Source organism: Kitasatospora sp. NPDC051702, from assembly GCF_040681575.1.
In the GTDB taxonomy this organism is placed as follows: domain Bacteria; phylum Actinomycetota; class Actinomycetes; order Streptomycetales; family Streptomycetaceae; genus Kitasatospora.
In genome coordinates this window covers 1-57428 of sequence record NZ_JBFAZB010000056.1, presented here as the reverse complement: position 1 = coordinate 57428, position 57428 = coordinate 1, and the positions used below count along the sequence as shown (strand labels likewise).

Here is a 57428-nt window from a genome sequence, read left to right as displayed (position 1 = left end):
GGTAGGAACCGGCTCGGATCCGGTGGGATTCGGGCGGTTCCGCTATTCGCGAGAGTGTCACGAGCGTCACCCTGTGTCCCGTCGGGGCCTGGTTGGTGTTAGAAACGACTTCTGAAACCCGCCGTGGAAGCCGCGCCCCGTTGTCAGGTGCATGGTGTGAATGAGCCGTGAAAGAGGTGTGCCGCTTCAGCGCTTGATGTCGCTCAACTGCCCGCTGACGTTGAGGAGTTCGTGGCACTGGGAAGCCTGCTTCCCGGACGCGGGAGTACCCGGCTGCTGGCAGACCACGCTTGCCGTCACGGTCTGGTCCTCGGGGACCTCGATGGGAGTCACCCAGTGATAGTCCTGGTTTCGGAACGTCTCCATGGCGATCGTCGTGATCGTCTGTTCGCCGAACTTGATGGTCAGCAGCCCCTGGTCGCCCTGGAAGTTGGCGGCGACCAGGTCCGTGATCCGGAAGACCTTGCCGTGCGGCACCTTGTAGCTGCCCACCGCGGATCCACCGCTGTTGGTCGTCAGGTCCACGGTGGCGGAGCTCTGCTGCTCGGTGCCGGGGACGGCCAGACCGGAACCACCGCCCGCGCCACCACCGCCGCCGCCCGAACCGCCGCCGGGCTTGGCCTGGCCGCTCGGCGTCGCGCCGCCGCCGCCCGGAGCGGGCGGGGTGGGGACGGCGGGCGGTGCGGCCGGCGGCGGGGTGAAGGCCGCGGCCTTCTGCTCGACGGCCTCGGTCGCGGCCTGCTTCGCGGAACTGCGAACCGCCGGCCGCACCAGGGCCAGCCAGGCCAGCAGCAGGGCGATCAGGGCCGCGAGCAGCGCCAGCAGCCACTTCGGCAGGAGGGCGTGCTGGACGAACTCGCCCTCCAGCACGTTCCGCCGCTCGGCCGCGGGCACTCCGCCGGGCTTCTCGGTACCGTCCTCCTCGGCGACCGCGACCTCGAACGGCCAGCTGGTCGGCTTGCCGAACCAGATCAGCTTGCGGGCGCGCACCTTCAGGCGGACCTCGGCGGACTCGCCCGGCTCCAGCCGCAGCTTCTCGGGGGTGAAGCCGAACCGCAGGTCCTCACCGGGCTGGGCGGGCGTGAACACCACCGGGACGGCGACGTTCCCGAGGTTGCGCACCGAGGTGCGGTAGCGCGCCCGGAGCCAGCCGCGCCGGCGCCGCGGCGCCAGCTCGGTGTGCAGCTCGTGGAAGGGCTCCACGGTGACGGTGGTCTCGGGGACGGTCACGAGTTCGGGGCGCTCGGCGGGCAGCACCCGCACCCCGAGCGGGAACTCGCCCGCCCGGACCTCGGGGGAGCGGGCCGGTGCGAGCCGGACGGTCACCGTCTCCGAGGTCCCCGGGAAGAGCGAGAGGCGGGCCGGCTCGACCGTCGCCCACGCGGCGCACGGCCCGACCACCTCCAACGAGTACGCCTCAACGATGTCCGTCTCGTTGCGTACCGTCAGTGTGGTCGTGGCCACGGCGCCGGGCGACACCGTCAGCGCAGGCAGGCCGAGTTCGGCGGATGCGGTCATGCCGCGACGGTAGGGCCGCGGACCGCCCCGGCGAGAGAGCCCCGCGGGCAAGCCGCGGGCACGCGCCTTGCCCGAGCGAACAGCCCGGCCCTGCCCGGCACCCCCGCCGCCCGCCCCGGCGGCACCCCCCAGACCCCGGCAGTACCGACGGCCGCCGCCACGACGCGGTGGCGCCCGGCCGTCCTCCCCCCACATCCAGTCGACATCGCAGTAGCAGAACGGAACCGGTGATGACACCGATCGAAACCACCGTCCACGAGACCGCAGTGGCGCCGAAGTACGCCCAGGTCCGGCCCCGCGGAGCCGCCGAGTCCGCCGCCGTGCGCGTCAAGCCGGGTCGGGTGCGGGTGGCGGTGTACGCGGAGGACATCATCCTGCACACCGGCGTCGTCCAGCAGTTGCGGCAACGGCCCGAGGTGGAGCTGCTGACGGAGGCCGAGGCGCCCGGCGCCCAGGTCTCGCTGATGGTCGTCGACGGGCTGAACGACGCCGTGGCCGACCGGCTGCGCAGGCTCCGGCTCAACACGTCGAGCCGGACCGGCCTGGTGGTGGGTCACTTCGAGGCCGGCGGCCTGCAGACCATCATCGAGTGCGGGGTCGGTGCCGTGCTGCGCCGCTCGGACGCCGACCAGGACCGCCTCGTCCACCTCATCACCGCCCTGGCCAACGGCGAGGGAGTCATGCCCGGTGACCTCCTCGGCAAACTGCTCGACCGGGTCGGCAGTCTCCAGCGCACCATGCTCGACCCGCGCGGCCTGACCCTGTCCACCCTCACCGCCCGCGAGGCGGAGATGCTGAAGCTGGTCGCGGACGGCTTCGACACCAGCGAGATAGCGGCGCACACCTCGTACTCCGAACGCACCGTCAAGAACGTGCTGCACGAGATCACCACCAGGCTGGGGCTGCGCAACCGGGCCCACGCCGTCGGGTACGCGATGCGCCACGGCCTGATCTGATCCGCCACGATCCGGTCCGATCCGGGTCCGGATCGGAGCGATCCGAGCCGATCCGAGCCGGTCGGAAGCCGGCACCCGGCTCCGGGGCACCTGCCCCGGAGCCGGGCCGGATTGCCCTCACGGGCACCGCGCGCTACCCCCGGCTCGGGTGCCCCGGGCCTGTCGCCCGCGCGCCCGGGCCGGAGAGACTGCCGGGCGTACCGCCCTTCTCGGTCTGTGAGGTTGAGCGTGATCCGCGCCACCGGCACCCCCCGCCCCCTGCGGCGGTCGGCGCGAGCCGCCGCCGCGATGCTGTTGTCCCTGGCCGTGGCCGTGGTGACGCTCGGCACCGCGAACCCCGACGGCCCGGCCGGCGGCACGGCGCCGGTGGCCGCCGGCGACGACTCGGCCACCGGGCGGATCGTCTTCGTGGGCACCGGCCACCGCAGCCTGGCCCGGGTGACCGGCGCGGCGACCAGCGCCCCGCTGTTCGGGCCCGGCCCGCGCCACTTCGACACCGAACCCTCCGCGCGCGGCGACCGGATCGCCTTCACCAGCCTGCGCGACGGCACGCTGCCCCAGGTGTACGTCCGCGAGGGCTCCGGCGAGGTGCGCCGGCTGACCACCGGCATGGACACCGCCCACCCCGCGCTCACCCCGGACGGCAAGGCCGTGGTCTTCGACGCGCTCGGGCCCGGCGGACGCGACGGCAAGCCCCAGCGCGACATCTGGGTCGTCAACACCGACGGCTCCGGGCTGCGGCGGCTCGCCGAGACCACCTCCAACGAGACCCACCCGACCGTCTCGCCCGACGGCACCTGGGTCGCGTACACCTGCGACGCCGACCCGGAGCACCTGCAGATCTTCGTCATGCCGATGGCCGGCGGCGCGTCACGGCGGATCACCGGGGTGACCACCGGCAGTGCCGTCGAACCGGCCTGGAACCCGGTGGACGCCCCCACCCTGCGCGACCAGATCGTCTACACCTGGGACCAGGGCGGCCAGACCGGACCGCGCCTGCGGGTCATCTCGCCCACCGGCACCGACGACCGGGCGTTCTTCCCCGGCACCGGTTCCGACTGGCGCACCCGGTCGCCCGGCTGGCTGCCCGACGGCACGGGCGTGCTCTTCCTGAGCCCCGACCGGCCCAAGGACGGCCCGACCGCGTACGAGAACGTGTACCGCGCCCCGACCTGCTCCTGCACGCCGTCCGAGCTGGTGCTCGCCGAGGACCGCGCCGTCCGGACCCCGACCTGGCTGGGCGGCCCGAAGGACGGCGGGCCCGTCGTGGACCAGAACAGCGCCGGCGCCCCGAACCTGGCCGACCTGGAGGACATCCGCCCCGACGGTGCCGACCCGCGCGACCTCGGCGTCGGCGTGCTCCGGGAGGACCCGGCGGCCGACACCGAGACCGATCCCGCCGCCGACCCGCTGTTCAACCCCCACCCCGGCTTCGACCCGTGGTTCGAGCGGCAGAGCTACACCCCGGACGGCCGGAAGATCGTGGTCACCCGCTTCGAGGACACCCCCGCCGGCCGCGTCCAGCGCATCTGGCTCACCGGCGCCGACGGCTCCGACCCGAAGCCGCTGAACCTCGCCGGGCGCGGCCCCAAGGACTGGGACACCGACCCGGCGCTCTCCCCGGACGGCCGGCTGATCGCCTTCACCCGCACCTCCCCCGGCGGCGTCGGGCCGGCCTCCGGACCCGGCCGGATCCTGGTCGCCCAGGTGTCCACCGGCGCGGTCGTCGGCACCGTCGAACCGACCGGCGGCCAGCCGGCCGCCTCGCTGGCCCAGCCCACCTGGTCCCCGGACGGCAAGCTGATCGCCTACACCAGGACCGAGGTGGTCAACGGCAACGCCGGCAACAAGCACGTGTGGACCGTGCCCGCCGACGCCCTCGACCGGCCCACCGACCTCAGCCGCGCGGCCTGCCCGGGCGACTGCGCCGTCATCGACGACAGCCCGGCCTTCGCACCGGACGGCCGGCGGATCGCCTTCAACCGCAAGGGCGGCAACGGCGGGGCCGGCCAGGGCGGCGGAGTCCTCGTCACCTCGACGACCGGCGCCGACTGCACCGTGGTGCTGCCCGCCGGACTCGACCGCAACGCCTGCCGGCGCCCCCTGCCCGACCCCTCCGCCGGCGGCCCCTTCCAGCCCCGCGACGTCGCCTGGACGGCGAACGGCGCGCAGCTGGTGCTGACCTCCCGCCGGGCCCAGCCGGCCAACTCGCCGGAAGGGCTGTCGATCTACGACTTCGCGACGGGCCGGCTCACCCCGCTCAACGACCGGCTGCCCGGGCGGCAGAAGGAGCCGAGCGTCCAGCAGTCCGTCGACCTGGCGGTCACCGCGCCCGCCGGGACGCCGCCGGTGCCGTTCGGCGGACGCACCACCGTCGAGCTGACGGTGACCAACCGCGGGCCGGCGCCCTCGCCGGGCACCGTGCTCACGGTCTCCGTCCCGGCGGGCGTCCGGCTCGACGGACTGCGGACCACGGCCGGCAGCTGCACGGCCGGGGCGCTCCGCTGCGAGTTCGGCACGCTGGCTCCCGGCGCCGTCGTCCGGGTGACCGCCACCATCGTCGGCACCCAGGCCGGCGACCAGAAGATCGGCTGGTGGGCCACCGGCACGGTGGTCGACCCGAACCCGGGGGACAACGCGGCACAGACGGTCGTGCCCGTGCAGGCCGCGCCGCCGACCCCCTCGCCGACACCGACGACCCCGTCGCCGACACCCACCCCGACACCCACCCCGACGCCCACCCCGACACCCGCCCCGACGCCCTCCACCACCACGCCGCAGCCCGCCCCGCCGGCTCCCGCCCCGCCGCCCGCCGAACCCCCGGCGCCGCCCGCGCCCAAGGCCGGACCGTCGGTCACCGTCGGCGCCCAGCCCAACCCCGGCTACGTCGGAGGCCGCGTCACCGTCACCTACACCGTGCGCAACACCGGCCAGGCCCCCGCCACCGGACTGCGCCTGCGGCTCGGACTGCCCGCCGTCGTCCCGGCCGCCGGACCGCTGCCGCCCGGCTGCACCGGCGACACCTGCGAGCTGGCCGACCTGCCCGCGGGCGGCACCGCCACCGTCCAGGTGGTGCTCGCCCCCGACGCGGCCGTGCAGACCGCCGTCACCGCCACGCTGACCACCACCGGCAGCGACGCCGCCCCCGGCGACCACGTGGCGAGCACCCCGCTGCGCATCCTCCAGCCGCGCATCACCGCCGTCCCGCCGATCGGCAAGCCCGGCTTCGTGACCTCCGTCCGCGGCCAGGACTTCCCGCCGGGCACGCCGGTGACGCTCACCTGGACGCCCGGCATCACCGCCGCCGCCGCGCCCACCCTGCCGCGCGCCGACGGCACCTTCGCGGGCCAGCTGCTCATCCTCCCGAAGGACGAGACCGGTCCGCGGACCATCACCGCCGCCGGCCCCGGGTTCTCCCCGGTCACCACCCCCTTCCTGGTCGTGACCGGCACCATCGGCCCGCCCGGGGAGGTGCAGCGCCGGTGATCCACGAAGTCGACGAGGCGCTGCGGCTGCTGCTCACCGAGAGCGGACTGCAGGACCGCGGGATCGAGCTGGTCTTCGACTCGCCCACCCGGGACTGGGCCGCCCGGCGCAACGCGCCCACCGTCAGCGTGTTCCTCTACGGCATCCGCGAGGACGTGGCCCGCCGTCAGAGCGGCACCACCGAGGAGTACGACGCCGACGGCATGGTCGTCGCCCGGCGCGGCGCACCCCGCTGGTACGAGCTCGCCTACCTGGTGACCGCCTGGACCAACCGGCCCCAGGACGAGCACCGGCTGCTCTCCGAAGTGCTCCGCTGCCTGACCGCGGCCGACGCGCTGCCCGCCCGGCTGCTCACCGGCACGCTCGCCGAACTCGGGCTCGTCGTCGGGCTGGAGACGGGCGGGGGCCGGGACGGCATGCCCTCGGTGTCCGACGTGTGGTCCGGCCTCGGCGGGGAGCTGAAGCCGTCCGTCGACCTCCGGGTGCTCGCCCCGCTGTCCGGCCCGCGCACCGCCGCCGGTCCGCCGGTCACCGAGGGACTCGTGGTGCGCGCTACCGACCGGACGGCGCAGGGGGCCCCGGACGGCGCGGACGCCGCCGCGGGCCCGGGCAGCGCGACCGCGCCCACCGGCCCGACCGACGGGCCCGACGCGACCGACGGATCGGGTGGCGCCACCGCCGACCCCGGCCGCCGGCTGCGCTACGAGGGCGGCACCGACCCGGGCCCCGACGGCTTCGCCGCTCCCCGCGAGCGCCGACTGCCGCCCGGCCGCCGCCGACGAGGCGGTGCCGCGCGGTGACCGTCGACCTCGAAGCGCCGGCCGCGAGCGCGACCGCGGCCGGCCCCGACCCCCTGTGGGAGCGCCTGCGCGGCGTCGAGGAGCGGGTCAGGGCCGCCGTCCGCGACCGCCGCGCCGTCGACCCGGACCCGGACGACCCGTACCGCGGCCAGTACCTCACCCCGGAGGGGGCCGAGCGGACCCTCGCGGCGCCCGCCGCCGACGGCCGGGCCGGCGCCGTACTCGGCGACCCGCCCCAGCCGCCGCCCGGCTCCCGGCTCGCCCGGTTCGCCGAGGCCTTCGGGCTGCTCCCCGTCGACCTCGAACTCCTGCTGGTGGCGCTCGCCCCCGACCTGGACACCCGCTTCGAGCGGCTGTACGGCTACCTCAACGACGACCTGACGCTGCGCCGGCCGACCATCGGGCTCGCGCTCGAACTGTGCGGCCTGCCCGGCGCCGGACCCGGCCGTTTCCGGTTCACCGCGCGCGCACCGCTGATCGCCGGAGGGCTCCTGGAGCTCACCGAGCCGGAACGCCCGCTGCTCTCCCGGGGGCTGCGCGTCCCCGACCGGGTGACGGCGCACCTGCTGGGCGTGGACGAACCCGACGCCGCGCTGGCCGGGCTGGTCCGGTTCGGCCGGCCCGGCGGCGGCCCGGCCGCCGAACCGTCCCGCCGGGTGCGCGCCGCCGCGGCGGACGGCACCGCCCCGGTGCACCTGCTCGACCGCGGCGGCAACGCCGGGCAGCTCGCCGTCGACGCCCTGGCCGCCCTCGGCCGCCCGGCCCTGGTCGTCGACACCGCCGTGCTCGCCGCCCGCCCCGCGGAGCCGACCGTGCGGGCCCTGGCCAGGGAGGCCCGGCTGACCGGCGGCGGCGTGGTGCTCGGCCCGCTGGAACGGCTCGAACCCGAACGCCCGGAACGCGCCGCCCTGGTGCGGCTGCTCTGCGGGCACCTGGCCGGCGTCCCCCTGCTGGTGCACGGCACCCGGCCGTGGGACCCGGCCTGGGCCGGGGACAGCCCGGTCGTCGTCGCCGTCCCGCCGCTGGACCCGGAACAGCGCGCCGAGCGCTGGGCGCAGGCGCTGGCCGAGGCGGGCGGCCCGGCCGGGCCCGGGCCGGACGACGAGCTGACCGCTGCGGTAGCCGCGTACCAGCTGGACGGCGAACAGGTGGCCAGGGCCGCCGGGGTCGCCACCAGGACGGCCGCCGCCGAGGGCCGCGCCGTCACCGCCGACGACCTGCGGGCCGCCGTGCGGGGGCAGAACGGGGCCGGACTCGCCCGGCTGGCCCGCCGCGTCGAACCCGCGGTCGGCTGGGAGGACCTCGTGCTGCCCGAGCCCACCGAGCGGCAGCTGCGCGAGCTCGCCCTGCGGGCCCGGCACCGCGACCAGGTGCTCGGTCAGTGGCGGATGCGCCCCGGCGGCGGCCGCGGCCGCGGGGTGATCGCCCTGTTCGCGGGGGAGTCGGGCACCGGCAAGACGATGTCGGCCGAGGTGGTCGCCGCGGACCTGGGCATGGAGCTCTACGTGGTGGACCTGTCCACCGTCGTCGACAAGTACGTCGGCGAGACGGAGAAGAACCTGGAACGCATCTTCACCGAGGCCTCCCAGGTCAACGGCGTGCTGCTGTTCGACGAGGCGGACGCGATCTTCGGGAAGCGCTCGCAGGTCAAGGACGCCCACGACCGGCACGCCAACCTGGAGTCCGCGTACCTGCTGCAGCGGATGGAGTCCTTCGACGGGATCGCCGTGCTGACGACCAATCTGCGCGCCAACCTCGACGAGGCGTTCACCCGCCGGCTGGACGTCATCGCCGACTTCCCGGTGCCGGACGAGGAACAGCGGCACGCCCTGTGGGAACGCTGCCTGGGCCCGTGGATCCCGCGCGGTGAGGACCTCGACCTCGCCTACTGCGCACGGCACTTCGAGCTCGCCGGCGGGTCCATCCGGGCCTGCGCCGTCACCGCGGCCTACCTGGCCGCCGAGGCCGGCCGGCCGCTGGACATGGCGCAGCTGGTGACCGCGGTGGTACGGGAGTACCGCAAGCTCGGCCGCCTCGTCCTGGAGAGCGAGTTCGGGCCGTGGACGGGCGCGCTCGGGGGCACCGGGCGGGGCTGAGGCCCGCCGGGCGGCCGGCCGGTCGGGCTCCGGACGGACACCCCGCGCCGCCCGGCGCGGCCCGCCCGGGCGCCCCGGGGTGCCCGCCGGGGCAGTGACGTTGCCCCTGGTCCGGGACCTGCGGACATGTCCCCGGGGGCGGTCCGGCGGCGAGACTCGGTGGCGACTGATCGGCCACCAGAAGGAGCGAGCATGCCGTCGTACCTCACCCCGGGCGTGTACGTGGAGGAGGTCCAGTCCGGTGCCCGGCCGATCGAGGGAGTCGGCACGGCCGTCGCCGCCCTGGTCGGCTTCGCCGAGACCGGACCCTTCCACGAACCCACCCTGGTGACGAACTGGGACCAGTACGTCCAGCAGTTCGGTGGTTTCACCGAGGGCACCTACCTGCCCCACGCCGTCTACGGGTTCTTCGCCAACGGCGGCGGCGCCGTCTACGTCGTCCGGGTCGGACGGCCCGCCGACGGCGCGGCCACCGGCCGGCCCGCGCCCGTCCGCCAGGCGCCCGCGCCCACCCCGGTGGCCGGCTTCCTGTACTCGGTGCTGCCCGCCGCCGGCGGCGACGTCTCCGTCGAGATCGCCGACGCCGAGGGCGAGAACGTCCCCGACGACCGCTTCAAGCTGGTCGTCCGCAAGGGTGCCGAGGTGGCGGAGACCTTCGAGGTCTCCACCCGCAAGAGCACCAAGGGCTACGTCGTCACCCAGCTGCGCGAGTCGAAGCTCATCGCGGTCAGCGAGCAGCCCGGCACCGCGCCCAGCCGCCCGGAGCGCCAGACCCTGGCGCTCGCCGCGGCCCCCGCGACCGGCCCGATCGCGCCCGCCGGCACCCGCGTCGACCCGGCCGAGTACGTCGGGGACGCCTCGGCCCGCACCGGGTTCGCCGGGCTGGAGTCGATCGACGAGATCACCATGGTCGCCGTCCCCGACCTGATGAGCTCCTACCAGCGCGGCGAGATCGACGCGGAGGGCGTGCGGACCGTCCAGCTGGCGGTCATGTCGCACTGCGAGCAGATGGGCGACCGGATCGCCGTCCTCGACCCGCCGCCCGGCCTGAACGCCCAGCAGGTGCGCACCTGGCGCAACGACGAGGCGGGCTTCGACTCCCGCTACGCCACGCTGTACTACCCGTGGATCAAGGTGTTCGACCCGGCGACCGGGCGCAACGCGATGGTCCCCCCGAGCGGCCACGTCGCCGGGGTCTGGGCGCGCAGCGACGCCGAGCGCGGCGTCCACAAGGCGCCCGCCAACGAGGTCATCCGCGGCGCCGTCGACCTGGAGATCCGCCTCAGCAAGGGCGAGCAGGACCTGCTGAACCCGATCGGCGTCAACTGCGTGCGGGCGTTCCCCGGACGCGGCATCCGGATCTGGGGCGCCCGCACCCTGTCCTCGGACCCGGCGTGGCGCTACCTCAACGTGCGGCGGCTCTTCAACTACCTGGAGGAGTCGATCCTCCTGGGCACCCAGTGGGTGGTCTTCGAGCCCAACGACGACCGGCTGTGGTCCAGCATCCGCCGCAACATCACCGCGTTCCTCACCGAGGAGTGGCGGCGCGGGGCGCTGTTCGGGCAGACCGCCGCGGAGGCCTTCTACGTGAAGTGCGACCGCGAGAACAACCCCCCGGAGTCCATCGACCTCGGCCAGGTGATCTGTGAGATCGGGGTCGCGCCGGTGAAGCCCGCCGAGTTCGTGGTGTTCCGGCTGTCGCAGTTCTCCGACAGCACGAGCCTCGTCAACGAGTGACCGGTCCGTCCGGCGGACCGGAGGGGCCCGGCACGGACGCCGGGCCCGTCCGGTCGCACCGGGCCGGCCCGCGCCGGTCCGGCTCCACGCAGGTCCAGTAGGTCCAGCACGTCCAGCAGGTCCAGCAGGTCCGCAACACACCGGAAGGTGACAGGAAGTCATGGCTGAAGGCGATCCGCTCTCCACACACATCTTCGGCGTCCAGCTCGGCGGCTACAACGTCGAGTCCGTCAAGGAGATCAGCAACCTCACCGTCGACCAGGACGTCGTCGAGTACAAGCAGGTGACCCAGCAGGGCAAGCTGATCGTCCGCAAGCAGCCGGGTGCCCGGCTGCCGGGGGAGGTGACGATCACCCGCGGTCTCGACAAGAGCGGGGCGTTCACCACCTGGATCAAGGAGACCCTCAACAACGGCGCGATCAACACCGCGCGCCAGAACCTCACCATCGAGGTCAAGGACACCACCGGCGCCACCCTGCGCCGCATCCAGCTGATGAACGCCTGGGCCAGCCGCTGGGAGGGCCCCACGCTCACCGCCGGCGAGTCGAGCGCCGCGACCGAGAAGGTGACCATCGTGTTCGAGGAGATCTCCGTCGAATGAGGAGACGGATCGGCCTCGACGAGCTCTTGGAGAAGGCCCCGGCGCCTGCGGCGGCCCCGGCCCCGCAGGCCGCCGCGCCGCAGCGCGGCCGGAGCCCGCAGGACCACGGGCTGCAGACGGAGTTCGAGTTCGAGCTCCCGCGCGGGTACGTCGACGACGAGGGCACCGTGCACCGCCACGGTGCCATGCGCCTGGCGACCGCGCGGGACGAGCTCATGCCCCAGATCGACCAGCGCGTCAAGGAGAACCCGGCGTACCTGAGCGTGGTGCTGCTGAGCCACGTGATCACCCGGCTCGGCACCGTCACCGACGTGCACGCCGGCGTGGTCGAGCGCATGTACGCCACCGACGTCGCGTTCCTCCAGGACTTCTACCAGCGGATCAACAGCGAGGGCCACACCCGCGCCGCGGTGACCTGCCCGCACTGCGAGGGCGGCTTCGAGGTCGACCTCGCTGGTGGGCGCCTGGGGGAATGGTGACGTACGCGACCGCCCGGCTGTACGAGGAGGTCGCGTACATCGCCTACCACTTCCACTGGGAGCGGGAGTCCGTTCTCGACCTGACCCACCACGAGCGCCGGGCGTGGGTGGCGGAGATCGCGCGGATCAACACCCGCGTCAACGAAGGCGGGTGAACGGCATGGGGTTCCGGGACAGGTTCGCGCGCCGGGCCGCCGGCACCGCGCCGGCCGAGGCACCGGCGCCCGCTCCGGCGGGCGCACCGGCCGTCGACGGCCCGGCGTCGGGCAACGCACCGGCTCCGGACGGCGGTTGGCGTGACGTCGGGCCACTGGCCCGCACCCTCGCGGAGCCGGCCACCGGGGTCAGCGACGGCCTGCGGTTCCGGGGCCGGCTCGCCTCCTGGCAGAACCCCTCGCTGTCCGGCACGCTCGGGCACGCGCTGCTCCCCGCCGCCCCGGCCGGCATCCTGCGGGCGGTCGCCCGGCCGTCCGTCCCGACGGCCTCCGCCGGGACGGACGGGCCTGCCCTGCCGTACGCGGCGCCGCCGCGGGCGCCCGGCTCGGACGGCGCCGACGCGCCGGAGGAGGTGCCCGGGCAGCTCGGTGCGGTCCGGCAGGTGCAGCGGGCCGTGCCCGCCCGACGCCGCCTGCCCGCGCGGGTCACCGCGGCGCAGACCCGGGCCGCCGCCCCGGCGCGGCCTGCCGACCGGGCGGCTGCTTCCGGCTCCGCCCCCGTGGCTTCGTCCGGTGGCGTGGCCTCGCCCGGCGGTGCGCCGTCGTCCGGTGGTGCGTCGTCGTCCGCCCCCGCGTCGTCGACTGCCGCCGTGCCGTCGTCCGCCGCCGTGCCGTCGTCCGGTGCGCAGGCCCGGACCGCGCCCGCCGGCCCGGTCGTGCTGCGCCGCGTGACGCGGCCGCTGACCGCGGCGACGCGCCCGCGCACCCTGCCGCTGCGCGCCGTCACCGTGCTCCCGCCGCCCGCGGCGGAACGGGTCGCCGCACCGACGGCCGGACCCGCCGCCGCGATGTCCGCGGACCCGGTGCCGACGAGTGGCTCCCCGGCCTCCGCACCGACCCCGAGCATGCCCGCCGGTCGGCCCGAGCCGACCGAGACCCGGCCCGCCGGCCCGGCGGCCACCGCCTCGACCGCGGGCCCCGGCGGCCCGGTGCAGCGCGCCGCCGCGCGCCGTCCCGTCCTGGGGGCGCCGCTGACCGCCCTGCCCGCGAGCGCCTCGCCGCAGCCCGCCACCGAGGGCGCGGCAGGCCCCGCGGCCGCGCCGATGCCGATCGTGGCCGCGCCCGCCCCGGCGGCCCCGGGGGCGGATCCGGCCGGTGGCGCCGCGCCGCCCACCTCCGCGCCCGCGCGCGCCGAGGCCGCCCCCGTGCAGCGCGCCGCCCGCAGCGGCGGCCCCGCCGCGGCGCCGTCCACGGTGAACCCCGGCGTGCGGCGCACCGACTCCTCGACCTCCGCCACCCCCGGCGCGTCCGCCGCCCGGGCCCGTGGCGGGCTGGGCGCACCGCTGGCCGGGCTCCCGCCGACGGCCGGCGTGCCCGGGCCCGGCGGCCGGCGCAGCCCGGCCCGGCGGTCCACGGCCCCGACGCCGGAGGGCGGCACCGCTGCCCCCGCGCCGCGCCGCACGGCGTCGCCTGCCGCTCCCGGATCCGGGAGCGGGGGCGCGGCCGCGGCCAGGCCTGCGGCCTCCGCAGGGAGCGGCGGGGCGGAGGCTTCCGGGTCCACGCGGTCGGAGCAGCACCGAGCGGCGACCGGCCCGGGCACTACCGCGGTGCAGCGCGCACTCGGCAGCGCCGGCCCCGGCCCTGGGCCCGGCTCCGGGCAGCACGCCGCCCCGGACGCCCCCGGTACCGGCTCGGGTGCCGGTCCGGGTGTCGGTCGAGGCGCGCAGGGTGGCTCCGCGCCCTCGGGCGCCGTCGCCCGCCCAGCCCCGGGCACCCGGCCGGTCGTGACGGCCACGGGCGGCGGAGTGCCGCTCGTCGTGGCGCGGGCACCGATCGGCGGCGCGGCGGCGACCGCGCCCGGCCACCGGACGCGGGGCCTGCTCGGCGCGCGTGCCATGACCTCGACGCTCGCGGCGTCCGCGGCGGCAGCTCCCGTGTTCGGTGCCTCCGCGTCAGGCTCGGCCCCGGCGCCGGCCGCTCCGCCCGTGGTACGGGCCTCCTGGCGCCAGGAGCCGGCGGCACGCGCCGTCGAAGCGGGCGCGCCACCGGCCGGTGAGCCGGCCGGGCCACCGGCCGCCCCCGCGACCTGGCGCAGCCGGGCCGCGGCCGTCCTGCGTGCCCCCCGAACCGGTGGGGAGCGCGGCGAGTCTTCCGCCCGCCCGGCTTCGTCGGCCCGCGCGGCCGCTGACGGGCGAGCGCCCGTGCAGCGCTCCGGGTCCGACGGGGCCGGTCCGCTGCCGCGCGGCCGCTCGGCGGCGCAGGGCCGGTCCGACCGGGCGGGGAACCCGGGCGCCGGGCATCCCGGGGCGGGCTCGACGGCTTCGTCGGCCCCGTCCGGTCCGTCCGGTGGGCCCGGCACCACGACCTCGGGGACGGGACCGTCGCCGGTGCAGCGGTCAGCTGTCCCCGGCGGCCGGGCCGCCGCGCGGCGGGCCCGGTCCGGCGGTGCCGGTCCGACGGCTTCGCCTGTACGGGCCGCCGTGCCCGATGGCCGCCCCGGCGTTCCGGCGGACGACCGGCTGCCGCTGTCGACGGGTGGATCCGACTCCAGTGCGCACCGGTCGCCGTCGCGCGCCGGTGGCACCGCGGAGGCGCGAGCCGTCGCCGGTACGTCCACCGTGCCGGCGTCGACCGCGCCCGCGTCCGGGCGACTGCAGCGCAGGGTGAGCCCGACGCCGTCGGACGCGGCGGTCCGGCCCGGCGCGGCGCCCGCGACGGCCGTCGCGGCGGTCGGTCGTGTCTGGTGGGGGCGGCGGAGGTCCGCTCCCGCCGCCGGAACGGACGGGACCGCGACGGACGTCCGGCGGGCCGTGCCCGGGGGCGGCGCGGCGGGCCCGTCCGCACCCGTGGCCGCGGGCTCCCCGACCGGCCTCGTCGGCCCGGCGGCCGACCGGGTCTCCGTTCCCCGGGCTGCCGCCCGGCCCGTCGGTGCGGCCGGGCACGGTACGCCGGCCGCCGGGCCGCTGCCGAGCGTGCAGCGGTCCGCTTCGGGCGTTCCGGCCCCCTCGGGCCCGGGCGCGTCGCCCGCGCCCTCCGGGGGCGGCGCGTCGCCGTTCGTTCCACCGCCCGGTGGTGCCGGGGCCGTCGCCGGCTCCGCCGCAGCCTCCGTGGCTTCGTCCGCCTCATCTGCTTCGTCCGCCGGTTCGCGGCGGTCCGCGCCACGTGGCGCGGTGCCCGTGCCCGTGGTGCGCCCGGCCCCGCCGAGGGACGTGGCGGACCGGGCGGCCGTCCAGCGGCTGCCGATCGCCGGCCCCGCCGCCCAGCCCGCCGCACCGCCGGTGCCGTCGCTGTCCCCGCTGGCCCCGTCGTCACCCGGCGCCGGGGGCCGGTCGCTGCCGGGGTTGCCCGGTACGGGCGCCGCGTCGGCGCCCCGTCAGGTGGTGTGGCGGGCACCGGTCCGGGGCGGCGCGAGCGGCGCTCCCGGGCCGGCCGCGGGGTCGCAGCCCGGGGTGGCGGCGGACACCGCGCGGGTGCTGCAACGGGTGGCCGAGCACGCGGGCCTGACCGGGGTGCCGATGACGGCCGTTCCGGCCGGCAGCCCCGTGGTGTCCCGCTCCGCGGTGCCGGGCGGGCCGGGGCTGCCGCACCCGGGCGCGGCCGCCGGTGCCCAGGAGGGCAGCGGGGCGCAGGCCGGGGGCGCCTTCGGGGCGGACCACCTCGACGAGCTGGCCCGGCGTCTGATCGAGCCCGTCGGACGGCTGCTGCGCGCCGAACTGCGCAGGGGAAGGGAACGCGCCGGGCGGCCGTACGACGGTCGCCGGTGAGGGCGCGGGGCGGACATCGGCGGGCAGGCGACGGAGGCGGGACATGACCGACAACATCTTCGCGACGAGCGTGTTCTTCAGACTCACGATCGGCGGCAACGACCTGGGGGAGTTCACGACCTGCTCGGGCCTGGGCGCACAGGTGGAGATCCACCAGTACGCCGAGGGCGGCAACAACGGCTTCTCCTGGCAGCTGCCGGGGCGCATCACGTGGTCGAACATCACGCTCACCCGGGCGGTCACCGCGGACACCCTCAAGATCGCGCGCTGGCTGGACGAGACGGTGCGCCGGGTCGAGCCCAAGGACGGCGAGATCGTGGCGCTGCGCCCCGACCTGAGCCGGATCGTCAGCTGGCAGGTGCTGGGCATCGTCCCGGTGAGCTGGCAGGGCCCGTCCTTCGACCCGTCGAACTCGCAGGCCGCCGTGGAGACCCTGGAGATCGCCCACGCGGGCCTGCGCCCGTCCTGACCGGGCCGGCCCCCACCCGGCCGGTCGGTCCCACCGGCGACCGGACCGCCGGACCGCCACGGACCACCGGGCGACCGGACCGCCGCCGACCACCGAACCGCCACAGACCAGCAGACGACCAGACGACCAGACGACCAACGGAAGGAGGTGCGGGATGTCCTCGGTCCCCGCGAGCGTGACCCGGGCCCAGGTGACCATCATGGAGCCCCCGTCGACCGTCGGCGCCCAGCCGGGCGGCGTGCTCGTGCGGCTCCGGCTGCAGTTCAACCCGGCGAGCCTCGTGCTGAGCAAGTCCACCGAGTGGCGCCGCACGCCGTCCCGGACGGCCGGCCAGTCCGCGCTGCCCGAGTTCGTCGGCAGCGGGCCGCGCTCGCTCTCCCTGGAGGTGTTCCTCGACGCCACCGCGACGCACGACAACTCCGTGGAACGGGCGGTGGAGCAGCTGATGACGGCCTGCGTGCCGACCCCGAGCAGCCTGGCGCGCAAGACGCCGTCGAGCCCGTGGATCCGGCTGGACTGGGGGACGTCGAGGACGACCTCGTTCAACGGGGTGCTGAGCGCCCTGTCCGTCACCTACTCGCTGTTCGACGTGGACGGCAAGCCGCTGCGGGCGACCTGCTCGCTCACCATCGACGAGGCCAGCGTCGACCCGGCGGGCCAGAACCCGACGTCGGGCTCGATGGAGGCCCGCAGCACCCACCGGGTGATCGCGGGGGACAGCCTGCCGCTGCTCGCCTGGCGCGAGTACGGCGACGCGACGGCGTGGCGGACCATCGCCGAGGCCAACGACCTGGACGACCCGATGGTGCTCGTCCCCGGCACGGAGCTGATCGTTCCGGCCGTCGACGACCGGGCGCGGGGTGGTCGGCCGTGACCACCCCCGAGGCGCGCGGCGGCCGTTCCTTCGCCGCCGACCCGATCGTCGAGGCACCGGGCCCGCTCCCGGCGGCGTGGGCGGCGCAGCTGGTCTCCTGCGACATCGAGGAGAGCGTCGGCCTGCCCGACACGGCCGTCCTGGTGTTCCGCGACGCGTACCACGGCTTCCTCGCCGAGACCGGCATCACCATCGGCACCAAGCTGAAGGTCTCGGTGGTGACCGTCCAGGACCACGCGCAGGAGCGGCTGTTCACCGGGGAGGTGACGGCACTGGAGCTGGACGTGGACGCCACGGGCTCGTTCACCGTGGTGCGGGCCTCCGCGGTCACCCACCGGCTGATGCGAGGCCGCCGGGTGAAGGCCTTCCGCACCATGACGACGGCGGACATCGTCCGCCAGGTGGCGGCGGGCGCGGGGCTGGGCTGCGGCCGGGTCGACGCGTTCCCCGTCGTCCACCAGCAGCTCTCGCAGGCGAACGTCTCCGACTGGGAGTTCCTGCAGTACCTGGCGCAGGAGAGCGGCGCGCAGGTGCGGGTGGACGACGCCGGGCTGCTGGAGTTCGTGAAGCCCGAGCCGGCCTCCAAGGCGCCCGCGCCCTCGACGCCCGCCCCGCAGAACCCGCTGGTGCTGGAGTACGGCCGCAACCTGCTGGAGCTGCGCGGCGTGCTGACGGGCGGCGGCGGGGCGGACGCGGTCGAGGTGCGCGGCTGGAACGTGACCACCAAGAAGGCCCTGGTCGCCACCGAGCCGTCGGTGAACGGCGAGACGGTGCGCCCCGGGCTGAGCCCGTCCACGGTGGGCGCGGCCTTCCCGGGCAAGAGCCGGATGACCGTCGCCGACACGCCGTACCGCACCCAGGCGGAGACCGCGGCCGCGGCCGGGTCGATCGCGGCCTCGGTGGCCGCCGGGTTCGGCGAGCTGGAGGCGGTGGCGGAGGGCAACCCGAGGCTGCGGGCGGGCACGCCCGTCGCCCTGGGCAACGTCGGCGCGGCCTTCTCCGGCCGCTACACCGCGACGGCCGTGCGCCACCTGCTGGAGCCGTACCGCGGGTACCGGACCACCGTCGTGGTGAGCGCGGCGCCGGACCGCTCGCTGGCCGGGCTGGCCGCCGGGGGCGCCGCGCCGCCGCGCGGGCCGCGGATTCCGGGCCTGGCGATCGCCGTGGTCACCGACGTCCGGGAGCCGGGCGGTGCGCAACGCGGCTGGGTCCGGCTGAAGTTCCCGTGGCTGGACGACACCTACGTCTCGGACTGGGTGCGCACCGTCCAGTGGGGCGGCCAGGGCGGCGGCGGCGTGTTCAGCCCGGAGGTCAACGACGAGGTGCTGGTCGGCTTCGAGCAGGGCTCCCTGGACAGCCCGTACGTGTTGGGGGGCCTGTACAACGGCGTCGACAAGCCGTCGCGGCACGACGTCCCGCTGGTCGACCCGGCCTCGGGGAAGGTCAACCGCCGTTCGCTGGTGTCCCGTTCGGGCCACCGGATGGAACTGCTGGACGTCCCCGGCGGGCCGTCCGGCGTCCGGCTGGCCAGCGGGGACCGCAAGCTGGAGGTCAAGCTGGACGAGCAGCGCGGCGAGATCGTGCTGACGGTCTTCGGCGCGGCCGGCGCGGCGGCGAGCTCCGTCCGGCTGTCCTCCTCCGGCGTCACCATCGACGCCGGCACCGGGGCCGTGAACCTGCGGGGGGCGTCGGTGAACGTCACCGGCCGGACCGAGGTCACCGTGGACGGCGGCGCGCTCGCGGTGCTCAAGGCGGCGCTGGTGCGCATCAACTGAACCGACAAGTGATTGACGTGACGTCAGACATGCTTCCCACTGGGAGGGTTGACGTCCACCCGGCCCGCACCGACCGAACCCGCGTCGATGCGGGTCGCACACCCGGGGCGGGCCGGCCCCGAAGACCGCCCCGGCCCCGCACACCATCCGATGGGAGACCGCACATGCCACCCGCAGCCCGGACGGGCGACACCACCGACCACGGCGGTGCCCTCACCACCCCGCCCCCAGGCGCCCTCGCGGTGGAGACCGTGCTGATCGGCGGCCGACCGGCCGCCGTCGCCGGCAGCCTGCACGCCTGCGTCCCGCACGTCGAACTCGGGCCCGCCAACGTCGTGCTGCCCGACCTCGGGGCGGTGGCCAGGGGCGAGGTGCTGATCGGCGGGCTCCCGGCGGCCCGGATGGGGGACAAGACGGCCTGTGGCGCGCGGATCCTGACCGGCGCGTTCACCGTACTGATCGGGGGCGTCGCATGACCGCCAACTTCATCGGCCGGGGCTGGGCCTTCCCGCTCCGGGTCAACGCCACGGGCGGGATCGGCATGGTGGACCGGGACCGGGAGATCGAGGAGGCCATCCGGCTCATCCTCGGCACCGCCCCCGGGGAGCGGCCGATGCGCCCGGAGTTCGGCTGCGGCATCCACGAGTACGTGTTCGCGCCGAGCGACGGCAGCACCGCCGGGCGGATCGCCCGCGAGGTGCGCATCGCCCTGGAGCGCTGGGAACCCAGGATCGAGGTCGACGACGTCGTGATCGCCTTCGACACCGTGGACGACGGCACGCTCTACATCGACGTCCACTACACCGTGCGGTCCACCAACGACCGCCGCAACCTGGTCTTCCCCTTCTACACGATCCCGGCCTCCCCGGACGCCCCGGAGACCTCCGGCGCCCTGAGCGGGGGAGCGCTCTGATGCCACTGCCCTCCCCGAACCTGGACGACCGCCGCTTCCAGCAGCTCGTCGACGAGGCCAAGCGGTTCGTGCAGCAGCGCGCCCCGGAGTGGACCGACCACAACGTGTCCGACCCCGGGGTCACGCTGATCGAGACCTTCGCGTACATGGTCGACCAGCTGCTCTACCGGCTGAACCGGGTGCCCGAGAAGAACTACTCCGCCTTCCTCGACCTGCTGGGGGTGCGGCTCTTCCCGCCGTCCGCGGCGACCGCCGAGGTCGACTTCTGGCTGTCGGCCCCGCAGCCCGAGACCGTCCTGCTGCGTGCCGGCACCGAGGTCTCCACGCAGCGCACCGAGACCGAGGAGGCGGTGGTCTTCTCCACCGTCGAGGACCTGCCGGTGGTGCCGAGCTCCCTCGACCGGCTGGTCACCGTCTCCGCCGCCGGGGAGCAGAGCGACGGCACCACCCGGCTCGCCGACGGCGTGGACGTGCCCTGCTTCCAGCCGCGCCCCGAGGTCGGGGACGCCATGCTGTTCGCCCTGCCGACGGTCGTGCCCCGCTGCATCCTCGTGGTCCGGCTCGACAGCCGGGTCGAGGGCGTCGGCGTCGACCCCCGGCAGCCGCCGCTGGCCTGGGAGGTGTGGGACGGCGCGCGGTGGACCGCCTGCGAGACCGGCACCGACACCACCGGCGGCCTCAACCGCCCCGGTGAGGTCGTGGTGTTCGTGCCCGCCGGGCACACCGCCTCGGTGGTCGCCGGGCGCCGGGCGGGCTGGCTGCGCTGCCGGGTGACGGCGCCCGAGCCGGGCCAGCCGTTCTACGCGGAGTCCCCGACGATCCGCCGGGCCGAGGTGTTCACCGTCGGCGGCACCGCGACCGTCGTCCACGCGCAGAGCGTCGTCGACGCGCCGCTCGGCGCCTCGGAGGGCGTCGCCGGCCAGCGGTTCCGGCTCGCCCGGCCGCCCGTCCTGCTCGACGACGGGGCCCCGGTGGTCGAGGTGTCGGCCGGCGAGGGCTGGGAGCGCTGGAGGGCCGTCGAGCACTTCGGCGACTCCGCGCCGACCGACCGGCACGTGGTCATCGACGCCACCACGGGCGAGTTCGCCTTCCCGCCCGCCGTCCGGGAACCCGACGGCACCCTGCGCTCCTTCGGCGCGGTGCCGCCCAAGGGCGCCCAGCTGCGGGTGCCGCACTACCGCACCGGCGGGGGGACGGCCGGCAACGTCGCCCGGAGCACCATCACCGTGCTGCGCAGCTCCGTTCCGTACGTGGCCAGTGTGGACAACCGCGAGGCGGCCCGGGGCGGGGTCGACGGCGAGACGGTGGAGAACGCCAAGCAGCGGGCCCCGCACGTGCTGCGGCTGCAGGAACGGGCCGTCACCGCGGGGGACTACGAGCTGATCGCCCGCCAGGCCGCGCCCTCCGCGGCCCGGATCCGCTGCGTGCCGGCCGTCGCCGGGGAGGCGGGCGCCGTACGGGTGCTCGTGGTCCCCGACGCGGTCGCCGACGAGGGCGACCGGCTGCGCTTCGAGCAGCTGATCCCCGGGGAGCCGATGCTGGCCGCGATCGCCACCGCCCTCGACGAGCGGCGGCTGGTCGGCACCCGGCTGCTCGTCCAGCCGCCCTCCTACCAGGGGGTGACGGTGGTGGCCCGGCTGGCGACCGACGCCCCGGACGCGGACCGGGTCCGCGAGGCGGCGCTCACCGCGCTGTTCCGGTACCTCAACCCGCTGCGCGGCGGGGCGGACGGGTCGGGCTGGCCGTTCGGCCGGTCCGTGCAGTACGGGGAGATGTTCGCGGTGCTGCAGCAGGTGCCCGGCGTCGCCGCGGTCGACGAGCTGCGCCTCTTCCCGGCGGACCCGATCACCGGGCGCCGGGGCGCGCCCGCCGAGCGGGTCGACGTCGCCCCCGACGCCCTCGTCTTCTCGCACCAGCACCAGGTCGTGGTGGGCCCGCTGGCCGGGGACGGTCCGCGGTGAGCCGGGCCGCCCTGCCGGGGCTGCGCAGCCCCCACCCGATCGGCGGGCTGCTGCCCTCGATGTACGCCGAGGACGACCTCGCCCAGCGGTTCACCGCGGGGCTGGACACCGTCCTCGCCCCGGTGTTCGCCACCCTGGAGAACCTGCCCGCCTACTTCCAGGCGCGGCTGGCCCCGGCCGACTTCCTCGACTGGCTGGCCGGCTGGGTCGCGGTGGACACCGACCCGGCCTGGCCGGAGGAGGTCCGGCGCGCCGTCGTCGGCCGCGCGCTCGAACTGCACCGGTGGCGCGGCACCCGGCGCGGGCTCCAGGAACGGCTGCGGCTGGTCCTCGGTGCCGGTGCGCAGGTCGTGGACGGCGGCGGAGCGGCCTGGTCCACCGACGCGGACGCGGCCCTGCCGCCGGCGCCGTCCGGGGAACTGCTGGTGCGCGTCTGGCCGGAGCGCACCCCGCAGCTGGACGAGGAACAGGTGCTGGCCGTCGTCCGGGCGTCCTGCCCGGTCCATCTCACCTGCCGGGTGCAGGTGTTGCCCGGTCCACCCGGGACGGAGGAGAGCTGAGCGATGCGTACGTGTCCCGAGTGCGGAGTGGCCAACGAGGACGGGGACGACTTCTGCGGCAACTGCGGGGCCTACCTGGGGTGGTCCGCGGGGAGGCCGTCGTCGGCCCCGCCGTCGGCCCCGGCCCCGGCCGGTGGTGGGCCCGCGGGTGGCGGTGAGGCAGCGGCGCCGTCGTCGTCGCCGTCGCGGGCGGTGGGGGCCGCCGCGGAGCCTCCGGCCCGCGAGGCGGGCGTCCGCGCGTCCGCGGCCGGGGCGCCGGCCGCCGGTGCGCCCGCCGCGCAGCCGGTCCGGGCCGCCGCCCCCGAACCGCCGGCTCCGGCGACGTCTGACGACACGCCGGCCACCGACACACCGGCCACCGGTCCGGCGAGCGCCCGTGCCACCGGGCGCACCCGCGGCCTCCGGCGCACCCTCGACACGGTGCGCAGCGTCCGCACGGGGCGCACGTCCGGCACCGGGGCCACCGGTGGCCTGGACGCGGCCGTCACCGCGGCCGCCGAGGCGGCGGCCGGGGCGGCGCTGGACGCCGCCGGGACGGGCACGGCCGGGACGGGCACGTCGGCGACGACGGGGCGGACCTCCCGGAGCGGATTCCCCGCGGCCGGGAGCGCCACGGCCGGGAGCACCGATTTGGGGACGCCCGCTTCGGGGACCCCCGCTTCGGGGAGCGCCGAGGCCGTGACTCCCGGCGCCGGTAGCGTCGGTGCCCCCGCCGCCCCGAGCACCGCGGGCCCCGAGACGCCCGGGACGGGCGCCGCCGGGAGCGGCACCGCCGAGACGGGGCGGACCTCCCGGACCGGCCGCACCTTCCGGACGGGCCGCACCTCCCGGACGGAGCGCGCCGCGGACGCCGGGAGCACCGGGGCCGCCGGCCCCCCTGACAGCGCCGGCACGGGGGCGCCCGGGACGGGCACCGCGGAGGCGGACACCGCCGGAACCGGGCGCACCTCCCGGACCGGCCGCACCCTCGGGGCCGCGCGCGCCGCCGACCCGGCGCCGGTCCAGCCGGGCCCGGTGCAACCGCGCCCCGAGGCCGTCCGGCAGCCCGAGGCGGACCCGGTGGCCGTGCAGCCCGCCAAACCGGTCGCGCCGCGTCCGGTGGTCCGGCCGTCCACGGCCGAGGAGGCCCAGGTCGGCCCGCCCTGCCCGCGGTGCCAGACGCCCAACCGGCCCGACCGCCGGTTCTGCCGGCGCTGCGCCGCGCCGCTGACCGTCGCCGAGGCCGCTCCCGCGCTGCCCTGGTGGCGGACCCGTTGGCCGTTCCGCCGTCGGGTGCGGATCGGCGGCTCCGGCACCGCCCTGCGCCGGATGATCGCGGTGCTGGTGGTGGCGGCGCTGGTGGTCGCCGGGGTCCTGCTCTACCCGGCGGGCCGCAACGCGTACGAGGACGTGCTGGACAAGCTGCGCGACGCCAAGGCGATCACCCCGACCGGGGTCGAGGCGAGCGCCGCCGCCGGCGGGCACCCCGCCGCCCAGGCCGTGGACGGCCTCAGCAACAGCTACTGGGCCGCGCCGCGCACGGGGGACTCGATCAGCTTCACCTTCGCCAAGCCGTTCCGGCTGGTCGACGTCATCGTGCACGGCGGGTCCTCCACCGAGCCGCAGGAGTTCCAGAAGACGGCGCGGCCGATCGGCCTGGACCTCCGGGCGACCAGCTCGGACGGGAAGGTGCACGAGCAGAAGGTGACCCTGAACGACAAGCCGGGCCCGCAGACGGTGCTGACCGGGGTGAGCGACGTGGTGAAGGTGACGCTGGTCGTCCGTGAAGCGGCCGGCCCGGAGGGCGGCCCGATCGCCCTCGCGGAGGTGGAGTTCTTCAAGCGTTGAAGAGCGGGCTGCGGCCGTGTTCCCGGACGCCGGCGTGGGAGGCTACCCGGGTACCGCCGCAGCCCGCGACCAGGAGCACCGCCATGCACCGACCGCCCGCCCTCCGACTCGACGCCACCGCCTCCGGGCACCCGGCGGGGATCCTCGACGCGGCCGAGCGGGCCGAACAGCGCGGCATGGACCGGCTGGTGGTCGCCGAGACCGCCTACGACCCGTTCCTGCAGCTGGCCCGGGCGGCCGACCGCACCCGGTCGATCGAGCTGGCCACGGGCATCGCGGTGGCCTTCGCCCGCACCCCGATGACGCTCGCCTACCAGGCGTGGGGCCTGCACGCGGCCTCCGGCGGACGGGCCGTCATCGGGCTGGGTTCGCAGGTCAGGCCGCACATCGAGAAGCGTTTCGGGATGCCCTGGGACCGTCCGGCGGGCCGGATGCGCGAGTACGTCCACGCCGTCCGGGCGATCTGGCACAGCTGGCAGACCGGTGAACGGCTGCGCTTCCGGGGCGAGTTCTACACCCACACGATGATGTCGCCGGTCTTCTCGCCCGACCCGGTCCCGGCGGGGGTGCCGCGGATCCTGCTGGCCGGGGTCGGCCCGCTGATGACCCGCACCGCCGGGGCGGTGGCCGACGGGTTCCTGAGCCACCCGTTCTCCTCTCCCGCCTACCTGTCGGAGCAGGTGCTGCCCGGGCTGACGGAGGCCCGGGCGCGGGCGGAGGCGGACGGCGAGCCGTGGACGGACCGGCCGTTCGAGATCACCGGCAACGTGCTGACCGCCACCGGCCGCACGGAGGAGGAGCTGGCCGCCAACCGGGCCGGGGTGCGGGAGCGGCTGGCCTTCTACGCCTCGACCCCGGCCTACCGCCCGGTGCTCGCCCGGTACGGGTGGGAGGGGCTCCAGGAGGAGCTGCACACCCACTCGGTGCGCGGCCGCTGGGCGGAGATGGCGGCGCTGATCGACGACGAGGTGTTCGACACCTTCGCGGTGTCGGGCCCGGTGGAGGAGGTCGCCCGCGAGCTGACCCGCCGCTACGGCGGGCTGGTGACCCGGCTCTCCGTCAGCCTGCCGCCGGACGCGGACCCGGAGCTGGGCCTGGACGTCCTGGCCGCGGTCCGTGCGCTCGACGGGCCGCAGCCGGCCTGACCCTCCACCGGGGCGCTCCGCCCGGCCGCGCCGAACGCGGCGCCGACCGGGCGCGCTCCGTACCCGATCGGTCGGGCGGCGGCCAAGTCCGGGCAGATTCGGGCAACGCATCCCCGTCCGCACCTGTGGGCGGCAGGATCACGCCGAGGAACGTGACGCGCCGCCCGGCGGTCCGTCACGGTGCCTGTCATGTCTTGGCCATCCGTCGACGCCCGTGGGGGTGCCCGCTTGACCGTGCCGGACGACCACCCAGCCCCGGACCGCCCCACCGAGCCCGGGGCCTCCGACCACCTCGCCGACTTCGACGAGTTCCTGCGCGTCTGCGCCGAACTGACCGGCTTCGACGAACCCGAGCTGCGCGCCACCGGCGTCGCCCACGAGCACCACCGCACCGTCCTGGCCCACCGGGTCCGCGACGACCACGCGCTGGTCCACCTCTGGTACGTCGGCGCCTGGCCGGGCGAACAGCCCTCCTCCGTCCACGCCCACGACCAGGGCCTGGTCTGGCGGACCTTCCACGCCGCCCCGCCCGGCTCCGCCGCCCCCGGCCACGGCAGCTGGGCCGAACCGCCCCGCGGGAGCGGTGCCCGGTGACCGCCCGCTGGGACGCCGTCGTGGTCGGCGCGGGCTTCGCCGGCACCCTGGTCGCCCACCGCCTCGGGGCCCACGGCCGGCGCGTCCTCGTCCTGGAGGCCGGACCGGTCGCCCCCACCCCCGCCGAGACCGCCGCCGCCCACCGCGCGGCCGGCGGCGGCCCGCCCACCTCGCCGTACCCGCACAGCCCCGACGCCCCCTCGCCCGACGTCACCGACCTCGCCGGGCTCCCCGGCGGCGGCTTCACCGCCACCGGACACCTCCGCCAGTACGGACCGCAGCCCTACGCCAGCGGCTACCTGCGCGCCAACGGCGGCACCGGGCTGCTCTGGACCGGGCTCACCCCGCGCATGCACCCCGAGGACTTCCGCACCGGCGACCTCGGGCGCGGCCGCAACTGGCCGATCGGCTACCACGACCTGGAGCCGTACTACCGCGCCGCCGAACACGAACTCGGCGTGGCCGCCGACGCGGCGCAGCAGCGCAGCGCCGTCGGACTGCCCATCCCGGAGGACTACGCCTTCCCCATGCGGGCGATCCCGGCCAGCCACCTGGACCGGCTGCTCGCCCGGGCCCTCGACGGCCGGACGGTGCGCGACCCGGCCGGGCCGGGCCCCTCCCGGCTCGCCGTCACGCTCACCCCGCACGCCCGCAACGGCCTGCCCACCCGCCCCGGCGACGCCGTCGGGCCGCCCTGCGCGGGCAGCGCCAGCTGCGTGCCGGTCTGCCCGAGCGGGGCCAAGTACACGCCCCTGCGGACCCAGGCCCGCTGGGCGGCCGGCGTCGAGCTGCGCACCGACGCCGTGGTGAGCCGGGTGCTGGTCGACCCGGCCACCGGGCGCGCCACCGGCGTGACCTACCTGGCCGGCGGCACCGTCCACCGGGTGGACGCGGACCTGGTCGTCCTCGCCGCGCACGCCGTCGAGAACGCCCGGCTGCTGCTCCTGTCCGGCCTGACCGGCCGCAGCGACCAGGTGGGCCGCAACCTGATGGACCACCCGGCGCTGCTCACCTGGGGGCTGATGCCCCGCCCGGTCGGCCCCTACCGTGGGCCCGGCTCGACCAGCGGACTGGAGGCCTTCCGGTTCGGACCGGTCCGGGCCCGCCGGGCGCCGTTCCGGATCGAGATCGGCAACTGGGGCTGGTCCTGGGCCGGCGGCACGCCGCAGGCGGAGACCGCAGCGCTGCTGGCCGCCGGACTGCGGGGCGAGGAACTGCGCGAACGCCTCGGCGACCGGCTCGGCCGTCAGTTCTCCCTCCAGTTCGAGCTGGAGCAGCCCGCCGACCCGGCCAACCGGGTCACCCTCGACCCGGACCGCCGGGACCGGCTCGGGCTGCCGGCCCCCGCCGTCCGCTACGACCTCGACGAGTACGTCCGGGAGGGCCTGGCCTCGGCCCGCGCGGTGTCGGACCAGCTGTTCGCGCTGCTCGGCGCCGAGGACCACACCGCCTACCCGGCGGGGCCCGGCTGGCCGGGGCGGGTGGAGCACCGGGGCGTCGCCTACGGCTACCGCGGCGCGGGCCACGCGGGCGGCACCCACCTCATGGGCGACTCGCCGGCCACCTCGGTCGTCGACCAGTGGCAGCGCTGCTGGGACCACCCGAACCTGTACGCCGTCGGGTGCGGCTCGATGCCCTCGCTCGGCACCTCCAACCCCTCCCTCACCATGGCCGCACTCGCCCTGCGCAGCGCCGAGCGGATGGACCGGGACCTGCAGGAGCTGCGCCGCCCGCTGCCCGTGACCACCGCGGCCCGTCCGGCCGGGCCGGACCCGTCGCCGTCGGGCCCGTCCGTGCCCGGCCCGGCCGACCGCCACCTGCCGGGGCCACGCCCGTCCGACCCCCACCCGTCCGACCTCCACCCGTCCGATCTCACGGAGACGCCATGACCGGCCTGCCGCTCCCGCCCGTTCCCGAGCCGTACCACCTGCCGTTCCACTACGGCGCGCTGCACAACATCGGCGTCGACTACCTGGTCGCACCCGAGCGGGCGCGCGAGCTGCTCCGCAAGCGCCACCCCGGGCTGACCGTCGCCGTCTTCGACGGCCGGGCCTGCGTGTCGCTCAACTACCAGCTGTACTTCGCCCAGTACCCGAACGGCGGCGGCGTCACCGAGGAGCTGGAGATCAACCTGGTCGCCCACCCGGCGTTCGCCGAGGACCGGCTGCCCGAGCTCGACTACGGCGGCTACGCCCGTGGCCACGACCAGACCAAGCTGCTCGGCATCGCCCGGCTCCACGTCCTCTGCGACAACCCGCTCGCCATCGACGCCGGGCGCCGCCTCTACGCCGAGCCCAAGCACCCCGGCTGGTTCGAGACCACCCTGCCCTCGCTCAACGCGGCGGCCGTGCAGGAGCGTTGGTCCGTCTCCTGCCGCCGCGCCGAGCTCGGACCGGACGGGCTGCGCCGCCACGACGAGCAACTCCTCGCCCTGGACGTGGACCTGGGCGGGCTCACCCCCGAGTCCGTCAACAACACCCCGATCACCGGCTACGGCACCGACGAGGAGGGCCGGCTGCTCGCCGGGCCGCTCAACGTCCACCAGCCCTACCGCTACCACGCGTTGGACGGCCGCGCGGCCGACCGCGTCCGCCTCGACGTGGGCAACCCCGCCGAGGAGGCCGCCCGCGACCTCGCCCACCTGATCGCCGACGCGCCCGCCGCAGGCGTCTGGACGTACCAGTCCGCGCCCGTCGCCGCCCACAACCGCGCCTACTACGTCCGGTAGCCCGCGGAGCCCTGTCGCGGCACCGTCGGTGGCGCACCCCCGGGTGGTGCGCCACCGGGGCTCACCCCGGTGGCGGAGGCCCGCCCGGACCGGTGAGGGCGGCCGGCACCCGCCGGCCTGGCGCCGCCGGCCCGGTGGCCGGGGCGGCCGGCGCCCGGGCCCAGCGGCCGGCGAGCACCGTGCCGGTGACCAGCTGGAGCTGGTGGTAGGCCATCAGGGGCAGCGCCAGTACCCCGGCCTCGGGGCCGAACAGGACGGTGGCCATCGGCAGGCCGTTCGCCAGGCTCTTCTGCGAGCCGCAGAGCACCGCGGCGATGGTGGCCGCCCGGTCCAGCCGGAGCAGCCGGGCGCCCAGGGCGGTGGCGGCCAGCGCGGCGGCGAGCAGGGCGAGCAGCACCGCGAGCAGGCCCAGCAGGGCGCCCGGCCCGGCCAGGCCCCAGCTGCCCCGGGCCGTGGCCGCGCTGAACGCCGTGTAGACGACGAGCAGGATCGAGCCGCGGTCCACCGGGGTCAGCACCCGTCTGTGCCGGGCCAGGAACGCGCCCAGGCAGGGCCGCAGCACCTGCCCGAGCAGGAACGGGGCGAGCAGCTGGAGCCCGATCCGGACCAGCCCGTCGGCGGAGAGCGCGCCGTGGGCGTCCAGCAGCCAGGCCGCCAGCAGCGGGGTCACCAGCAGCCCGGCCAGACTGGAGTAGGTGCCCGCGCAGATCGCCGCCGGGACGTCCCCGCCCGCCGCGCCGGTGAGCGCGACCGAGGACTGCACCGTCGACGGGACCAGGCAGAGGAACAGCACGCCGGTCTGAAACTGCCCGGTCAGCGGGACGGGTGTGAGCAGAGCGGTGGCCAGCCCGAGCAGCGGGAAGAGGACGAAGGTGGCGGTGAGCACCAGGCCGTGCAGGCGCAGCCGGCGCAGGCCGGCCAGTGTCTCCCGGGTGGACAGGCGGGCGCCGTAGAGGAAGAACAGCAGGGCCACCGCGAGGTCGCAGGCCGTCTCCGCCGCCCGGGCCCGGCCGCCCGTCGCCGGGAAGAGGGCGGCCAGGCCGACCACCCCGGCCAGCGCCGCCGTGTACGGGTCGAGCCGGCGGGGCAGGAGCCGGTGCCACCGGCCGCGATCGGCGGTGCGGTCCGTCACCGGCCGCCTCCGGGCACGCCGCCGTTCGGGACGACCCCCAGCAGCCCGCCCACCAGGGAGCCGGGGCCGTCCTGGTCGCTGCCCGCGGAGCCGCTGCCCTGCTGGACGTCGGCCGTGCGGTCGATCTCCACCCAGGAGTCGGCGTGGCTGTTGTCGACGAGGGTGATCAGCGCGCTGCCGGCCACCGGCGCGGGGGCGGCCCGCTCGGCGGGTGCCGACCCGCTCACCGCCCACCCCAGGGCGGCGAGCACCGGCAGTGCTGCGGCCCAGGGCGGGGCGGGGCCGCGCTGCCCGGCCGTCACGCCGTCACCCCCGCGAGCGGACGGGAGGCCGCGATGTTCCGCTCCAGCAGTTCGGTGGACTCGCGCACGCCGATCTGCCGGCTCTGGCCGGCGGCCGCCGGCAGCCGCCCGTCGGCGACCTTCAGCCCGGCCAGCGCCTCGTCCATCGCCTGGTGGGCGGCGAACAGGCAGGGGGTGCTGTAGATGGCGACGTCCACCCCCAGCTCGGTGAGTTCGGAGAGCGACAGCCGGGGGGACTTGCCGCCCGCGATCTGGTTGAAGAGCAGCGGCTTGCCCCCGACGACGCGCCGGATCCGCCGGATCCACTCCTCGCTGCGCACCCCGTCGACCAGGACGACGTCGGCGTCGGTGGCGGCCAGGGCCCGGGCGCGGCGCAGGATGTCCTCCTCCTCGGTGGCGTCGGTGCGGGCGACCACCACGAGGTCCGTCCGGTTGGCGAGGACGAGCTCCAGCTTCTCCAGGTACTCCTCCAGCGGGAGGACCTGCTTGCCGTCGGCGTGGCCGCAGCGCCGCGGCCGCTTCTGGTCCTCCAGGATGACGCCCGAGGCGCCGATGCGTTCGAGCCGGCGCACCACGTGGCAGGCCACCTCGGGATCGACGTAGCCGTCGTCGATGTCGACCAGGAGGTGGTGCCGGGGGAAGGCGCCGCGCAGCCGTTCGACGAAGGCGACCATGTCCGGCCAGGCGATGAAGCCGATGTCGGGCAGGCCGTAGTAGGACGCGGCGAAGCCGAATCCGGAGACGAACATGCCGTCGTAGTGCTCGGCCGCGATGGAGGCCGAGTACATGTCGTAGACGCCGATGAGGGGCGTGGCCCCGGGGCCGGCGATCTCCTCGCGGAGCCGCTGCCCGTGGCCCGACGCCGTGGTTCCGTGGAACATGGCCTTCTCCTCGCGATCGGTGACTTTGCCTGAACTTGGCCTTCTCTAGACCAAACTGAGGTGCCATCACTATGCGCCCTTTAATGTTCTGTGGGCAAATCTTTAAAGGAGATTCCCTCGTTGGAGTGATGGAATTCGTGAAGATATGACTGGGCATGGGAAAGGGGCGGCGGCGTGGGGGATCCACGCCACCGCCCCCGGGGGAGCCGGGCCCCGGCCGGTCCGGTCAGCCGCGCGCGACCGGTGCCCGGAAGCGCCGCACCGCCGTCCGTGCCGCGGCGGCGGCCAGGTAGGCCAGCAGGGCGGGCCCGAGCAGGTACACCGCCGTCAGGAGCGGGTTGCGGGTGTCGTAGGGGGAGCTGAGCACCGGGACGGCGAGCAGCGGAACGGCGGCGCACAGCCGCTCGGAGGTCGACAGCGGCTCCACGGCGAGCACGACGGCCGCCAGCATCGGGGCGACGAGCCAGAAGGGATCGGTCGGGGTCGTGTAGCCGTCGCCGAAGGTCAGTCCGTACGCCCAGGAGGCCGCGCCGGGGAGCGCGGTGCCGAGGGCGAGCACCACGAGCGGGGCCCGCCGCCCGGGTGCGCGGTCCGGCGGGCAGATCCGCACCAGCAGCATGGCGAGCGAGGTGGCGAGCAGGGTGCTCCGCCCGGGCAGCGAGCCCGGCTGCAGGCCGGTGAGGTCGTGCAGCGAGGTGGCGGAGGCGGCGGCGCCGAGGGCGGCGGCGCTCGCGAGGGCCGCCAGGGCGAAGGCCCGTGCCCCCGCCCAGCGGCCGAGCAGTGCGGCCCCGGCGGTCAGGGCGACCGGTGCCAGCAGGGCCAGGGTGACCAGCACGAGCGGCAGGGTCGGCGGGGCGAAGGGCTCCTCGCCCGGCCACAGGGCGCTCCGGCGGGCGGTCGCCAGTGTGGCGAGCAGGGCCTGCACCCCCGCCAGGGTGGCCGCCCAGGGCGCGACCAGGCCGAGCGCGCGGCCGAGCGGGCGGTCCGAGCTGAGGCCGGCACCGACCCGCAGCCCGTGGGCCGCCACGTCGGCGACCTGGCGGAGCCGGCCCCAGGGCCCGGCCTCCTCGGCGGCGAGCGCGGCGGTCTCCGCGACCTCGCGGGCCCGCTCGCGGCCGTAGGAGTCCGGGTAGAGCGAGGCGGCCCAGTCCAGGGCCCGGGCGGTGCGGGTGGGCTGGCGATCGGTCATGCGAGGCCTCCGGCGGGGCGGAACTGGAGGCCCAGGCGGCGCTTGGCCTCCCGGGCGGTGGACTGGAGGCGCTCGGCCTCGGTGGCGAGGAGTTCGCGGCCGTCGGCGGTCAGCGCGAAGGTGCGGCGCAGCCGGCCCTCGACGACCTCCTCCTGCTCGATCCGGATCAGACCGTCGGCGAGCAGCCGGTCGAGGGCCCCGTAGAGGGTGCCCGCCCGGAGTCTGACGCGGCCGCCGGAGATCTCCGAGACCTCGGCGATCAGCGCGTAGCCGTGGCGCGGCGCGTCGGCGAGGGCGGTGAGCAGGAGCGTCGTCGGCTCCTGCAGAGCGCGATGATTCATGGCGGCATCATAGTACGGCTGACGGTATGTACCGCTAGCCGTACTATGAAGAAGATCTGACGCCACCTCGGCCGGGCCGGCGGGTGATGGTCGTTCAGCAGACGCTCCACGGCGGGGCGGAGTCCCCGGAGGGGTGGGTGCGCGGACAGCACGAGGCCCCGGGGCGCAGGTGCGCCACCGGGGCCGTCCGCCCGTCCGGGGGTGTCAGGAAGCGGGCACCGGCGGTGCGGCGCGGCGCTCGCGCAGCGTCCGGAGCACCCGGCGGGTCGCCCGGGTGGCGACCGGCGGCAGCAGGTCCAGTGCGAGCCGGCGCGGGGCGGACTGCTGGACGGGCGCCTTGACCTGGTAGTTGAGCCGCAGCACCCGCTGCCCGGCGATGGTGTCGTCGTCCACGGTGTAGCCCTCGGCCCGCCAGTCGCGCTCCAGCAGGACCTGCCGGACGGCCTCGGCGTCGCCCCAGGTGCCGTAGAACTTCATCGGGGTGAGCAGCACCGGGCGCAGGCCGCCGGTGAAGACCGCCTCCCAGACCGCCGCGGAGACGCCGGGGGTGTGCTCGGAGCGGTAGTCGTCGAGCGCGACGACGCCGTGCTCGGTCAGTGCCGCCCTGGCCACCGCGATGTCCCCGGCGACGTGTTCGTACAGGTGGGAGGCGTCGATGTGGACGAACCGGCAGCTGCCGGCCGGGATCCGGCCGTCGGCCAGCACCGAGGTGGGCGCCTGCACGATCTCCGGCAGCTCGGCGTGGAAGGCGAGGTAGTTGGCCTCGAAGGCACTGCGGGTGAGGGTCCTGCGGTAGGACATCGTCATCTCGGCGGCGTTGTCCGCGTCGCCCGCCTCGGAGTCGAACAGGTCGCAGACGGTCAGCCGCTCGCCGGGCCGCAGGTGGTCGCCGAGCAGCACGGCGCTGCGGCCGAGGTAGCTGCCGAGTTCGAGCAGGTCGCCGGTCGTGCCGGCCGCGGTCTGGGCGGCCAGCAGGTGCCCGAAGGCGGCCCGGTCGAGACGGAAGAACCAACCGGGGATGTCGTCCCGGGTCAGCGGCGCGGGGCGGGCGGCTGCGGTCTCGGCGGTGGGCACGGCGGCCTCCAGGGGGACGGGCGGGGCGCGGTGGCAGGGGCACGCCGCGGAGGGGGACGCCGTGGACGTGAGGCGGATCATCATAGCCACGCCGGGGCCTCCCGGAAGAGGGGGTGAAGCGCACTCCTTCCGCTGCTCGCGCTGCTGTTCGACGCCGCCCGGCCCGGGTCGTCGCCGCGCCCGCGCCGCCGACCCCGCCGGGGGCCTCCGGGCGGCCGCCCTCAGCCCCGGCCGTCGAGCTCCGCGATGGTCTCCACCAGCCACGACCGCTCGGCCGCGGTGGACGCCCTGGCCACCAGCAGCACGCCGCGCCGGAACGGGTTCGGTTCGCGTTCGGCGGTGACGGGCCGGCCGTCCCCGTCCTGGAAGAAGCTGCTCGGAGCGTCCAGGAAGGCCAGCCGGCGCCGGAGCACCGCGGCCTGTCGCCGCGGGTCCGCGAGGTGGTGCAGGAAGGCGGCGAGGGCGAAGAACCGGATCTGGTCGGAGATCTCCACCTGCTCCGGGTCGGCCACTCGCCGGCGCAGCTCGGCCCGGCCCTCCTCGGTGAGCTCCAGCGTCTGGCGCGGTGCGGCCCCGGTGCCCGGTTCGGTGCGGCGGCGCAGCTGGCCGGCCTTCTCCAGGCGGGTGATGGCGGGGTAGAGGGCGCCGTCGCTGACCGGCCGGACGTGCCCGGTCAGGGCGGTGATCCGGGACTTGAGTTCGTAGCCGTGCAGCGGCTGCTCGTACAGGAAGCCGAGGATCGCGAGGGTCAGCACGATCGAAGCCCTTTCGTCGGAGTGCGCCGGTGGCGCGCTCATGTTACCTCTTGTCGAGGTGGATCGATTAGAGGTATCTCTATTCGAGGCATCGCGCCGCCGACGGTCGAGGCGGCCGTGCGAGACGACGGCCGCCCGCGCGGGTGGCGGAACGGGGGAGCACCATGCGCGAACACCTGTCGCGACTGACCGCACTGGCCGGACCGGTCTACGCCGAACTGCTGTCCGGGGTGATCGCCTCGGTGATCGGCGCCTACTGGGTGGCCGGGCTCGGCGGGGCCGCCGTCGCCGCCGTCACCCTGGCCGGCACGGTCGAGAACCTGCTGCTCGGGCTCGTCCTGGTGGTCGGCTCCGGCACCAGCGTGCGGCTCGCCCGGGCCCTCGGCGCCGGCGACCGCGAGGACGCCGCCCGCACCACCCACGCGGCCTGGCGGCTCTGCGCCGCGGGCGGCCTCCTGATCGCCGTCCCGGGCTTCCTGCTGCGCGATCGCCTCGCCGGCGCCTTCCTGGACGGCGAGGCGGCCGCGCTCGCCGTCGACTACTTCACCGTCGCCCTCCCGGCCTTCGTGCTGTTCTGCGGCCAGCGCGTCGCCGACGAGCTCTTCAAGGGCGCCGGGGACACCCGCACCCCGATGCGGATCGCCCTGCTCTCCAACGCCCTGCTGCTCCTCCTCGACCCGTTGCTCGTCCTCGGCCCCGGCCCGCTGCCCGCCCTCGGCGTCACCGGCGCCGCCCTGGCCCTGACCGCCGCCCGGGCCGTCGCCCTCGCCGTCACCTGGCGACTGCGGCCGCGGACGGCCGCACCCGACGGGGGAGTCCGCGCGGCAGCCGGCCGGATCGTCCGCGCCGGGGCCCCGCTCGGCCTGGACTTCACCACCCGGATGGCCGTCGGAACGGCCCAACTCGCCCTGGTGGCGGGCTTCGGCGTCGCCGCGGTCGCCGGGTACGGCATCGGCTACCGCGTCCTGCTGGTCGTCACGATGTCCTTCTACGCGCTGCGCCAGGCCGCCGCCATCGAGGCCGCCCGCCTCGTCGGTGCCGGGCTGACGGCCGAGCTGCGCCCGCTGCGGCGCGCCACCGTGCGTCTCGCCGCGCTGCTGGGTGCGCTCGCCGCGGTGCTGTCCGTGGTGCTCGCCGCCCCGCTGACCGCGCTGTTCACCGACGACCCCGCGGTGGCCGCGCAGTCCGTCGGCTTCCTGCGGATGGCCGCGTGCTACCTGCTCCCGTACGCCCTGGTGGTCGCCCTCGGCGGCCTGCACCAGGCGGCGGGGGCCGGCCGGGCCCTGGCGCTCTCGGTGCTGATCGGCCTCGGGGCGCAGCTCGCCGCCTCCGTGGGCCTGGCCGGGCCGCTGGGGGTGACCGGGGTGTGGGTCGGCCCGGCCGTCGGCGCGGTGGTGCAGCTGGCGCTGCTGCTGCTCCTCACCCGGCGCCCGCCGTCGCCGTCCGGGTCGTCCGGGTCGTCCGCGGTGACGGCGGCGACGGCGGCGACGTCGGCGGCGGTAGGGCCTGAGGTGCCGGTGCCGGCGGGTGAACTCCCCGCCGGGGCCCCGTGATCCGCCGACCGACTGCCCCCGTACGGCCTGCCGGCGGTCCGTCAGCCCGTGCGCCGGACGTGCTCCGCGGCCCGGGCGTCCGGGAGCCGACGCCCGGGTGCCGGTGCCCGGGCGCCACGACGCAACGGGCCTGCGCCTGCCGCCGCGGCTGCTCGGCCGGTGCGTGATCCGGGCGCAGGGGCCCGTGAGGGTGGCCTACGGCCTGAGCGCCGGCCGGTGATCGTCCGCCGGCGCGCCGAGGTGCGCGTCGAGGGTGGCCCGCAGCAGCGGCTCGAGGTCGTCGCCGCCGGTGACCAGCCGCAGGCTGCCCCAGGTGCGCAGCTGGGCGAGTCCGTGCAGGTTCGCCCAGAGCGCGGCCGCGGCCGGAGCGGGCTCGGCCTGGTCCTGGCGCACCTCGCCGACCAGCCGGGCGACGGTGCGGAACATCGGCAGGGTGGTGTGGCGGAGCTCGGTTCCGCTGCCCTCCAGCAGGTCGTGGCGGAACATCAGCTCGAACATGCCGGGATTGGCGGCCGCGTAGCCGAGGTAGGCGCGGGCCAGCGCGACGAGCCGGTCGCGGGGGTCCGCGCCGGTGGCTGCGGCCAGTGCGTCGGCGCCCGCCATGGCGTCGGTGAGGCGGCCGAAGCCCTGCCGGGCGACGGCGGAGAGCAGTTCCCGGTGGGTGGGGAAGTGGCGGCGCGGCGCGCCGTGCGAGACGCCGGCCCGGCGGGCGATCTCGCGCAGACCGAGGGCGTGGACGCCCTCGGTGGAGACCAGTTCGACGCCGGCCGCCACCAGGCGGGCGCGCAGGTCCGTGTCCGGATCGTTCATGGACAGTGTCTACCAGGCCCGGTAGACACTGTCTACTCGCGGTCGGCGCGGTGCCCCGGCAGAATCGGGGCCATGGACGAAGGCGGCGAACCGGCCTGCTGGCTGGACCGGGTCTGCCCGGAGTGCGGGCGGTTGCGCGACCGGCCCGGGCCCGGGCGCTGTGAGAGCTGCGGCGCGGTGGACGCGGAGTCGGCGGAGGCGGTGCCGGAGTCGGCGGACGCGGAGCCGGAGGAGGAGCCTTCCGCGGGGTCGGGGGGCGCCTGACCGGCTGACCGGTCCGGCCGGAACGCCCCGGCCCCGGTCCGGCCGGTTCTTCCGGGCGGACCGGGGCCGCGGACCCGCAGCGGGGCGGGCTACTGCTGCTGCGGCGGCTGGTCGCGGAACTGGTTCTTCGCCTGTTCCTGAGCAGCGTCGACCTGGCCGCTGTACCTGCCCTGAGTACGGTCGTCGACGGCGTCCCCCGCCTTGTCGACGGCCTTCTCGGCCTGGTCCTCGTGGCCCTTCAGCAGGCCCTTGAGCTTATCCATCATGGACATCTGGTCACACTCCCGGATCAGTCGGCCCCACTCCTCCAGCATCACCGCGTTCGCCGCCGCCCGCATCCCGCGGTCGCGTGGCGGGCTTGGCAAGGTGGTTCCGGTCATGTCAAATCGGGGTTCACGGATCGTCGGAAGGAGTCGCCTTGAAGCTGCGCGCCCGTCGTCTCACCGCACCGCCCCACCTCCCGCACACCCCGATCGACCAGTCCGCGCCGATACCGCGCCCGCGCACCGCCGGCCGCCGCCCCCACGCCGCCGCCCGCGGCGCGGGCGCCGCGCTGACCGTCACCGCCCTGGTCGCGCCCCTGCTGCTGGCCGGTGCCGGCAGCGCGGCCGCCGACCCGGATCCGGCGCAGCGCGGCGCGAGACTGGCCGCCCGGCTGGTCGAGGCCGCCGACGCCGAGACCGCGCGGGACGACCTGGCCGCGCTGCAGCGGTTCGCCGACCGCAACGGCGGTACCCGGGTGGCGGGTTCGCCGGGGCACGAGGCCTCCGCGCGCTACGTCTACGAGCAGGCCCGGCGGGCCGGACTCAAGGTGTCCCGGCAGGAGTTCGAGTACACCTTCTTCGAGGCGCGCTCGCAGCGGCTGTCGGTGCTCTCACCGCAGGCAGAGTACGTCCCGCTGATCGCCATGACGTACTCCGTCGGCGGCCCGGAGGCCGGGCTGGAGGCCGAGTTGGCCGTCGCCCCGGTCGGCGCCGCGACGGGTTGCACGCCCGCCGACTACCCGGCCGGCGCGTTCACCGGCCGGATCGCGCTGATCCTGCGCGGCGGGTGCAGCTTCGCCGCCAAGCAGGCTGCGGCTGCCACGGCCGGTGCGGTGGGCGCCGTGATCTACAACAACACCGACGGGGACCTCAACGGCACCCTCGGCGATCCGGCGGCCGGGCGGATCCCGGTCGGCGGGATCACCCGGGCGGCCGGGGAGGCGCTGGCCGCGAAGGCCGCCGCGGGGCCGGTCCGGGTCAACCTGGACGTCCGCACCTTCATGGAGCCGCGCAAGACCTGGAACGTGCTCGCCGAGACCCGCGGCGGGGACGAGGCGAACACCGTCATGATCGGGGCGCACCTGGACTCCGTCCCGGCGGGGCCCGGCATCAACGACAACGGCTCCGGCTCGGCCGGCATCCTCGAGGTCGCCCGCAACCTGAGCGTCCACCCGGTGCGGAACAAGGTCAGGTTCGCCTGGTGGTCCGGCGAGGAGTTCGGACTGAAGGGTTCGGAGGCGTACGTGAAGTCGCTCTCCGACGCGGACAGGAAGAAGATCCGGCTCTACCTCAACTTCGACATGATCGCCTCCCCCAACTACGCGCAGTTCGTCTACAACGGCTCGGGCAGCAGCGGCGGCCCGGCGGGCCCCGCGGGCTCGGCGCAGATCGAGCGGGACATCACCGGCTACCTGGACGGCCGCCGCCTGCCGCACGAGCCGACCGCCTTCAGCGGCCGCTCCGACTACGGCCCCTTCATCGACGCGGGCATCCCGGCCGGCGGCACCGACACGGGCGCCGAGGTCGTGAAGTCCGCCGAGCAGGAGGAGCGCTACGGCGGCACGGCGGGCACCGCCTTCGACGCCTGCTACCACAAGGCCTGCGACAACCTGGGCAACATCGACATGGACGCCTTCGACGTCAACATCGACGTGATCGCCCAGGCCGTCGGCACCTACGCCTGGGACCTCTCCTCGCTCGACCGACCCGTCCCGCCGCAGCGCCCCGCGGGGCAGGGCGGCGCCGGTATCAGCGGCGGCCACGCCCACGAGGTGGCGGCCTGACGCCCGGGTGGGCCCGCTGCCGTCCTCGGGCGGCGGGCCCACCCGCCCCGTCGTACGCTCATCGGCCCCTCCTCTCGGACACGGCGCCCCTGGTCGGGCCCGGGTGCGTGCACCGTAGCGCAGGGCACTGACAATCCGGCCCCGGGGCCTGTACGGTGCCGCGCGGGGCGCATCCGCCGAGACCCGGGGGGTGCGCCGAGTCCGGTCCTGACACCATGGGACCTAGATCACGACACCGTGAGACCCTCGGAGGAGCAGCACCATGAGCACGCACTACGACGTCGTCGTCCTCGGCGCCGGCCCCGGCGGCTACACCGCCGCCGTCCGCTCCGCGCAGCTCGGCCTGAAGACCGCCGTCATCGAGGCCAAGTACTGGGGCGGCGTCTGCCTGAACGTCGGCTGCATCCCCTCCAAGGCCCTGCTGCGCAACGCCGAGCTCGCCCACATCTTCACCAAGGAGGCCAAGACCTTCGGCATCAAGGTCGAGGGCCAGGTGACCTTCGACTTCGGCGAGGCGTTCCGCCGCAGCCGCTCGGTGGCCGACGGCCGGGTCAAGGGCGTCCACTACCTGATGAAGAAGAACGGCATCACCGAGTACGACGGCTGGGGCACCTTCGTCGACGACCACACCCTGCAGGTCGCGCTCAGCGGCGGCGGCTTCGAGGTCGTCACCTTCGACCACTGCGTCATCGCGGCCGGCGCCACCACCCGCCTGCTCTCCGGCACCAGCCTGAGCGAGCGCGTGGTCACCTACGAGGAGCAGATCCTCACCGAGCAGCTGCCGGAGAGCATCATCATCGCCGGCGCCGGCGCGATCGGCGTCGAGTTCGCGTACGTGCTGCACAACTACGGCGTCAAGGTCACCATCGTCGAGTTCCTCGACCGCGTGGTGCCGCTGGAGGACGTCGAGGTCTCCACCGAGCTGGCCAAGCAGTACCGCAAGCTCGGCATCGAGGTGCTCACCTCCACCCGGGTCGAGTCGATCGACGACAGTGACCCGAACGCCAAGGTCCGGGTCACCGTCACCAAGGACGGTCAGCAGCAGGTGCTGGAGGCCGACAAGGTGCTCCAGGCGATCGGCTTCGCGCCGCGGGTCAACGGCTACGGCCTGGAGAACACCGGCGTCAAGCTGACCGACCGCGGTGCCATCGCCGTCGACGGCCGCGGCCGCACCAGCGCCGGGCACATCTTCGCGATCGGCGACGTGACGGCCAAGCTGATGCTCGCGCACGCCGCCGAGACGATGGCCGTGATCGCCGCCGAGACCATCGGCGGGGCGGAGACCATGGAGGTCGACTTCGCCATGATCCCGCGCGCCACCTACTGCCAGCCGCAGATCGCCTCCTTCGGGTACACCGAGGCCCAGGCCCGTGAGCTCGGCCACGACGTCAAGGTCGCCAAGTTCCCGTTCACCGCCAACGGCAAGGCCCACGGCCTGGGCCACCCGATCGGCTTCGTCAAGGTCATCAGCGACGCGAAGTACGGCGAGCTGCTGGGCGCGCACCTGATCGGCCCCGAGGTCACCGAGCTGCTGCCCGAGCTGACGCTGGCCCAGCAGTGGGACCTCACCGTCCACGAGGTCGCCCGCAACGTCCACGCGCACCCCACCCTCGGCGAGGCGGTCAAGGAGGCCATCCACGGCCTGGCCGGCCACATGATCAACATGTGACCGCGGCCCGCTGACGGCCCCTCCGGCGCCCGCCCGCCCGCACCCGGGAGCATCCCGGTAAACCGGGTGCGCGGGCGCCGGTCCCGTTGGCAGGATGCCGGGATGACCTCACACTCCGCTGCTCGTGACTCGCTGGAGGGCCTCGCCCTCGGGGACGGATTCGGGGAGCGCTGGTTCCCGCTCTTCCGGCCGGCGCAGACGGCGATCCCGGAGATCCGGGCCCGGCGGGTGCCGCAGGAGTCCCCCTGGCACTGGACCGACGACACCGCGATGGCGCTGTCGGTCTACGGGATCCTCACCGCCTTCGACGCCGTCCACCAGGAGCGCCTGGCCCGCGCCTTCGGGGCCACCTACCAGGCCGACGCCTACCGCGGCTACGGCCACGGCATGCACCTGCTGCTGCCCGAGCTGGCCGCGGACGCCGGGAGCTGGCGCACCCGGGCCCGGGACCTGTTCGACGGGCAGGGCAGCCTCGGCAACGGCGCCGCCATGCGCGTGGCGCCGCTGGGGGCCTGGTTCCACGAGGACCTGGACGAGGCGGCGGAACAGGCCGTGCTCTCCGCCGAGGTCACCCACGCGCACCCGGAGGGGACGGCCGGCGCGACGGCGGTCGCCCTGGCCGCCGCGCTCGCCGCCCGCGGCCGCTCCGGGGCCGCCGCTCCGGCCGGTGCGGAACTGCTCACCGAGGTGGCCGACCGGACACCCCGCGGGGAGGTCCACGAGGGCCTGCGCCGGGCCGCCGGACTCCCGGCCGGCACGGAGCCGTGGCGGGCGTCCGACCTGCTCGGCAACGGTCAGCGGATCACGGCCGCCGACACGGTGCCGTTCGCCCTGTGGTCCGCCGCGCACCACCTGGACAGCCTCACCGACGCACTCTGGACCACCGCGGAGGGGCTCGGCGACGTGGACACCACCTGCGCCATCACCGGCGGCGTGGTCGCCGCCCGCACCGGCCTGGCGGACGTCCCGCAGGACTGGCTGTCCCGCCGCGAACCCCTGCCGGACTGGGTCGACGCCGCCGAGGCCGAGCTCCCGTAACCCGCCGCAGCCCCCCGGCCCCGCTCAGCCCCCCCGGCCCGGTGGGGGCCGGGGGAGCGGGGGTCACATCGTGCCGGTGAAGAGCAGGGCGACGAGGGTGCCGTCGGCGTCGCGGCCCTCGAGGCAGAGGGCGGCCTCGGCGGAGACCGGGAAGGCGAGGAGGTTGGCGCCCGTGGTCTCGTCGATCGGGAGGTCGACCCAGGCGGGGGCGCGGCCGGCCCCGTCGGGGGTGGCGAGCCCGGCCTCGACGCGGGCGACCAGCGCGTCGAGGTCGGCGAGGCCGGCGGGCCGCGGGCGGCCGGGGGCGAAGGCGTCCATCGCCGTGGCGTCCCAGAGGAAGCCGAGGTCGGGGCCGAGCGGCTGGTAGTCCTCGACGGCGTCCTCGAACTCGGCCTCGGCGATCACCTCGGGTGCGGCCAGCGGGACGAGCACCAGTGTGACGGCCGGCGTCTCCCGGCCGGTCTCGGTGTCGTGGGTCCGGACGACGCCGACGTGGACGGGGTGCCGGCCGGCCGGCACGCCGGAGCACTCGGAGAACTCCGACGGGTCCGGGGAGCTGAAGACGAGGTTGGAGACGACCGTGAGGTCTCCGGCGTGGTGGAACTCCTCGGGGCGGTCGCAGGAGTACGCGACGTGTTCGTCGGCGAGCTGGTGCAGCAGGGTGTCGATGTCCATGGGCGCACATCCTGGCGGACGGCACCGACAACCGGCCGCGCGGGTGTCACCGGGCCGACGGGTCCGCCCCGGCGGCCCGCTGCCGGGTGCTCGGCTCCGGGGTGTCCGCGGCGGTGAACGGGCCCTCGTCGACGAACCGTTGCAGCCAGTGGGCGAAGGCGCGGGCGTCGGCCTGCGGCCAGGAGGCGAGCGAGTCGTCGATGCGGGCCGCGAGCCGCCGCCGGGCGACCTGCACGGCCTCCCGACCTCGGTCGGTGAGGGCGAGCAGGGTCGCGCGGCCGTCGGCCGGGTCGGACTCGCGGCGCAGCAGGCCGCCCCGCTCCAGCCGGTCGGCGCGGCGGGTGACGGTGGTGCGGTCGAGTCCGACCTCGCGGCCGAGGTCGGCCGCGCTGCACGGGCCGGTGCGGGCCAGGCCGCTGAGCACGGGGTAGGTGAGCTCGTCCACGGACTCGCCGAGTCCGTCGGTGAGGTGGGCGTAGAGGCCGGCCCGGCTGCTGCGGCGCAGGAGCAGTCCGAGGGCGTCGGCGATCTCGTCGCCGGTGGTGTGGGGTGGCTGGTTCGTCACCCCAGCAGAATAGCGTGCGCGGGGCACGCTTTGCTGGTAGCGTGAGAAGCGTGCTCAAGGCACGTAAATTCTGCGAGGCAGTCCCGTACATCCCAGGAGTCCCGATGAACCGCACCGACATCCGCGCCGCCCTGACCGACCTGATCCTCACCCCGGGCCTGAGCCTGGACGAGGCCGCCGACCGCCACTTCGCCCCCGACTACCGCCAGCGCACCGACGGCGAGTGGGCCGACCGGCGCGAGTTCCTCGACCACATCGCGCACCTGCGCTCGGTGGTCGCCGGCGGCACGGTCGAGGTGCACGACGAGCTGGTGGTGGGCGACCGCTACGCGGACCGGCACACCGTGGAGGTCACCAAGAAGGACGGCTCCACCGTCCGCATGGAGGTCTACCTCTTCGGCGAGTTCGCCCCGGACGGCCGGTTCCGCCGGGTCGAGGAGACCACGCTGATGCTCGTGGGCGCGGAGCGCGACCGGAACCTCGGCAGCGCCCGCTGAGGGGGCCCGCCGCGCCGCCGGGGTGCTGTTCCGCCCGGAGTCGCGCCGCCGGGGTGCTGCGCCGCCCGGAGCCGCGCCGCCCGGGGCCGTGCCGGCGTCAGAGCCGGTCGTAGACGGCCGAGAGGCGGTGCAGCACCTCGGCGGCGCGTTCGAGGGCTGCGGCGTCGTGGTCGGCGAGGTCGGTGTGCAGCGCCTCGGTGAGCGCCTGCTGGCGCTGTCGGTGGCGCTCCCGCCCGGCGTCGGTGAGGGTGACCACGACGGAGCGCTTGTCCTCGGGCGGTCGGGTGCGGGTGACGTAGCCGGCCGCGACCAGGCCGTTGACCAGCTGTGTGGTGGCGGCGCCGGTGGTCTCGGTGCCCGCCGCGAGTTGACCGATGGTCAGCGGACCCTGGTCGGCGAGGGTGCGCAGGGCGCGGGCGTGGGTGAGGGAGAGGGCGCCGGGGGTGCGGGTGGCGCGGCCGCGCAGCCGGGCGTCGGCGGCGCTGAGGCGGTAGGCGGCCCGGGCCAGGAGGTCGAGCGCCCGGGCGCGGTCGGGTGTCGGCGGCGTGGCGGTCATGCGGGTTCTCCCGGGTCGGTTCGGCGGTGGGGTGGGCGGCTTGACAGCAGCTTAACCTAAGTACTTAATGACTAAGTACTTAGCTGTTGGCCGGGTCGACCGGTCGGCAGCACGTCACGCAGGAGGAGGACCGTCATGACCATTCGATCGACCGGCCAGAACTGGGCCCTGGACATCGCCCTCGCCCAGGGCGGCTTCGACGCGCTGCACCCCGAGGCCGTCGGGACGATGGAGCAGCTCGGCCACGACCACACCGACTTCGCGAAGGTCTTCGCGCTGGTCCGCAGCGGCGCGATGCTGCCCAAGGCCTGGGCCACCGTGGCCGGTCAGGCCGAGGAGCGCGCCGCCCACCACGAGCGGGGCGGCTTCGCGCAGACCGCGGCCGACCTCTACCTGCGGGCCGCGGTGATGTGGGGGCGCGCCCAGTACTCGCTCTTCGACGCGGAGGACCCCCGCAAGCTCGCCATGCGCGAGCGCGCCAACCACTGCGTGGAGCGCCTGGGCGCCCTGCGGGACGGCCGGGTGCGGCGCGTGGAGCTGGACTTCGAGGGGTCGCGGATCCACGCCCTGCTGCACCTGCCGGCCGGGCGGGTCGAGAACGCGCCGGCGGTCATCCTCGGCCCGGGGATGGACATGATCAAGGAGGACTACATCTGGGCCGCCGAGCGCTACTACACCTCCCGCGGGATGGTCGCGCTGTCCATCGAGGGGCCGGGCCAGGGTGAGAGCCGGGCCGGCGGCCTCACCGTGGACCTGGGCAACTACGAGCGGGCGATCGGTCGTTACCTCGACCACCTGGCCGCGATGCCGGAGGTGGACGCGGGCCGGATCGGGATGTTCGGCATCTCGATGAGCGGCTACTGGGGTTCGCGGGCCGCCGCCACCGACCGGCGGCTGTCCGCGCTGGCCGCCTTCGAGGCCGTCACGGGCGACTTCGCGACCATCTTCGAGCGCGCCCAGCCGACCTTCAAGAACAACTACATGTACATGGCCGGGTACACCGACGAGGAGGCCTTCGACCGGGACCTCGCGCACCGGATGCCGCTCGGCGAGCTGGTCGCGGACATCACCTGCCCGGTGCTGTACGGCATCGGCGAGTTCGACGAACTGACCGAGCTGGGCCAGGCCCTGGCGAACTTCGAGCTGATCCGGGCGCCGAAGGAGCTGCGCGTCTACGAGGACGAGTTCCACCCGCTCGGCGGGGTGGCGGCGGAGGCCTTCCGGTTCGGTGCCGAGTGGCTGGAGCGTGCCCTGGCCGGCGAGTTCCGGGAGCCGGGCCGCGACGTCCGCCACTACGTCCACCGGGACGGCCGCACCACCGACGGCGGCGCCGACCCGGTCTGGTGGCTCGGCGCCGCCCCGACCCGGCTCGTCGAGGCCCGTCGGGGCTGACGGCCGCGGGGCGTCGGCGGCCCCCGGGGGCGGCTGTCGGGCCCGGACGGCTGTGGACGCCCCCGGGTGTCGGCGGGGTGGCCCCCGGACGCTATGTTTGAACGTGTTCAATACCGGCGTTCGGGGGGATCGACCATGGCCAGGCAAGCAGTACCGCAACGGGCCCGATGGCTCGCCGCCGCAGCCGCGGCACTCTGCGCCGCACCGGCCTGCCTGCTCCTGGCCGGGGGCGGGGAGGCCGTCGCGGGCCTGGTGGTGCTCGCCGCCGCGCTCCCGGTGGCCGCGCCGCTGGCGTTCCGCCGGGACCGGATCGCGTTCCGCACCGCCTGCGGCGCGGCGGCGGTCGTCGCCGGGCTGGTCACCCTGCTCTGCATGCTCCTCGGCCTGGCGGTGCTCGGCTGGCTCGGTCTCCTCGCCGGCGCCTGGATCTGCATGTTCGGCCCGGCGCTCGTCGTCCTGCTGGCCGCCCGCCACCTCGCCCGCCCGATGGTGCGCGGTCGCGCGGTGACGGCGCTGGGCTGGTCGGCGGCCGCACTCGCGGCGGGTACCTGGGTCTATCCGGCGGTCGCCCCGCTGGTGCGCCCCCACGTCACCCAGGCCGACGGCTACGTGGTGGTGATCGGCCCGGACGGCCCGGCGGTGAGCCGCGGCATCGAGGCCGCCACCTGGGCGGCCGGCGAGATCGGCCCGGGCGCCCAGGTGCTCACCCTGTGCATGGCCGGCACCGGCGTGGCCGACACCCGGCTGCTCGTGCGGATCCGGTCGGGTACCCCGGGCGGGGAACGCGACCGGATCCGCACCCGGGCCGGCGCCCTGCCCGGGGCCGTCGAGGTCCACGAGCACCACGACGGTCAACACGTGACGTGCTGAGCGGGCGCGCCCGCGAAAACCGTTCGACAGCGGGTGGGCCGGCTGGCAGTCTGCGCGCATGACCCACGGAATCGAGTCCCACACCACCCGGTGAGCGCCCAGGACGAGCGCCACGCGCTCACCCTCCCGCCCGCCGCACCCGCACTGTACGCCCTGGCCGTGGAGGTGCTGGCCGCCTCCCCGGACGGCCTGCCGCCCCGGCGCGGGGGCTTCCTCCAGCCCGCGAGGGCCGCGAGCTCCGCGGGTTCCGGGAGCCCCGCGGAGTCCGGTGGGCCCCCGGAGCCCGGGAGTCGAGCGGAGCCACTGCCCCGGGCCGAGGCGCTCGCCGTCCTCCGGGAGGCCCTCCACCCGCTCCCGGACGGCCCGGCCGCCCTGCACCGCCGCCTTGCGCGTCCAGGGCTCCAGGACCACCACCGGTACCTGATCCGGCAGGTCGTCGCCGAACTTCCGCTCCCCGCCGGGCGGTCGGCCGAGGCCCGGACCCTGGCCCGGCGGCTGGTCCGCACGGGCACGACCACGCTCGCCGTCACCGTCGGCCTCGTCCTGCTCGCCCGCACCGGCGAGCCCGAGGACGTGCCGCAGCTCGCCGTCCTCGGCCGCTTCCGGGAGTTCACCGGCCCGGCCGTCGATGCCCTCGACCTGCTCGACCGCCCGACCGCCGGGCTCGTCCACCTGGGCGTCGGCGCCCGTCGCGACCTGTTCCGTCCGCTGCTGCGCGCTCTGCGGGCCGGGGACGACCCGGCCGTCCGCGCGGCGCTCCTGGCCCTGCCGGACCCGCCGCGCGAGCTCCCCGCCGCGACCGCCCGGCGGATCGTCGAGGCCTCCCGGCTGCCCGGGCTGATGGACCGCCACCCCATCGACCCCGACCTGCTCGCCCTGGCGGGCGCCCTGCTCGTCCGGATGGCCTCCTCCCGCCACGACCCGGCGGACCTGCTCGCCTGCCGGGGCGTGCTCGGCCTCTACCGCCGCGTGGTCACCGCGGCGGCCCGGCTGCCGGCCACCGTCGACAACGCCGCGATGCTGCTCTCGCTCGCCCTGGACCTGAGCAGTGGCGCCGGTGTGCTGCTGGACTGGCCGCCCGGGACGCGCACCGCGTTGCTGGAGTCGTTGGGCCGGCTGCTGGCGCAGCCGCGCTGGGCCGCCGTCGGCACCCGCCCGCAGGACGCGGAGCAGCGCCCGCGAGCGGCCTGGATCCGCCGCGTCGGGCGGCGCCCCTTCGAGCGGCCGGACGGCGGCCCCGGCCGCGGGCCCGCCCTGCGCGTCGAGGTGGTGGCCGGCGACCCGGCGGAGCGGGCGGCGGTCGAGACCCGGATCCTGATCGACGGCCGTCCGGTCGTCCCGGCGCTGTTCGGCCGCGGCCCCGCCGAACCGCCCGAGGCGCTGCTGGAAGGGGGATTGCTACGGGCCGCGGCGGAGCCGCGCGAGGTGCGGCTCGCCGAGGCGGCCTGCGCCGAGGGGTGCTGCGGCGCGCTCTACGTGACCATCCGTCGGGTCGGCGGTGAGGTGGTGTGGGACGGCTGGCGGAGCCCGTGGCACGACCGGGACGCGGGGGAGCCCGACCCCGGCCCGCCCGCCCGCCGCTTCGACGCCGCCGCCTACGACGCGGAGGTCGCCCGCGCGGAGTCCGATGACTCCTGGTCCTGGCCGGCCCGGCGGACGGCCCGGCTGGTGACCGCCGCACTGGACGAGTCGCCCGGGCTGCTGGGCCGCTGGGGTGTCCGCCGCGGCTGGATCGGCACCGACGCCGACGACCCGGACGTCGTCGTGGTGACCTTCTGGCGCCGGCCGGGCGAGGCCTCGGGCGAGGGCGGCGGCGCGGACGGGGCCTCGGACGAGGCGCGGGGGAGCGGCAGGCCGCAGCAGTTCCGCTGGACGCTGCCGGACGACGGCACCCCGCCGCAGCCGCGGGCCGCCGCGATCCTGCGCCGTCTCGCGCAGGAGGACCCGACGGTCCACGCGCAGGCGTGCGGCTGAGACACGGGCGCCGGGAAGTGTTGGGAAACTTTCCTAACCATACCCATTGACGGGTGGTCATCACGTGGGGATCCTGAACTCCGCGTCTCCGGTGGCCACCCGCGTCGCGCGCCCTCCCCTCCACCCGGTCAGAGAATCGAGTAGACGTGCGCCGACTCACCTCCGCCCTCGCCGCCGCCGCGCTGGCGCCGACCGCCCTGGCCCTCGCCCCCGTCGGCACCGCGGCCGCGGGCACCCCGCACGCCGCCGCCGGGCCCGGCGCGATGGCCGCCGCCCCGTACGAGTACCTCGGCTGGGGCAACCCGCAGAAGCCCACCGACGTGATGGCGGCCACCGGCGTCACGTGGTTCACGCTGGCCTTCATGCTGTCCGACGGCACCTGCAACCCCAAGTGGGACGGCAGCCGGGCCCTGCGCGGCGGCTCCGACGAGGCCGCCATCGCGTCGATCCGTGCGGCCGGCGGCGACGTGGTCGTCTCGGTCGGCGGCTGGAGCGGCAACAAGCTCGGCGAGAAGTGCGGCAGCGCCGCCGCACTCGCCGGGGCGTACCAGAAGGTCGTCGACGCCTACCACCTCAAGGCGCTCGACATCGACATCGAGAACACCGAGTTCTCCAACGCCACCGTCCGCCAGCGGGTCGTCGACGCCCTGAAGACCGTCAAGGCCAGGAACCCCGGGCTGGTCACCTACGTCACCATGGGCACCACCCCGAGCGGCCCGGACGCCAACGGCAAGGACCTGATCCGTCGGGGCGCCGCCGCCGGCCTCGCCAACGACGGCTGGGTGATCATGCCCTTCGACTTCGGCGGGCACAGCGGAAGCATGGGCCAGGCCAGCGTCAGCGCCCTGGAGGGCCTGAAGGCCGCGGTGAAGTCCGCCTACGGCTACGGCGACGACGCCGCCTACCGGCACATCGGCGTCTCGTCCATGAACGGCGTCACCGACGAGGCGGACGAGACCGTCACCACCGGCGACTTCCAGACCATCCTGGGCTACGCCCGCCAGCACCACATCGCCCGCTACGCCTTCTGGTCCGTCAACCGCGACCGCGGCTGCTCCGGGGGCGGGTCCGACGCCTGCAGCGGCATCAGCCAGTCCCCGTACGCGTTCACGAAGATCGTCGCCCAGTACAAGGGCTGACCGGTCATCGGTCATCGGTCATCGGTCAGCCTCGGCCTCGGCGTCGGTGCCTGCCGCCGCCCCCGGGGCCAGGGCCAGGTGGGTGAGGACCGCGCCGACGGCGGACATCACCGCCAGGACCACGCCGAGCGTGTGCAGGGCGCCGGTGAGACCGGCGGTCAGGGCCGGGTGGTGCGCGGCCGGCACCCGGCCCTGGACCGCCAGGGCCGCCACCCGCGCCGCGTCCCCGGGGGAGAGGCCCGCGCCGTCCAGCCGGGCGGCGGTCAGCGTGCTGAGCAGTGCGGCGGCCCCGGAGACGGCCACCGACTCGCCGGTGACGCGCATCGTGTTGAAGACGCCCGCGGCCGCTCCGGCCTGCTCGGGCGGCACGGTGCCGACGGCCGCGTCGTCCATCACCCCGAACGCCAGCCCGACACCGGCCCCGAAGGGCAGCAGCGGCACGGCCAGCGCCGCCCACGACCCGTCGGCCCGCACGGTCGTCAGGAGCAGCGCGCCCACCACGATCAGCACGGAGGCGGCGGTCAGCACCGTCCGCACGGAGCAGGCCGCGGCGAGGCGGGCCGCCGGCAGCGGCAGCAGCAGCACGGGCGCCGTCATCGGCAGCAGGAGCAGCGCGCTGGTCAGGACACTCCGGCCGCCGACGCCCTGGAGGTAGGCCGGCAGGTGCACCAGCAGCACCACGAAGCCGAGCGTGACGGTGAACGGCTGGCACATCAGGGCGAGGAAGGCGGGGCGACGGAACAGCCGGACGTCGACCATGGCGCGTCCGGCCCGGCGCTGCTCCACCACCACGAAGAGCGCGACCAGCAGGAGCGCGCCGGCGAGCGGCAGCAGGGTGCCCGGGGCCGTCCAGCCGGCCGTGGTGGCCCGGACGAGCGCGAACGACAGGGCGCCGAGGCCGGCGGTGAAGCAGCCCAGCCCCGGCAGGTCGACGCCGGGGTGCCCGGGGTCGCGGGACTCCGGGGCCCGGGTGGCGCACAGCCACGCGGGCACGGCCAGCGCGGCCACCAGCAGGAAGACCGACCGCCAGCCGGCCGCCTCCACCAGTGCGCCCGCGGCCATCGGGCCGATCGCCAGGCCCGTCCCGAAGGCGGTGCCCAGGACGCCGAAGGCCAGCCGGCGGCGCCGCCCGGACGTGGCGTTCGCCAGCACCGCCGCCCCCGAGGCCAGCACCGCCGCCGCCCCGCACCCCTGGACGGCCCGGGCCGCGTCGGCCACCGCCATCGAGGGCGCCAGCGCGACCACTGCCGACAGGGCGCCGACCAGCGCGATGCCCGTCAGCAGCACCCGGCGCCGGCCGATCCGGTCGGCGAGGCCGCCGGCGGCCAGCGGCAGTGCGGCGAAGGTGATGTTGAAGGCGTTCAGCATCCACTGGGCGGCGCTGACCGAGGCGCCCAGGTGGGCGGTCATGCTGGGCAGGGCCACGGCGGCCCCGGTCACCGAGAACGGCAGCATCAGCGCGGAGCAGCCGACCGCGCTGACGGTGGCCCAGTAGCCGGGCGGTGCGGGTGCGGCGGCCGGCGCGGTGGCGTCCACCGGGCGGGGGTGTGCGCGGTGCGGGGCGTCCGGGGGCAGGGCATCGGCGTGCGGGGCGTCCAGGGGTGGGGCATCGGCGTGCGGGGAAGCGGTCATGGCGCCGATCGTCCGCGGGCGCCGCCCGGCGGTTGAAGGGAGCCGCGTTCCCTGGGAGTGGCAGGGCCACCCTCCGGCCTCGGCGGCCCGGGCCCGCCCGCCCATACTGGAACGCATGCCCGACCCGATCATCCTCACCAACAGCCTCGGTGACTACCTGCGCAGCCGCCGGGCCCTGGTCTCGCCCGAGGACGTCGGGCTGCCGCCGACCGCCCGGCGCCGGGTCCCCGGCCTGCGGCGCGAGGAGGTCGCGGAACTGGTCGGCCTCAGCACCGACTACTACGTCCGGCTGGAACAGGGGCGCGCGGAGCGCCCGTCCGACGAGGTCCTCGACGCGCTCGGCCGCGCGTTGCGGCTCGGCCCGGCCGAGCGCGCCCACCTGTACGACCTGGCCCGTCCGCCCCGCCGCCGTGGGGGGCGGTCGGCGGCGGTCGGACGCGAGGAGGTGCTGCGTCCCGCGCTGCACCGCGTGGTGGCGGCGATGCCGACCACCCCCGCCCTGATCATGAACGAGCGCAACGACGTGCTGGCCTGGAACGCCCTGGCGGCCGCGCTGATCGCGGACTTCCCCCGGCTGCCGCCGCGCGAGCGGAACATGGCCCGCCGGATCTTCCTGGACCCGGCGGCGCCGGCCGTCCACCTCGACTGGGAGGAGGCCGCGCGGACCACCGTCGGGGTGCTGCGGATGGCCTCCGGGCGCCGGCCGCACGATCCGGAGCTGGTCCGCCTCATCGGTGAACTCTCGCTGGGCAGTGCCGAGTTCCGCACCCTGTGGGCCGGCCACCACGTGCACGAGAAGACCTGCGGCCCCAAGCGCTTCCGGCATCCGGTGGTCGGGGACGTGACGCTGGACTACGAGACCTTCCGGGCGCCGGGCGCCGCGCACCACCTCCTGGTCGTCTACACGGCGGCGCCGGGCAGCCCGGACGAGCGCGCGCTGCACCTCCTCGCGGCCCTGGAACCCGGCCCGGTGCGGGCCCCGGGGCAGGACCCGGAGCAGGAACCGACGCGGGGCCTGACGCGGGATCTGACACGGGACCGGGCGCAGGGGAGGCCGGAGCGGGCCCGGGTGTGACCGGCCGGGGCGGGTGGCTGCGCCACTCGCCCGTTCAACTGCAACTCGGCTGCCCCGGCGGCCGGTTGCGCCACTCGGTTAGGCTGCCGTCATCGACCGGCCGGTGGGGCGGCGTGCGGTTCCGGGCGGCGCGCGGACCGGCGCCCGGCCCCACCGGGCGGCCGCCCGGCGTCGTCCCGCGGGGCGGCCGCAGGCGTCACACGCATCCAGGAGGTGTCATGCGCATGGCTACTGCAACCCCGACCCAGAGCGTCGCCGTCAGCGTCCGACTCGTGCGACTGGTCGAATCGGTGCGAGCGGCCGTGCGGAGCTGTACCTCGCCCGCCGGGACGGCCGCGGCCGTGGCACACCGCCTGCGCCCCTTCCTCGACCACCCCGACCTGCTGACCCCGGACCAGCACGAGGGGGACCGGGCGCACTACCGCCAGCACGTCCTGCACGTGGAGCCGGACGGCACCTTCTCGGTGGTCGCGCTGGTCTGGTACCCGGGGCAGCGGACGGCGATCCACGACCACGTGTCCTGGTGCGTCACCGGGGTGTACGAGGGCGTCGAGCAGGAGACCCGCTACCGGGAGGTGCCCGCCGGCGACGGCACCCGCCTGGTGGTGACCGAGGAACTGGTGAACGCCACCGGCGACGTCGTCGGCATCGCCCCGCCCCACGACATCCACCGGGTCAGCAACGGCGGGGACCGCAAGGCGGTCTCCATCCACGTGTACGGGGCGGACATCGGCCGGCTGGGTTCCAGCATCCGGCGCGTCTACGAGGACCCCGCACCGACGGAAGGCTAGGGCGTCTCGCCCTCGCCCTCGGTGTCGATGTGGGGGAGGATCCGGTCGAGGAACCGGGGTGTCCACCAGGCGGCCGCGCCGAGCAGGGTCATCACCGCCGGGACGAGCAGCAGGCGCACGACCGTGGCGTCCACCAGGACGCTGACGGCGAGGCCGAGCCCCATCATCTTGATCACGATGTTGTCGCTCACGATGAAGGCGGCGAAGACGCTCACCATGATCAGGGCGGCGCAGGAGATCACCCGCGCGGTGATCTCCAGCGCGTGGGCCACCGCGTCGTGGCTGCGGCCGGTGCGCAGCCAGGCCTCGTGGACGCGCGAGAGCAGGAAGATCTCGTAGTCCATGCTCAGGCCGAAGACGATCGCGAACATCATCATCGGCACGTAGCTCTCGATCGGCACCTTCCCGGAGACGCCGAGGGCCGGCCCTCCCCAGCCCCACTGGAAGACGGCCACCACGACGCCGTACGAGGCCGCGATCGAGAGCAGGTTGAGCACCGCGGCCTTGACGGCGACGAGCAGGCCGCGGAAGACGACGAGGATGATCAGGAAGGCGAGGCCCACCACGACGGCGATGATCAGCGGCAGCCGGCTGGACACGATGTCCAGGAAGTCCACCTGCGCCGCGGTGTTCCCGGTGACGTAGGTGGTGGCGCCGGTGCCGGCCACCGCGTCGGGCAGCACGGTGTCCGACAGGTGGTTGACCAGGTCGGTGGTGCTGCGGTCCTGCGGCGCGCCCGCCGGGATGACGGTGTTGAACAGCACCGCGCCGTCCGGGCTGGTCTGCAGCGGGGTGGCGCTGGCCACGTCGGCCAGGCCGGTGAGCGACTGCTGGACGGCGGTCTGCACCGCGGGCCGGTTCGCGGCGGGCACGGCGCTCTGGTCGACGACCACGGTGAGCGGCCCGTTCGACCCGGGGCCGAAGGCCGCGGACATCAGGTCGTAGGCCCGCCGGTCGGTGAAGCTGGTGGAGTCGGCGCCGTCGTCGATGTGACCGAGCTGGATGGAGAACAGCGGGATCGACAGCACCACGAGGACGGCCACGCCGGAGATCAGGTACGGCCACGGGTTCGCCTCCACGCGGCGGGCGTAGCGGTGCCAGGTGCCGGTGGCCTCCGCGCCCGCCGCGCCCCCGGTCTCGGCGATCGGCCGGCGCACCGTGAACCGGTCCATCCGGCGGCCGATCAGCCCCATCAGGGCCGGTAGCAGGGTGAGTGCGCCGAACACCGCCGAGACCACGGTGACGGCGGCGGCCGCACCGAGTTTGGCGATGAAGGAGATGCCCGAGACGGACAGCCCGGAGAGCGCGATGATCACCGTGCAGCCGGAGACCAGCACCGCCCGCCCGCTGGTGGCCACCGCCTGCCCGGCGGAGGCCACCGGGTCCACGCCGTCCATCAGGTTCTGCCGGTGCCGGGTGAGCAGGAAGAGCGCGTAGTCGATGCCGACGCCGATGCCGATCATCGTCGCCAGGGTGGGGGCGACGGTGGCGAAGGTGGACAGCGCGGCGATCAGCCCGAGCACGCCGAGGCCGACGACAGCGGCGAACAGCGCGGTCAGCAGCGGGAGCCCGGCCGCGATGAGGCTGCCGAAGCCGACCAGCAGCACCACGATCGCGACGGCGAAGCCGATCGCCTCGCTGGTGCGGTCGTCCGGGGCGGGGCGGGCCAGTTCGCCGAGCGGGCCCCCGTACTCCACCTGCACGCCCGCCTCGCGCAGCGGTGCCACGGCGGTGTCCACACCGGTCAGGTACTCCGTCCCGAGCAGCGTCGGGTTGGTGTCGAAGCGGACGGTGATGTAGCCGGTCTGGCCGTCGGCGGACAGCGGGCCGCCGGGCGGGGCGGGCTGACCGGCCGGGGGCAGCGGGCTCTGCACGGACAGCACGTGCGGCAGCTGCTGCAGGGCGCCGACGGTCTGCGCGACCTGGTTCGGGAAGTCGGTCAGCGGCTGGGCGTCGTGCAGGACCACCTGGGAGCTGGTGCCGGCGGCGGCCGGCTCGTGGGCCTGCAGGACGTCCCGGCCCTGCTGCGCCTGGGTGCCGGGGAGCGAGAAGTCGTCCGAGTAGCTTCCGCCGACCGTCTTGTTGGCCGCCTGGACGCCCGCCAGGGCCACGATCCACAGCACGATGACGATCAGTGAGTGGCGCGCGCACCACTCGCCCAGCCGGCGCAGCGCCGCGCGCTTGGCCGGGGGCGCGGCGGTCGGCGGGGTACGGCGGACGGGCGGCGGCATGGACGGCTCCTGGGGCTCTGCTCTGCGGGTCGCCGATCCGGCGGAGTCTCCCCGTGGTGCGGGGCCGGGCAACGGTACCGGCGGGTAGTCGCCCCGTCGGCCCTGTCGCCCGAGCCGTGCCCCGCGCCCGCCCCCCGCACGCCCGCCTCCTCCCGCGCGCCCGCCCGGCCCGGCCGCCGAGCCGCCCGCGGCCCGGCCCGGCCGTGCCGCGGGGTCAGCCCTGCCGCTCGGGCCCGCCCAGGAGCGGCGTCCGGACCGGGGCCGCGGCGCCGACCAGGACGACGAGTTCGTGGCCGCCGGGGTTCGTCTGGACCGGGAGGGTGCGCCAGTTGTTGGCCAGCCAGACGTTGCCCGAGGGGTCGATCTGGACCCCGGTGTTCCGCTCCAGCCCGTCGCTGGTGTACCCGGTGTCGGCCGGGGAGATCGGCTGCCCGGTGCCGACGCCGGGCGGGCAGGCGGACGTCCTGACGCCGCACAGCCGGGCGACGCGGTGGCCGCCGAAGTTGGCGACCCACACCGTGTCGTCCCCGTCGACGGCGAGGCCCCAGGGCAGGAACAGGCCCCCGTTGTCGAAGGGCTGCGCTGCCGGAAGGCCGTCGGCACCGATCATGGTGACCGAGGTGCCCGGGAGCGGGCCGGCCCCACCCGCGACGACGTCCGCGACGGCGTCCGCGAAGCCGGCCGCCGTGGCGTCCTCGCAGGGGACGGGGAGCACCCCGCTGTTGGACACCCAGGCGTTGCCCCGGCTGTCCGTGGCGACGCCGAGCGGATGGTTCAGGCCGCCGCCGGAGACCAGTCGCTCCGGGGTGCCGTCCGGGGCCAGGACCTGCACGTTGTCGCTGCCGTTGCCCGAGACCCAGAGCCGCCCGGCGGGGTCGACGGCCGCGCCGAAGGGCTTCACCAGCCCCGGCACCGGGATCTCCCGGGCGCGGGCCGCGTCGCCGTCCGGGACGCGGGTCACGCTGCGGCCGCCGCAGTTGGCGACCCAGACGGTGCCGGAGCGGTCGGCGGCCATGCCCTGGGGCTGGACGATGCCGCCGCCCCGCCAGCCGTCCCGCGGGGAGAGCGCGGTGCCGTCCGGGGCGAACTGGGAGACGCTGCGGTAGAAGCGGGAGGGGTCGAGGGGGCAGCCGGAGCCCTGGAAACCGAAGTTGCCGACCCAGGCGTCGCCGCGCGCGTCGACGGTGACGCCGAACCCGGCGCCGTAGAGCCCGCCGCCGCGGTAGGGCGCGCCGGGGGCGTCCTGGCCGGTGGGGGTGAACTTGAGCAGGGTGCGTCCGCCGCAGACCGATTCGGCCGGGTCGGCGCCGAACCGGTAGTTGTTGCTGACCCAGACGTTGCCGTCGGCGTCGAAGGCGAGGTTGCCGGGGCCGTCGAGCTCGTGGCCGTTGCCGTCGTAGCGCAGGGCCACCGTCCAGGCGTCGGGGGCGGCGGGCAGCGCGGGCAGGTAGCGCGGGGTGGTCGCGGCGAGCGCGAAGAGGGCGCCGACGTCGTGGCCGGGGGCGTGGGCGAGGTCCACCGCGGCCTGCAGGGTGGTCCGCGGCCGCTCGCCGCCGGGCGGCCGGGCGAGGTCGAACAGCTGTCGGCAGGCGTCGCCGGTGACGCAGGAGGCGAGCAGGTTGGCGAGGGTGTTGAACTCGGCCATGGTCGAGGTGCGGTCGCCGTTCGGCGGGGTCGCGAGCACGGGTGCGACGTCGCCGGTGCCGGTGTCGGCCAGGTTGTGCGCGATCGCGGCGGCGTTCTGCAGCCCGGGGGAGGTGCCGGCGATGCCGGCCGGTCCGGTGAAGCGGGCCAGGGCGTACGCGACGGCGACGGTGGTGCGCTCGTTGACGACGACTTCGGGCGGTGCGGCGGCGCCGCCGAGCACCGCGGCGAGCGTGACCGGCCCGTCCGGGGAGTCGCCGCCCGGCCCGTCCGGGGACGCCCCGCCCCGGTGCTCCTGGCCGGGCTGCCGGTCGGCCAGCAGGTAGAGCACGGCCCGCGGGTCCGCGGGCCGGCGGTAGTCGAGGGTGAAGCGGCCGTCCTGCCCGCTGCGGGCCCGGGCCAGCACCCGGGGCCGTCCGCCCGCCTCGTCGCCGGCCTGGTACAGCGTCACCTCGGCTCCGCCGAGCGGGGTGTCGCCGCTGCGGACCACGCCGCACTGGTGGTCCGGCCCCCAGCCGGGCGGGCCGGCCGGGGCGGCCTGGGCCGGGCCGGCGGCGAGCTGGGAGAGCAGGGCTGCGGTCAGCAGGACGCCCTGGCGTCGGCGCATGGGTGGCTCCGTTCGGTCGCGGACGGGCGGTCGGCCCGTCCGCGACCCGTCACGGTCCGCGGACCGGGCCGCCGCCGTATACCTGCCACACCGGGGGCTTCGAGCGTGCGACCGGGCGCGGGACGCGGCCGAAATTGCCCGGGACGGGTGAGCGCCGCCACCGCCGGCGGCAGGGGCTCGGCCCCCGCCGCGCGTGGTTCAGAGTCGTTCGAAGCCGCGGCGGCGTTCCCAGTCGGTGACGGCCCGTTGGTGGGCGGCGAGTTCGGTGCGTCCGGCGTGGGTGTAGT

At 76.1% G+C, this 57428-nt stretch carries 49 protein-coding genes and 1 pseudogene; 34 read left to right on the top strand and 16 right to left on the bottom strand.

Going from position 1 to position 57428, the window contains the following annotated elements:
• Positions 1-186: 186 nt before the first annotated feature.
• Positions 187-1518, bottom strand: a complete 1332-nt coding sequence (locus tag AB0N04_RS33385) for a hydrolytic protein (RefSeq protein WP_360216671.1) — start codon at positions 1516-1518, stop codon at positions 187-189.
• Positions 1519-1748: 230 nt separating this feature from the next.
• On the opposite strand from AB0N04_RS33385, the gene AB0N04_RS33380 reads away from it, so the two are divergent.
• The 22 genes and pseudogenes from AB0N04_RS33380 to AB0N04_RS33275 all read left to right on the top strand — a co-directional run bounded on the left by AB0N04_RS33380 (position 1749) and on the right by AB0N04_RS33275 (position 28438).
• Complete coding sequence (locus AB0N04_RS33380; protein ID WP_360216668.1) at positions 1749-2474, top strand: LuxR C-terminal-related transcriptional regulator; 726 nt, start codon at positions 1749-1751, stop codon at positions 2472-2474.
• 228 nt (positions 2475-2702) lie between these two features.
• A complete protein-coding gene (locus AB0N04_RS33375) occupies positions 2703-5960 on the top strand; it encodes a hypothetical protein (RefSeq protein WP_360216665.1) in 3258 nt (1085 codons plus the stop codon).
• Positions 5957-6760 carry a DUF4255 domain-containing protein gene (locus AB0N04_RS33370; RefSeq protein WP_360216662.1) on the top strand — a complete coding sequence of 268 codons (804 nt, stop codon included), beginning with the start codon at positions 5957-5959 and terminating at the stop codon, positions 6758-6760. The genes AB0N04_RS33375 and AB0N04_RS33370 overlap by 4 nt, the downstream gene beginning before the upstream one ends.
• Positions 6757-8856, top strand: coding sequence for an ATP-binding protein (locus tag AB0N04_RS33365; RefSeq protein WP_360216659.1), 2100 nt, complete (start codon positions 6757-6759; stop codon positions 8854-8856). The genes AB0N04_RS33370 and AB0N04_RS33365 overlap by 4 nt, the downstream gene beginning before the upstream one ends.
• Positions 8857-9048: 192 nt before the next feature.
• Positions 9049-10593, top strand: coding sequence for a phage tail sheath family protein (locus AB0N04_RS33360; protein WP_360216656.1), 1545 nt, complete (start codon positions 9049-9051; stop codon positions 10591-10593).
• A 160-nt stretch (positions 10594-10753) separates the two neighbouring features.
• Positions 10754-11194 carry a phage tail protein gene (locus AB0N04_RS33355; RefSeq protein ID WP_360216653.1) on the top strand — a complete coding sequence of 147 codons (441 nt, stop codon included), beginning with the start codon at positions 10754-10756 and terminating at the stop codon, positions 11192-11194.
• Positions 11191-11673, top strand: a complete 483-nt coding sequence (locus AB0N04_RS33350) for a hypothetical protein (protein WP_360216650.1) — start codon at positions 11191-11193, stop codon at positions 11671-11673. Before AB0N04_RS33355 ends, AB0N04_RS33350 begins: the two co-directional genes overlap by 4 nt.
• A complete protein-coding gene (locus AB0N04_RS33345; RefSeq protein WP_360216685.1) occupies positions 11670-11828 on the top strand; it encodes a DUF6760 family protein in 159 nt (52 codons plus the stop codon). Before AB0N04_RS33350 ends, AB0N04_RS33345 begins: the two co-directional genes overlap by 4 nt.
• Positions 11829-14998: 3170 nt before the next feature.
• Entirely contained in the window at positions 14999-15592 is a 594-nt protein-coding gene (locus AB0N04_RS33340) for a hypothetical protein (protein ID WP_360216647.1), read from the top strand.
• A 43-nt stretch (positions 15593-15635) separates the two neighbouring features.
• Positions 15636-16061: a phage tail protein gene (locus AB0N04_RS33335; RefSeq protein ID WP_360216644.1), complete on the top strand. Its 426-nt coding sequence runs from the start codon at positions 15636-15638 to the stop codon at positions 16059-16061.
• 154 nt (positions 16062-16215) lie between these two features.
• Complete coding sequence (locus AB0N04_RS33330) at positions 16216-16935, top strand: LysM peptidoglycan-binding domain-containing protein (protein ID WP_360216641.1); 720 nt, start codon at positions 16216-16218, stop codon at positions 16933-16935.
• Positions 16932-18710 carry a VgrG-related protein gene (locus AB0N04_RS33325; RefSeq protein ID WP_360216638.1) on the top strand — a complete coding sequence of 593 codons (1779 nt, stop codon included), beginning with the start codon at positions 16932-16934 and terminating at the stop codon, positions 18708-18710. The genes AB0N04_RS33330 and AB0N04_RS33325 overlap by 4 nt, the downstream gene beginning before the upstream one ends.
• 164 nt (positions 18711-18874) lie before the next feature.
• Complete coding sequence (locus AB0N04_RS33320; RefSeq protein ID WP_360216635.1) at positions 18875-19186, top strand: PAAR domain-containing protein; 312 nt, start codon at positions 18875-18877, stop codon at positions 19184-19186.
• Positions 19183-19623 (top strand): GPW/gp25 family protein, encoded by a 441-nt coding sequence (locus tag AB0N04_RS33315; protein WP_360216632.1) that lies wholly within the window; start codon positions 19183-19185, stop codon positions 19621-19623. The genes AB0N04_RS33320 and AB0N04_RS33315 overlap by 4 nt, the downstream gene beginning before the upstream one ends.
• Positions 19623-21584: a putative baseplate assembly protein gene (locus AB0N04_RS33310; protein ID WP_360216629.1), complete on the top strand. Its 1962-nt coding sequence runs from the start codon at positions 19623-19625 to the stop codon at positions 21582-21584. Before AB0N04_RS33315 ends, AB0N04_RS33310 begins: the two co-directional genes overlap by 1 nt.
• Positions 21581-22144 carry a phage tail protein I gene (locus AB0N04_RS33305; RefSeq protein ID WP_360216626.1) on the top strand — a complete coding sequence of 188 codons (564 nt, stop codon included), beginning with the start codon at positions 21581-21583 and terminating at the stop codon, positions 22142-22144. Before AB0N04_RS33310 ends, AB0N04_RS33305 begins: the two co-directional genes overlap by 4 nt.
• A gap of 3 nt (positions 22145-22147) precedes the next feature.
• A pseudogene (locus AB0N04_RS33300) lies at positions 22148-22213 on the top strand (zinc-ribbon domain-containing protein); the annotation flags it as partial.
• A 609-nt stretch (positions 22214-22822) separates the two neighbouring features.
• Positions 22823-23971, top strand: a complete 1149-nt coding sequence (locus AB0N04_RS33295; RefSeq protein WP_363365634.1) for a zinc ribbon domain-containing protein — start codon at positions 22823-22825, stop codon at positions 23969-23971.
• 83 nt (positions 23972-24054) lie between these two features.
• On the top strand, positions 24055-25116 hold the full coding sequence (locus AB0N04_RS33290) for a TIGR03617 family F420-dependent LLM class oxidoreductase (protein ID WP_360216623.1): 1062 nt from the start codon (positions 24055-24057) through the stop codon (positions 25114-25116).
• A gap of 234 nt (positions 25117-25350) precedes the next feature.
• The gene (locus tag AB0N04_RS33285) at positions 25351-25710 is read left to right on the top strand and encodes a hypothetical protein (protein WP_360216679.1); all 360 of its coding nucleotides are present in this window, start codon (positions 25351-25353) and stop codon (positions 25708-25710) included.
• The gene (locus tag AB0N04_RS33280; protein ID WP_360216620.1) at positions 25707-27599 is read left to right on the top strand and encodes a GMC family oxidoreductase; all 1893 of its coding nucleotides are present in this window, start codon (positions 25707-25709) and stop codon (positions 27597-27599) included. Before AB0N04_RS33285 ends, AB0N04_RS33280 begins: the two co-directional genes overlap by 4 nt.
• Positions 27596-28438 (top strand): hypothetical protein, encoded by an 843-nt coding sequence (locus AB0N04_RS33275; protein WP_360216617.1) that lies wholly within the window; start codon positions 27596-27598, stop codon positions 28436-28438. Before AB0N04_RS33280 ends, AB0N04_RS33275 begins: the two co-directional genes overlap by 4 nt.
• A 61-nt stretch (positions 28439-28499) precedes the next feature.
• Here AB0N04_RS33275 and AB0N04_RS33270 read toward each other — a convergent pair whose 3' ends face one another.
• From AB0N04_RS33270 to AB0N04_RS33240, 7 genes are all read right to left on the bottom strand, one after another.
• The gene (locus tag AB0N04_RS33270; RefSeq protein WP_360216614.1) at positions 28500-29570 is read right to left on the bottom strand and encodes a bile acid:sodium symporter family protein; all 1071 of its coding nucleotides are present in this window, start codon (positions 29568-29570) and stop codon (positions 28500-28502) included.
• Positions 29567-29872, bottom strand: a complete 306-nt coding sequence (locus tag AB0N04_RS33265; protein WP_360216611.1) for a hypothetical protein — start codon at positions 29870-29872, stop codon at positions 29567-29569. Before AB0N04_RS33265 ends, AB0N04_RS33270 begins: the two co-directional genes overlap by 4 nt.
• The gene (locus AB0N04_RS33260) at positions 29869-30753 is read right to left on the bottom strand and encodes an isocitrate lyase/PEP mutase family protein (protein WP_360216608.1); all 885 of its coding nucleotides are present in this window, start codon (positions 30751-30753) and stop codon (positions 29869-29871) included. Before AB0N04_RS33260 ends, AB0N04_RS33265 begins: the two co-directional genes overlap by 4 nt.
• A gap of 226 nt (positions 30754-30979) precedes the next feature.
• Positions 30980-31942: a hypothetical protein gene (locus tag AB0N04_RS33255; RefSeq protein WP_360216605.1), complete on the bottom strand. Its 963-nt coding sequence runs from the start codon at positions 31940-31942 to the stop codon at positions 30980-30982.
• Positions 31939-32283: a PadR family transcriptional regulator gene (locus tag AB0N04_RS33250; protein WP_360216602.1), complete on the bottom strand. Its 345-nt coding sequence runs from the start codon at positions 32281-32283 to the stop codon at positions 31939-31941. Before AB0N04_RS33250 ends, AB0N04_RS33255 begins: the two co-directional genes overlap by 4 nt.
• Before the next feature lie 204 nt (positions 32284-32487).
• Positions 32488-33357, bottom strand: a complete 870-nt coding sequence (locus tag AB0N04_RS33245) for a class I SAM-dependent methyltransferase (RefSeq protein WP_360216599.1) — start codon at positions 33355-33357, stop codon at positions 32488-32490.
• Positions 33358-33578: 221 nt separating this feature from the next.
• Positions 33579-34112 carry a PadR family transcriptional regulator gene (locus AB0N04_RS33240; RefSeq protein ID WP_360216676.1) on the bottom strand — a complete coding sequence of 178 codons (534 nt, stop codon included), beginning with the start codon at positions 34110-34112 and terminating at the stop codon, positions 33579-33581.
• Positions 34113-34276: 164 nt separating this feature from the next.
• Between AB0N04_RS33240 and AB0N04_RS33235 the strand changes: the two genes are divergently transcribed.
• Positions 34277-35665: an MATE family efflux transporter gene (locus AB0N04_RS33235; protein WP_360216596.1), complete on the top strand. Its 1389-nt coding sequence runs from the start codon at positions 34277-34279 to the stop codon at positions 35663-35665.
• Between the two features lie 195 nt (positions 35666-35860).
• Here the strand turns inward: AB0N04_RS33235 and AB0N04_RS33230 are convergent, their stop codons facing one another.
• Complete coding sequence (locus AB0N04_RS33230) at positions 35861-36475, bottom strand: TetR/AcrR family transcriptional regulator (protein WP_360216592.1); 615 nt, start codon at positions 36473-36475, stop codon at positions 35861-35863.
• A 72-nt stretch (positions 36476-36547) separates the two neighbouring features.
• On the opposite strand from AB0N04_RS33230, the gene AB0N04_RS33225 reads away from it, so the two are divergent.
• Complete coding sequence (locus AB0N04_RS33225; protein ID WP_360216589.1) at positions 36548-36739, top strand: hypothetical protein; 192 nt, start codon at positions 36548-36550, stop codon at positions 36737-36739.
• Between the two features lie 89 nt (positions 36740-36828).
• Here the strand turns inward: AB0N04_RS33225 and AB0N04_RS33220 are convergent, their stop codons facing one another.
• The gene (locus AB0N04_RS33220) at positions 36829-37011 is read right to left on the bottom strand and encodes an antitoxin (protein WP_360216586.1); all 183 of its coding nucleotides are present in this window, start codon (positions 37009-37011) and stop codon (positions 36829-36831) included.
• Between the two features lie 296 nt (positions 37012-37307).
• Between AB0N04_RS33220 and AB0N04_RS33215 the strand changes: the two genes are divergently transcribed.
• The 3 genes from AB0N04_RS33215 to AB0N04_RS33205 all read left to right on the top strand — a co-directional run bounded on the left by AB0N04_RS33215 (position 37308) and on the right by AB0N04_RS33205 (position 41493).
• Positions 37308-38786, top strand: a complete 1479-nt coding sequence (locus tag AB0N04_RS33215; protein WP_360216673.1) for a M28 family peptidase — start codon at positions 37308-37310, stop codon at positions 38784-38786.
• 262 nt (positions 38787-39048) lie between these two features.
• Complete coding sequence (gene lpdA, locus AB0N04_RS33210; RefSeq protein ID WP_360216583.1) at positions 39049-40455, top strand: dihydrolipoyl dehydrogenase; 1407 nt, start codon at positions 39049-39051, stop codon at positions 40453-40455.
• A 102-nt stretch (positions 40456-40557) separates the two neighbouring features.
• A complete protein-coding gene (locus AB0N04_RS33205; protein ID WP_360216580.1) occupies positions 40558-41493 on the top strand; it encodes an ADP-ribosylglycohydrolase family protein in 936 nt (311 codons plus the stop codon).
• A gap of 63 nt (positions 41494-41556) precedes the next feature.
• On the opposite strand, the gene AB0N04_RS33200 is transcribed toward AB0N04_RS33205, so the two are convergent.
• Together AB0N04_RS33200 and AB0N04_RS33195 are read right to left on the bottom strand one after the other, a co-directional pair.
• Positions 41557-42168: a hypothetical protein gene (locus AB0N04_RS33200; protein WP_360216577.1), complete on the bottom strand. Its 612-nt coding sequence runs from the start codon at positions 42166-42168 to the stop codon at positions 41557-41559.
• Positions 42169-42214: 46 nt separating this feature from the next.
• Positions 42215-42733, bottom strand: a complete 519-nt coding sequence (locus AB0N04_RS33195) for a MarR family transcriptional regulator (protein WP_360216574.1) — start codon at positions 42731-42733, stop codon at positions 42215-42217.
• 104 nt (positions 42734-42837) lie between these two features.
• Between AB0N04_RS33195 and AB0N04_RS33190 the strand changes: the two genes are divergently transcribed.
• On the top strand, positions 42838-43230 hold the full coding sequence (locus AB0N04_RS33190) for a nuclear transport factor 2 family protein (RefSeq protein ID WP_360216571.1): 393 nt from the start codon (positions 42838-42840) through the stop codon (positions 43228-43230).
• A 97-nt stretch (positions 43231-43327) separates the two neighbouring features.
• On the opposite strand, the gene AB0N04_RS33185 is transcribed toward AB0N04_RS33190, so the two are convergent.
• Entirely contained in the window at positions 43328-43786 is a 459-nt protein-coding gene (locus tag AB0N04_RS33185) for a MarR family transcriptional regulator (protein WP_360216568.1), read from the bottom strand.
• A gap of 135 nt (positions 43787-43921) precedes the next feature.
• Between AB0N04_RS33185 and AB0N04_RS33180 the strand changes: the two genes are divergently transcribed.
• From AB0N04_RS33180 to AB0N04_RS33165, 4 genes are all read left to right on the top strand, one after another.
• The gene (locus AB0N04_RS33180; protein ID WP_360216565.1) at positions 43922-45178 is read left to right on the top strand and encodes an alpha/beta hydrolase; all 1257 of its coding nucleotides are present in this window, start codon (positions 43922-43924) and stop codon (positions 45176-45178) included.
• Positions 45179-45313: 135 nt separating this feature from the next.
• Positions 45314-46048 carry a hypothetical protein gene (locus tag AB0N04_RS33175; protein ID WP_360216562.1) on the top strand — a complete coding sequence of 245 codons (735 nt, stop codon included), beginning with the start codon at positions 45314-45316 and terminating at the stop codon, positions 46046-46048.
• Positions 46049-46138: 90 nt separating this feature from the next.
• Entirely contained in the window at positions 46139-48022 is a 1884-nt protein-coding gene (locus tag AB0N04_RS33170; RefSeq protein ID WP_360216559.1) for a hypothetical protein, read from the top strand.
• 146 nt (positions 48023-48168) lie between these two features.
• A complete protein-coding gene (locus AB0N04_RS33165; RefSeq protein ID WP_360216556.1) occupies positions 48169-49161 on the top strand; it encodes a chitinase in 993 nt (330 codons plus the stop codon).
• 18 nt (positions 49162-49179) lie between these two features.
• Here AB0N04_RS33165 and AB0N04_RS33160 read toward each other — a convergent pair whose 3' ends face one another.
• Positions 49180-50793 (bottom strand): MFS transporter, encoded by a 1614-nt coding sequence (locus AB0N04_RS33160; protein WP_360216553.1) that lies wholly within the window; start codon positions 50791-50793, stop codon positions 49180-49182.
• 115 nt (positions 50794-50908) lie between these two features.
• On the opposite strand from AB0N04_RS33160, the gene AB0N04_RS33155 reads away from it, so the two are divergent.
• Both AB0N04_RS33155 and AB0N04_RS33150 read left to right on the top strand, forming a co-directional pair.
• On the top strand, positions 50909-51868 hold the full coding sequence (locus AB0N04_RS33155; RefSeq protein ID WP_360216550.1) for a helix-turn-helix transcriptional regulator: 960 nt from the start codon (positions 50909-50911) through the stop codon (positions 51866-51868).
• 224 nt (positions 51869-52092) lie between these two features.
• The gene (locus AB0N04_RS33150; RefSeq protein ID WP_360216547.1) at positions 52093-52659 is read left to right on the top strand and encodes a cysteine dioxygenase family protein; all 567 of its coding nucleotides are present in this window, start codon (positions 52093-52095) and stop codon (positions 52657-52659) included.
• Here the strand turns inward: AB0N04_RS33150 and AB0N04_RS33145 are convergent.
• Together AB0N04_RS33145 and AB0N04_RS33140 are read right to left on the bottom strand one after the other, a co-directional pair.
• On the bottom strand, positions 52656-54890 hold the full coding sequence (locus tag AB0N04_RS33145; RefSeq protein WP_360216544.1) for an MMPL family transporter: 2235 nt from the start codon (positions 54888-54890) through the stop codon (positions 52656-52658). The genes AB0N04_RS33150 and AB0N04_RS33145 overlap by 4 nt on opposite strands.
• A gap of 214 nt (positions 54891-55104) precedes the next feature.
• On the bottom strand, positions 55105-57141 hold the full coding sequence (locus tag AB0N04_RS33140; RefSeq protein WP_360216541.1) for a hypothetical protein: 2037 nt from the start codon (positions 57139-57141) through the stop codon (positions 55105-55107).
• Positions 57142-57428 lie beyond the last annotated feature (287 nt).

Bases quoted from the DNA above. Each gene is read 5' to 3' on its own strand.
- AB0N04_RS33385 (WP_360216671.1), bottom strand. From the start codon at position 1,518: ATGACCGCATCCGCCGAACTCGGCCTGCCTGCGCTGACGGTGTCGCCC.
- AB0N04_RS33380 (WP_360216668.1), top strand. From the start codon at position 1,749: ATGACACCGATCGAAACCACCGTCCACGAGACCGCAGTGGCGCCGAAG.
- AB0N04_RS33360 (WP_360216656.1), top strand. From the start codon at position 9,049: ATGCCGTCGTACCTCACCCCGGGCGTGTACGTGGAGGAGGTCCAGTCC.
- AB0N04_RS33355 (WP_360216653.1), top strand. From the start codon at position 10,754: ATGGCTGAAGGCGATCCGCTCTCCACACACATCTTCGGCGTCCAGCTC.
- AB0N04_RS33350 (WP_360216650.1), top strand. From the start codon at position 11,191: ATGAGGAGACGGATCGGCCTCGACGAGCTCTTGGAGAAGGCCCCGGCG.
- AB0N04_RS33335 (WP_360216644.1), top strand. From the start codon at position 15,636: ATGACCGACAACATCTTCGCGACGAGCGTGTTCTTCAGACTCACGATC.
- AB0N04_RS33330 (WP_360216641.1), top strand. From the start codon at position 16,216: ATGTCCTCGGTCCCCGCGAGCGTGACCCGGGCCCAGGTGACCATCATG.
- AB0N04_RS33320 (WP_360216635.1), top strand. From the start codon at position 18,875: ATGCCACCCGCAGCCCGGACGGGCGACACCACCGACCACGGCGGTGCC.
- AB0N04_RS33315 (WP_360216632.1), top strand. From the start codon at position 19,183: ATGACCGCCAACTTCATCGGCCGGGGCTGGGCCTTCCCGCTCCGGGTC.
- AB0N04_RS33310 (WP_360216629.1), top strand. From the start codon at position 19,623: ATGCCACTGCCCTCCCCGAACCTGGACGACCGCCGCTTCCAGCAGCTC.
- AB0N04_RS33290 (WP_360216623.1), top strand. From the start codon at position 24,055: ATGCACCGACCGCCCGCCCTCCGACTCGACGCCACCGCCTCCGGGCAC.
- AB0N04_RS33275 (WP_360216617.1), top strand. From the start codon at position 27,596: ATGACCGGCCTGCCGCTCCCGCCCGTTCCCGAGCCGTACCACCTGCCG.
- AB0N04_RS33260 (WP_360216608.1), bottom strand. From the start codon at position 30,753: ATGTTCCACGGAACCACGGCGTCGGGCCACGGGCAGCGGCTCCGCGAG.
- AB0N04_RS33255 (WP_360216605.1), bottom strand. From the start codon at position 31,942: ATGACCGATCGCCAGCCCACCCGCACCGCCCGGGCCCTGGACTGGGCC.
- AB0N04_RS33250 (WP_360216602.1), bottom strand. From the start codon at position 32,283: ATGAATCATCGCGCTCTGCAGGAGCCGACGACGCTCCTGCTCACCGCC.
- AB0N04_RS33235 (WP_360216596.1), top strand. From the start codon at position 34,277: ATGCGCGAACACCTGTCGCGACTGACCGCACTGGCCGGACCGGTCTAC.
- AB0N04_RS33230 (WP_360216592.1), bottom strand. From the start codon at position 36,475: ATGAACGATCCGGACACGGACCTGCGCGCCCGCCTGGTGGCGGCCGGC.
- AB0N04_RS33225 (WP_360216589.1), top strand. From the start codon at position 36,548: ATGGACGAAGGCGGCGAACCGGCCTGCTGGCTGGACCGGGTCTGCCCG.
- AB0N04_RS33220 (WP_360216586.1), bottom strand. From the start codon at position 37,011: ATGTCCATGATGGATAAGCTCAAGGGCCTGCTGAAGGGCCACGAGGAC.
- lpdA (WP_360216583.1), top strand. From the start codon at position 39,049: ATGAGCACGCACTACGACGTCGTCGTCCTCGGCGCCGGCCCCGGCGGC.
- AB0N04_RS33205 (WP_360216580.1), top strand. From the start codon at position 40,558: ATGACCTCACACTCCGCTGCTCGTGACTCGCTGGAGGGCCTCGCCCTC.
- AB0N04_RS33200 (WP_360216577.1), bottom strand. From the start codon at position 42,168: ATGGACATCGACACCCTGCTGCACCAGCTCGCCGACGAACACGTCGCG.
- AB0N04_RS33190 (WP_360216571.1), top strand. From the start codon at position 42,838: ATGAACCGCACCGACATCCGCGCCGCCCTGACCGACCTGATCCTCACC.
- AB0N04_RS33185 (WP_360216568.1), bottom strand. From the start codon at position 43,786: ATGACCGCCACGCCGCCGACACCCGACCGCGCCCGGGCGCTCGACCTC.
- AB0N04_RS33180 (WP_360216565.1), top strand. From the start codon at position 43,922: ATGACCATTCGATCGACCGGCCAGAACTGGGCCCTGGACATCGCCCTC.
- AB0N04_RS33175 (WP_360216562.1), top strand. From the start codon at position 45,314: ATGGCCAGGCAAGCAGTACCGCAACGGGCCCGATGGCTCGCCGCCGCA.
- AB0N04_RS33160 (WP_360216553.1), bottom strand. From the start codon at position 50,793: ATGACCGCTTCCCCGCACGCCGATGCCCCACCCCTGGACGCCCCGCAC.
- AB0N04_RS33155 (WP_360216550.1), top strand. From the start codon at position 50,909: ATGCCCGACCCGATCATCCTCACCAACAGCCTCGGTGACTACCTGCGC.
- AB0N04_RS33150 (WP_360216547.1), top strand. From the start codon at position 52,093: ATGGCTACTGCAACCCCGACCCAGAGCGTCGCCGTCAGCGTCCGACTC.
- AB0N04_RS33145 (WP_360216544.1), bottom strand. From the start codon at position 54,890: ATGCCGCCGCCCGTCCGCCGTACCCCGCCGACCGCCGCGCCCCCGGCC.
- AB0N04_RS33140 (WP_360216541.1), bottom strand. From the start codon at position 57,141: ATGCGCCGACGCCAGGGCGTCCTGCTGACCGCAGCCCTGCTCTCCCAG.